The organism is Acinetobacter sp. YH12235 (assembly GCF_013417705.1).
Lineage (GTDB): Bacteria > Pseudomonadota > Gammaproteobacteria > Pseudomonadales > Moraxellaceae > Acinetobacter.
Genome location: NZ_VPDL01000002.1, coordinates 173,015 through 230,685, shown reverse-complemented (window position 1 = coordinate 230,685; position 57,671 = coordinate 173,015). Strand labels below are relative to the sequence as shown.

Annotated in this window: 60 protein-coding genes, 4 tRNA genes and 1 pseudogene (1 of these 65 cut by a window edge); 25 read left to right on the top strand and 40 right to left on the bottom strand. The window is 42.1% G+C overall.

The features are described from left to right. Nucleotides 1-472 precede the first annotated feature (472 nt). Nucleotides 473-1,174, top strand: coding sequence for an SIMPL domain-containing protein (locus FTV13_RS02375; RefSeq protein ID WP_034703657.1), 702 nt, complete (start codon nt 473-475; stop codon nt 1,172-1,174). Nucleotides 1,175-1,339: 165 nt separating this feature from the next. Next, on the top strand, nt 1,340-1,936 hold the full coding sequence (locus FTV13_RS02370) for a phosphatase PAP2 family protein (RefSeq protein ID WP_179992247.1): 597 nt from the start codon (nt 1,340-1,342) through the stop codon (nt 1,934-1,936). Nucleotides 1,937-2,796: 860 nt separating this feature from the next. Here the strand turns inward: FTV13_RS02370 and FTV13_RS02365 are convergent. From FTV13_RS02365 to uvrB, 20 genes and pseudogenes are all read right to left on the bottom strand, one after another. Further along, a complete protein-coding gene (locus tag FTV13_RS02365; protein WP_180010844.1) occupies nt 2,797-3,291 on the bottom strand; it encodes a hypothetical protein in 495 nt (164 codons plus the stop codon). A 236-nt stretch (nt 3,292-3,527) separates the two neighbouring features. Then, nucleotides 3,528-3,851: pseudogene (gene ssb / locus FTV13_RS02360) on the bottom strand (single-stranded DNA-binding protein); the annotation flags it as partial. A gap of 240 nt (nt 3,852-4,091) precedes the next feature. Further along, entirely contained in the window at nt 4,092-6,212 is a 2,121-nt protein-coding gene (locus tag FTV13_RS02355; RefSeq protein WP_180010840.1) for a DUF3987 domain-containing protein, read from the bottom strand. Continuing rightward, entirely contained in the window at nt 6,205-6,606 is a 402-nt protein-coding gene (locus FTV13_RS02350) for a hypothetical protein (protein ID WP_180010837.1), read from the bottom strand. Before FTV13_RS02350 ends, FTV13_RS02355 begins: the two co-directional genes overlap by 8 nt. Further along, the gene (locus tag FTV13_RS02345) at nt 6,599-6,982 is read right to left on the bottom strand and encodes a hypothetical protein (RefSeq protein WP_257218401.1); all 384 of its coding nucleotides are present in this window, start codon (nt 6,980-6,982) and stop codon (nt 6,599-6,601) included. Before FTV13_RS02345 ends, FTV13_RS02350 begins: the two co-directional genes overlap by 8 nt. Continuing rightward, nucleotides 6,979-7,230 carry a hypothetical protein gene (locus tag FTV13_RS02340; protein ID WP_180010835.1) on the bottom strand — a complete coding sequence of 84 codons (252 nt, stop codon included), beginning with the start codon at nt 7,228-7,230 and terminating at the stop codon, nt 6,979-6,981. Before FTV13_RS02340 ends, FTV13_RS02345 begins: the two co-directional genes overlap by 4 nt. A gap of 2 nt (nt 7,231-7,232) precedes the next feature. After that, nucleotides 7,233-7,430, bottom strand: coding sequence for a hypothetical protein (locus FTV13_RS02335; protein WP_042891319.1), 198 nt, complete (start codon nt 7,428-7,430; stop codon nt 7,233-7,235). Further along, entirely contained in the window at nt 7,427-7,666 is a 240-nt protein-coding gene (locus FTV13_RS02330) for a hypothetical protein (RefSeq protein WP_180010833.1), read from the bottom strand. Before FTV13_RS02330 ends, FTV13_RS02335 begins: the two co-directional genes overlap by 4 nt. After that, a complete protein-coding gene (locus tag FTV13_RS02325) occupies nt 7,663-7,881 on the bottom strand; it encodes a helix-turn-helix domain-containing protein (RefSeq protein WP_180010831.1) in 219 nt (72 codons plus the stop codon). Before FTV13_RS02325 ends, FTV13_RS02330 begins: the two co-directional genes overlap by 4 nt. Nucleotides 7,882-7,884: 3 nt before the next feature. Then, the gene (locus FTV13_RS02320; protein WP_180010829.1) at nt 7,885-8,178 is read right to left on the bottom strand and encodes an AlpA family transcriptional regulator; all 294 of its coding nucleotides are present in this window, start codon (nt 8,176-8,178) and stop codon (nt 7,885-7,887) included. A 102-nt stretch (nt 8,179-8,280) separates the two neighbouring features. After that, the gene (locus FTV13_RS02315) at nt 8,281-9,282 is read right to left on the bottom strand and encodes a hypothetical protein (protein ID WP_180010827.1); all 1,002 of its coding nucleotides are present in this window, start codon (nt 9,280-9,282) and stop codon (nt 8,281-8,283) included. Nucleotides 9,283-9,429: 147 nt separating this feature from the next. Next, nucleotides 9,430-10,620 (bottom strand): site-specific integrase, encoded by a 1,191-nt coding sequence (locus FTV13_RS15860; RefSeq protein ID WP_180010825.1) that lies wholly within the window; start codon nt 10,618-10,620, stop codon nt 9,430-9,432. Nucleotides 10,621-10,868: 248 nt separating this feature from the next. Beyond that, nucleotides 10,869-12,002: a glutamate 5-kinase gene (gene proB, locus FTV13_RS02305; RefSeq protein WP_005234922.1), complete on the bottom strand. Its 1,134-nt coding sequence runs from the start codon at nt 12,000-12,002 to the stop codon at nt 10,869-10,871. Between the two features lie 27 nt (nt 12,003-12,029). Further along, the gene (gene cgtA / locus FTV13_RS02300; protein WP_004782712.1) at nt 12,030-13,235 is read right to left on the bottom strand and encodes an Obg family GTPase CgtA; all 1,206 of its coding nucleotides are present in this window, start codon (nt 13,233-13,235) and stop codon (nt 12,030-12,032) included. Between the two features lie 358 nt (nt 13,236-13,593). Next, entirely contained in the window at nt 13,594-14,088 is a 495-nt protein-coding gene (locus FTV13_RS15695; protein ID WP_227607459.1) for a hypothetical protein, read from the bottom strand. A gap of 198 nt (nt 14,089-14,286) precedes the next feature. Next, on the bottom strand, nt 14,287-14,661 hold the full coding sequence (locus FTV13_RS02290) for a helix-turn-helix domain-containing protein (protein WP_125278388.1): 375 nt from the start codon (nt 14,659-14,661) through the stop codon (nt 14,287-14,289). Between the two features lie 212 nt (nt 14,662-14,873). Further along, on the bottom strand, nt 14,874-16,331 hold the full coding sequence (locus FTV13_RS02285) for a glyceraldehyde-3-phosphate dehydrogenase (protein ID WP_004782721.1): 1,458 nt from the start codon (nt 16,329-16,331) through the stop codon (nt 14,874-14,876). A 246-nt stretch (nt 16,332-16,577) separates the two neighbouring features. Beyond that, nucleotides 16,578-17,510, bottom strand: coding sequence for an EamA family transporter RarD (gene rarD, locus FTV13_RS02280; RefSeq protein WP_179992246.1), 933 nt, complete (start codon nt 17,508-17,510; stop codon nt 16,578-16,580). Between the two features lie 166 nt (nt 17,511-17,676). Continuing rightward, nucleotides 17,677-18,276 carry a lipocalin family protein gene (locus FTV13_RS02275; RefSeq protein WP_179992245.1) on the bottom strand — a complete coding sequence of 200 codons (600 nt, stop codon included), beginning with the start codon at nt 18,274-18,276 and terminating at the stop codon, nt 17,677-17,679. Nucleotides 18,277-18,418: 142 nt separating this feature from the next. Continuing rightward, nucleotides 18,419-20,440: an excinuclease ABC subunit UvrB gene (gene uvrB / locus FTV13_RS02270; protein WP_034170047.1), complete on the bottom strand. Its 2,022-nt coding sequence runs from the start codon at nt 20,438-20,440 to the stop codon at nt 18,419-18,421. 577 nt (nt 20,441-21,017) lie between these two features. On the opposite strand from uvrB, the gene FTV13_RS02265 reads away from it, so the two are divergent. After that, nucleotides 21,018-21,806 (top strand): hypothetical protein, encoded by a 789-nt coding sequence (locus tag FTV13_RS02265; protein WP_034580895.1) that lies wholly within the window; start codon nt 21,018-21,020, stop codon nt 21,804-21,806. Nucleotides 21,807-21,862: 56 nt separating this feature from the next. On the opposite strand, the gene FTV13_RS02260 is transcribed toward FTV13_RS02265, so the two are convergent. After that, on the bottom strand, nt 21,863-22,042 hold the full coding sequence (locus FTV13_RS02260) for a hypothetical protein (RefSeq protein WP_004782731.1): 180 nt from the start codon (nt 22,040-22,042) through the stop codon (nt 21,863-21,865). Between the two features lie 445 nt (nt 22,043-22,487). On the opposite strand from FTV13_RS02260, the gene FTV13_RS02255 reads away from it, so the two are divergent. The 5 genes from FTV13_RS02255 (at nt 22,488) to FTV13_RS02240 (ending at nt 26,880) form a co-directional block, all read left to right on the top strand. Further along, nucleotides 22,488-23,582, top strand: coding sequence for an OmpW family protein (locus tag FTV13_RS02255; RefSeq protein WP_034702885.1), 1,095 nt, complete (start codon nt 22,488-22,490; stop codon nt 23,580-23,582). 182 nt (nt 23,583-23,764) lie between these two features. Continuing rightward, complete coding sequence (locus FTV13_RS02250; protein ID WP_180010823.1) at nt 23,765-24,979, top strand: MFS transporter; 1,215 nt, start codon at nt 23,765-23,767, stop codon at nt 24,977-24,979. Beyond that, nucleotides 24,972-25,106, top strand: coding sequence for a hypothetical protein (locus FTV13_RS15690; RefSeq protein ID WP_257218399.1), 135 nt, complete (start codon nt 24,972-24,974; stop codon nt 25,104-25,106). Before FTV13_RS02250 ends, FTV13_RS15690 begins: the two co-directional genes overlap by 8 nt. A 185-nt stretch (nt 25,107-25,291) precedes the next feature. Further along, nucleotides 25,292-26,251 (top strand): TauD/TfdA family dioxygenase, encoded by a 960-nt coding sequence (locus FTV13_RS02245; protein WP_179992243.1) that lies wholly within the window; start codon nt 25,292-25,294, stop codon nt 26,249-26,251. A 299-nt stretch (nt 26,252-26,550) separates the two neighbouring features. Then, on the top strand, nt 26,551-26,880 hold the full coding sequence (locus tag FTV13_RS02240; protein ID WP_004782738.1) for a four-helix bundle copper-binding protein: 330 nt from the start codon (nt 26,551-26,553) through the stop codon (nt 26,878-26,880). Nucleotides 26,881-26,979: 99 nt separating this feature from the next. On the opposite strand, the gene sthA is transcribed toward FTV13_RS02240, so the two are convergent. Next, a complete protein-coding gene (gene sthA, locus FTV13_RS02235; protein WP_005234884.1) occupies nt 26,980-28,395 on the bottom strand; it encodes a Si-specific NAD(P)(+) transhydrogenase in 1,416 nt (471 codons plus the stop codon). A 217-nt stretch (nt 28,396-28,612) separates the two neighbouring features. Here sthA and lipA point away from each other — a divergent pair, with 217 nt between their 5' ends. The 3 genes from lipA (at nt 28,613) to FTV13_RS02220 (ending at nt 33,042) form a co-directional block, all read left to right on the top strand. Further along, entirely contained in the window at nt 28,613-29,626 is a 1,014-nt protein-coding gene (gene lipA, locus FTV13_RS02230) for a lipoyl synthase (RefSeq protein WP_004782741.1), read from the top strand. A gap of 351 nt (nt 29,627-29,977) precedes the next feature. Next, nucleotides 29,978-32,482, top strand: coding sequence for an acyl-CoA dehydrogenase (locus FTV13_RS02225; RefSeq protein WP_179992241.1), 2,505 nt, complete (start codon nt 29,978-29,980; stop codon nt 32,480-32,482). 167 nt (nt 32,483-32,649) lie between these two features. Beyond that, nucleotides 32,650-33,042: a carboxymuconolactone decarboxylase family protein gene (locus tag FTV13_RS02220; RefSeq protein ID WP_180010855.1), complete on the top strand. Its 393-nt coding sequence runs from the start codon at nt 32,650-32,652 to the stop codon at nt 33,040-33,042. A gap of 145 nt (nt 33,043-33,187) precedes the next feature. On the opposite strand, the gene FTV13_RS02215 is transcribed toward FTV13_RS02220, so the two are convergent. The 9 genes from FTV13_RS02215 to FTV13_RS02175 form a co-directional block, all read right to left on the bottom strand. Continuing rightward, a complete protein-coding gene (locus FTV13_RS02215) occupies nt 33,188-34,063 on the bottom strand; it encodes an NAD(P)-dependent oxidoreductase (RefSeq protein WP_180010821.1) in 876 nt (291 codons plus the stop codon). Between the two features lie 15 nt (nt 34,064-34,078). Then, complete coding sequence (rutG, locus tag FTV13_RS02210) at nt 34,079-35,440, bottom strand: pyrimidine utilization transport protein G (RefSeq protein WP_179992238.1); 1,362 nt, start codon at nt 35,438-35,440, stop codon at nt 34,079-34,081. Nucleotides 35,441-35,473: 33 nt separating this feature from the next. After that, complete coding sequence (rutF, locus tag FTV13_RS02205; protein ID WP_373684494.1) at nt 35,474-35,989, bottom strand: NADH-dependent FMN reductase RutF; 516 nt, start codon at nt 35,987-35,989, stop codon at nt 35,474-35,476. Nucleotides 35,990-36,134: 145 nt separating this feature from the next. Next, nucleotides 36,135-36,515 carry a pyrimidine utilization protein C gene (gene rutC, locus FTV13_RS02200; RefSeq protein ID WP_179992236.1) on the bottom strand — a complete coding sequence of 127 codons (381 nt, stop codon included), beginning with the start codon at nt 36,513-36,515 and terminating at the stop codon, nt 36,135-36,137. A 33-nt stretch (nt 36,516-36,548) separates the two neighbouring features. Then, the gene (gene rutB, locus FTV13_RS02195) at nt 36,549-37,310 is read right to left on the bottom strand and encodes a pyrimidine utilization protein B (RefSeq protein WP_179992235.1); all 762 of its coding nucleotides are present in this window, start codon (nt 37,308-37,310) and stop codon (nt 36,549-36,551) included. Next, on the bottom strand, nt 37,307-38,413 hold the full coding sequence (gene rutA / locus FTV13_RS02190) for a pyrimidine utilization protein A (RefSeq protein WP_179992234.1): 1,107 nt from the start codon (nt 38,411-38,413) through the stop codon (nt 37,307-37,309). Before rutA ends, rutB begins: the two co-directional genes overlap by 4 nt. A 335-nt stretch (nt 38,414-38,748) precedes the next feature. Further along, on the bottom strand, nt 38,749-39,540 hold the full coding sequence (gene rutD / locus FTV13_RS02185; RefSeq protein WP_179992233.1) for a pyrimidine utilization protein D: 792 nt from the start codon (nt 39,538-39,540) through the stop codon (nt 38,749-38,751). Between the two features lie 80 nt (nt 39,541-39,620). Then, on the bottom strand, nt 39,621-39,878 hold the full coding sequence (locus FTV13_RS02180; RefSeq protein WP_005234869.1) for a hypothetical protein: 258 nt from the start codon (nt 39,876-39,878) through the stop codon (nt 39,621-39,623). A 137-nt stretch (nt 39,879-40,015) separates the two neighbouring features. Continuing rightward, on the bottom strand, nt 40,016-41,197 hold the full coding sequence (locus FTV13_RS02175) for a S1C family serine protease (RefSeq protein ID WP_004782756.1): 1,182 nt from the start codon (nt 41,195-41,197) through the stop codon (nt 40,016-40,018). A gap of 170 nt (nt 41,198-41,367) precedes the next feature. Here FTV13_RS02175 and FTV13_RS02170 point away from each other — a divergent pair, with 170 nt between their 5' ends. The 7 genes from FTV13_RS02170 (at nt 41,368) to FTV13_RS02140 (ending at nt 44,154) form a co-directional block, all read left to right on the top strand. After that, nucleotides 41,368-42,126, top strand: coding sequence for a Nif3-like dinuclear metal center hexameric protein (locus FTV13_RS02170; RefSeq protein WP_125278371.1), 759 nt, complete (start codon nt 41,368-41,370; stop codon nt 42,124-42,126). A gap of 153 nt (nt 42,127-42,279) precedes the next feature. Then, nucleotides 42,280-42,906, top strand: a complete 627-nt coding sequence (locus FTV13_RS02165; RefSeq protein ID WP_004782758.1) for a superoxide dismutase — start codon at nt 42,280-42,282, stop codon at nt 42,904-42,906. Nucleotides 42,907-43,053: 147 nt separating this feature from the next. Next, a tRNA-Asn gene (locus tag FTV13_RS02160) sits at nt 43,054-43,129 on the top strand. A gap of 6 nt (nt 43,130-43,135) precedes the next feature. Next, nucleotides 43,136-43,211: transfer RNA gene (locus FTV13_RS02155), tRNA-Asn, on the top strand. A 279-nt stretch (nt 43,212-43,490) separates the two neighbouring features. After that, a tRNA-Asn gene (locus FTV13_RS02150) sits at nt 43,491-43,566 on the top strand. A gap of 6 nt (nt 43,567-43,572) precedes the next feature. Beyond that, nucleotides 43,573-43,648, top strand: a tRNA-Asn gene (locus tag FTV13_RS02145). A gap of 71 nt (nt 43,649-43,719) precedes the next feature. Further along, complete coding sequence (locus FTV13_RS02140) at nt 43,720-44,154, top strand: DUF2726 domain-containing protein (protein ID WP_125279766.1); 435 nt, start codon at nt 43,720-43,722, stop codon at nt 44,152-44,154. Between the two features lie 5 nt (nt 44,155-44,159). Here FTV13_RS02140 and FTV13_RS02135 read toward each other — a convergent pair whose 3' ends face one another. From FTV13_RS02135 to glnA, 6 genes are all read right to left on the bottom strand, one after another. Further along, a complete protein-coding gene (locus FTV13_RS02135; RefSeq protein WP_179992000.1) occupies nt 44,160-44,420 on the bottom strand; it encodes a hypothetical protein in 261 nt (86 codons plus the stop codon). Between the two features lie 110 nt (nt 44,421-44,530). Beyond that, nucleotides 44,531-45,781: a S9 family peptidase gene (locus FTV13_RS02130; RefSeq protein WP_180010819.1), complete on the bottom strand. Its 1,251-nt coding sequence runs from the start codon at nt 45,779-45,781 to the stop codon at nt 44,531-44,533. Nucleotides 45,782-45,887: 106 nt separating this feature from the next. Next, the gene (gene ubiA / locus FTV13_RS02125; RefSeq protein WP_180010817.1) at nt 45,888-46,766 is read right to left on the bottom strand and encodes a 4-hydroxybenzoate octaprenyltransferase; all 879 of its coding nucleotides are present in this window, start codon (nt 46,764-46,766) and stop codon (nt 45,888-45,890) included. A 6-nt stretch (nt 46,767-46,772) separates the two neighbouring features. Further along, complete coding sequence (locus tag FTV13_RS02120) at nt 46,773-47,231, bottom strand: chorismate lyase (protein ID WP_180010852.1); 459 nt, start codon at nt 47,229-47,231, stop codon at nt 46,773-46,775. Nucleotides 47,232-47,286: 55 nt separating this feature from the next. Continuing rightward, nucleotides 47,287-47,562, bottom strand: coding sequence for a hypothetical protein (locus FTV13_RS02115; protein WP_004782767.1), 276 nt, complete (start codon nt 47,560-47,562; stop codon nt 47,287-47,289). 86 nt (nt 47,563-47,648) lie between these two features. After that, entirely contained in the window at nt 47,649-49,064 is a 1,416-nt protein-coding gene (gene glnA / locus FTV13_RS02110) for a type I glutamate--ammonia ligase (protein WP_171064793.1), read from the bottom strand. A gap of 807 nt (nt 49,065-49,871) precedes the next feature. Here glnA and FTV13_RS02105 point away from each other — a divergent pair. From FTV13_RS02105 to trpC, 3 genes are read left to right on the top strand one after another with little or no spacing between them, the layout of a single operon-like run. Beyond that, a complete protein-coding gene (locus tag FTV13_RS02105; protein WP_004782771.1) occupies nt 49,872-50,456 on the top strand; it encodes an aminodeoxychorismate/anthranilate synthase component II in 585 nt (194 codons plus the stop codon). A gap of 17 nt (nt 50,457-50,473) precedes the next feature. Continuing rightward, nucleotides 50,474-51,520, top strand: a complete 1,047-nt coding sequence (gene trpD, locus FTV13_RS02100; RefSeq protein WP_180010815.1) for an anthranilate phosphoribosyltransferase — start codon at nt 50,474-50,476, stop codon at nt 51,518-51,520. Between the two features lie 20 nt (nt 51,521-51,540). Further along, the gene (trpC, locus tag FTV13_RS02095) at nt 51,541-52,347 is read left to right on the top strand and encodes an indole-3-glycerol phosphate synthase TrpC (protein WP_180010813.1); all 807 of its coding nucleotides are present in this window, start codon (nt 51,541-51,543) and stop codon (nt 52,345-52,347) included. 67 nt (nt 52,348-52,414) lie between these two features. On the opposite strand, the gene FTV13_RS02090 is transcribed toward trpC, so the two are convergent. Beyond that, nucleotides 52,415-52,855 (bottom strand): GFA family protein, encoded by a 441-nt coding sequence (locus tag FTV13_RS02090; protein WP_179992054.1) that lies wholly within the window; start codon nt 52,853-52,855, stop codon nt 52,415-52,417. A 252-nt stretch (nt 52,856-53,107) separates the two neighbouring features. On the opposite strand from FTV13_RS02090, the gene FTV13_RS02085 reads away from it, so the two are divergent. The 4 genes from FTV13_RS02085 (at nt 53,108) to FTV13_RS02070 (ending at nt 55,679) form a co-directional block, all read left to right on the top strand. Then, a complete protein-coding gene (locus tag FTV13_RS02085; RefSeq protein ID WP_034590020.1) occupies nt 53,108-53,791 on the top strand; it encodes a Smr/MutS family protein in 684 nt (227 codons plus the stop codon). Between the two features lie 93 nt (nt 53,792-53,884). Continuing rightward, complete coding sequence (gene folE / locus FTV13_RS02080; protein ID WP_171064799.1) at nt 53,885-54,433, top strand: GTP cyclohydrolase I FolE; 549 nt, start codon at nt 53,885-53,887, stop codon at nt 54,431-54,433. Between the two features lie 64 nt (nt 54,434-54,497). After that, on the top strand, nt 54,498-54,857 hold the full coding sequence (locus FTV13_RS02075; protein ID WP_159124404.1) for a cupin domain-containing protein: 360 nt from the start codon (nt 54,498-54,500) through the stop codon (nt 54,855-54,857). Between the two features lie 267 nt (nt 54,858-55,124). After that, on the top strand, nt 55,125-55,679 hold the full coding sequence (locus FTV13_RS02070) for a DUF4385 domain-containing protein (RefSeq protein WP_179992055.1): 555 nt from the start codon (nt 55,125-55,127) through the stop codon (nt 55,677-55,679). On the opposite strand, the gene FTV13_RS02065 is transcribed toward FTV13_RS02070, so the two are convergent. After that, nucleotides 55,676-57,073, bottom strand: a complete 1,398-nt coding sequence (locus FTV13_RS02065; RefSeq protein ID WP_180010811.1) for a diguanylate cyclase — start codon at nt 57,071-57,073, stop codon at nt 55,676-55,678. The genes FTV13_RS02070 and FTV13_RS02065 overlap by 4 nt on opposite strands. Nucleotides 57,074-57,277: 204 nt before the next feature. Next, a protein-coding gene (locus tag FTV13_RS02060; RefSeq protein WP_180010809.1) for a DUF4105 domain-containing protein crosses the window boundary here: on the bottom strand, nt 57,278-57,671 show its final stretch. It continues 1,493 nt past the right edge of the window; 394 of the gene's 1,887 nt are visible here — the last part of the coding sequence; the start codon falls outside the window, past its right edge; it ends in the stop codon at nt 57,278-57,280.

The window sequence follows — 57,671 nt, the reverse complement described above, 5'->3', positions numbered from 1 at the left end:
AATTACCATCTCTGATATGGGTTGAAAGAAATAAGTCTGGTGACTTGCGGTCGTTTGACTCGGTGCTTTATATAATCTAGTTAGACAATTTTCTATTCAGTAACTAGGAGAGGCGGATGATACAGTTTTTTTCAGGAAAATAAACAACTTTTAGTATCAATTTGCCTCGGCTGTTATTGAAAAAATATATCAAAAAATGTTGCTGTCTAAATTATCAACTTTATGCATGGCAATGACAAGGAACCCTAAACATTTTATGCAATTTTGTTGTCATGAATACAACAGTGTAATTATCAAACAATTATCTCAATAAGTATATAATTTTTATCACATTTAGTTTCTATATACCTATAATAAATAAAATATATTTTTAACAATCCAACGACAATAATTTCGGAATATCAACACATTTCCACCTTAGTATTTTATGATCAGCACAAGGCCAACAATTCCACTAAAACAGGACAACAAAATGCGTCTTTCTTCTTTTTCAGCGCTTGCTTTGCTCGGCGCATTATCTTCTGCCGCTTTCGCAGCTCCTGAAGAAACCTTGAATTATAATGTGGTGAATATCTCGGCAGAAGCCAGCCGCGATATTTCCAATGACCTGATGAATGCCAATTTATTTGTTGAAAAATCTAATAAACAGCCGGCTGAGCTGGCAGCACAAATCAACCAGTTGATGACGCAGGCCATTAATACTGCTAAAAAATATCCTACGGTAAAAATTGAAACCGGTTCACAGCATACCTATCCAGTCTATGACAACGACAACCGCAAGTTAAGAGAATGGCGTGCTCGTGCGCAGGTACGGATTGAATCGACTGACTTTAAAGCCGCCTCGCAACTGATTGCTGAGCTACAGCAAAACTTCCAGACTGAATCGATTAACTTCACAGTATCTGAAGCAAAACGCAAGAAAGTAGAAAACGAGCTGATGCTTGAAGCTTCGAAAAACTTCCAGCAACGTGCGCAAAGTCTGGCTCAAGCTTGGAACAAACCGGGCTATCAACTGGTGAATCTGAATATCAACACCAATAATTCGGGCTATCCACCTGTGCCACGCATGGCGATGGCCAAATCTGCTTATGCCGAAGCAGTTCCAGAACAGGAAATGGCAGCGGGTGAATCCAAAATGACCGTCAATGCCAATGGTTCTATTCAGTTTAAATAAGTCTTAATAAAATTATTCAGATGTTTAAAAACCACCCTTTTGGGTGGTTTTTTATCACTTGAATATTCTGTGAAAAATCGATGCTACAAATTCATACAAACTCAGATATGAATTGAGCTTTGATCGGTTTAGAGTAACGGACATTTGTGTCAGCCCTCTCTCCTCATGTTACTCGATCAACTAAACCTGTATCTGTTTCATCTTCTCAATGTACCTGACCAAGCCTCGATCTGGATGATTAACTATGCCAGTCTGATAGCGCATGATCTGGTGTATGTATTCCTGCTGATTTTTGCTATTACCTGGCTGCGTGGCAGTCGTGAAATCAAAACAGGGATTATTAAAGCTGCGATCTTCACAGCAATCACCTTGTCGATTAGCGAGGTATTATCTGCCGTTCTAAACACACCCCGCCCTTTTGTCATGGAGGTTGGTCAAACCCTGATTGAGCACGCACCTACAGGTTCATTCCCAAGCAATCACATGAGTATTTTTAGCGGGATTGCCTTTGCCTATTATTTCTCAGCACAACGTGATTTGGGACGAATCCTGCTCTGGACTGCTTGGCTGGTAGCCTGGTCACGGGTTTATGTGGGTGTACATTTTCCGATTGATATGGTGGGAGCATTCCTGATTGCTTTAGCAGTCAATCTTGCCGGCTTACCGCTCTGGTGGAAATATGAGAATAAAATCATGAGCTTTATTTTCAGTATTCATCAATTCCTGTTTAAGCCTTTTATTCGAATGGGATGGATTAAATAAACTTAATCCAAATGTCATAAAAAAATCCCGCTCGAAAGCGGGATTTTTTTATAGACCGAAGATTTAGTAAATCGCCATATGATTGCGATATATAAAGATAATAACTTATTGTTTTAATTATAATATTTTATAAGGTCAAAATATTTAACCTCCCATTTAACCTCCAATCGTGTTCTGTACCCCCTATTTTGAACAATAAATTATTTTGTTCGCCTCCTCTTTTTTGATGGAGCGAAATAGAGTATTTAAGCTGCTCCTCTATTTAGTGGCTCAGGTAGGATCAGATTTAGAATCCTATCCTTTGTGAGTATCTTTAAGCTACTCACTAACTATCTTTGAGCTAGTCAGTAGAATTTCAGATTTTAAATCCGCATTTCAAATGTCGAATTAAGTTAGCCGTCCAAGTGGCTGATTAAGTAGCTAGGTTGTTTAGATGCGCTCAAATTTGAGCATATCCCCCAGTGGGGTGAATGTTCCTGATCCGCTACTACATTTTAAAGGTAGTTAAGAGATGCCCCACTGAACGCAATTTTGCGCTGTCCTACAATGAAGTAAAAATCACGGAATACTTTTGATTGCAGATACGTGCATCCAGGCGCGTGTGCATTGCCGAAGTTGAGGATTTTAGATGGTGGGGGGTTATTCTATGTTGAGGCCATTTGTAGCAGTGAACCGCTCCAATAATCACACTGTAACTCTATTGGGATTTTAAAGGTCAAAACCACACTTTAACTCGCTCCCTCGCGTGCGCGCGCGTAGTTGTTGCGAAATGCAAGATTGCGCTAGTCCTACTGTTAATAAATGATAAGGCTTGGGCTACTGTGTAAATCCTAAGTAATCCTAAGGTTACACCGTTACATTCACCAAATACCCATACCTTTCAAATAAACAATAAACATTTGCAGCCGCTCTTGTTCTCTTTCTTCTAGTTCCCTTACAAGTGCTGAGAATGTGCGCCAGTGCATGTTTTTCGGCTTTTGATAGATAGGCCAAGCTCGAAGGTCTTGCGGCCATTCCAAGCGATTCCGTAGCCGTCTGACGCGTAGTAGCGGTATATCTGACTTATTCCATTGTTGTGACATATAGTTGAGTTGCTGGCATTGTCTGCAAGCGTATGCACCGCGCTTTAAATACAGTTTGGTGCATCGTTTACCGCATGAGCATAAAAGCCAAAATCTTACACCGCCATAGTTGCAAGGTGTATGGGTTAGGTCTAAGTCAAAATTACCGTAGTTGCTGCTTATGCTGATAATGAATTGTTTATTGTTGCGTAGATAATCAGGACTGCATAACTTTGCTGGGTTGAGTTGTTTGACGCTTACAAAGCTGTAGTTTTCCACGCTACCTTTCGACATAAGACACCCTGTATTTGCTTAATGATTTAGGCTTTTAAATTAGAATATTGATTGTATCTGCTTTAACTTAATTTTAACTTTCTGCTGAAATGAGATTTTTTTTGCTGGTGCGATTTAGAGCGATCTAGGTTTATTCATTCGATTGAAGATAACCAAGCCCCCCAGCACTAGCAGCCGATCCGCTACCAACTTCCCACCTATAAAAAAAGCTCCCCATATTTAGGGAGCTTCGGTTAAAGCAATTGCAGCTCATCGGCTCGAATCTCTGTCACTTCCCGATCCGCTCCTTTACTGTCTTTCCACTTCCTTGTGCGTAGTGAGCCCTCAATATAAACCTTTCCGCCTTTCTTGAGGTACTTACTAGCAATCTCAGCTAATCGGTTGCTGGTGGTGATTCTGTGCCATTCTGTAGCCTCTTTGCGCTCTCCAGTGGTCTTGTCTTTCCAAAACTCAGTAGTTGCAACGCTGAATGTAGTAATGCTGCCACCGTTGGGAAATTGTTTAGTTTCAGGGTCACGGCCTAATACACCCATCACAGTTGCTTTGTTTACGTTTGGCATTGTTCAATTCTCAATTTATATATTTTTCTTCAAAAGTCTGACTAAATGACTAAATAGCCCTGTAACTATTGATATATAAGGCTCTCTGTTTAGCAGTCACCTAAAACCGCTATGACTAAATGACTAAACTAAAAAATTAAATGATTAATTCCATTTAGTCACTTAGTCACTTAGTCAAACCATGACTGCTAAGTGAAAAGCCTTGTGCTGTAAGGCTTTCAGGCCCATTTAGTCACTTAGTCACGATTCTACTAAAAAAGGGTGAATTACAACGTACCTTGTGCGCCCTATAGATTCGATCTTGATATAGTGTGAATCTTCTAGTTGCTGAATAATCATTTCCAAAAGGTTTTTATTCTTTTGCATGGGTCTAGGGCATGAAGTTTGAACATTTGAGTACGCTATGCGGTCGGTCTTTTGGTCATTGCACTTTTTGGCAATCCACTTAATCAACTTTTCAGCATCACTTTCCGCTTTAACCTCAATTTCTGCATACATCGCCCACTCATTTAATGAATGTTTAACAACCTCACAAGCTCCCTTTAGGGTTTTGGCATCAATCCACTGTAAGCCCTCAAAATAAGCGAACACAGTAGCTAGACGGCGTGCTAATTGACTGGCACGACTAGCGAACGCTTGTAGGTATTCGTAGCGTTTCCCTTTGCCCTGTAATTCTTCAAACATATTGTAGAACGCTGCATCTATTTCCTTTGCTTCTTCATTCATAGGCAGAACATATCGCCCATTATGCAATTCATGCTCGGCTTTCACTTGAGGGCAGTCATCAAGTAGATATTCGCATCGCGTCCAGTAGGCTATAAGCCTATGGTCAGTGCTTGCATTCTTATTTCGATAGATTGCATCTTGTAGGCGTGTGCCTGCTAGGTTTTCGGGAATGGTTAGAATGAATCTAGGCAAAAAACCTTGTCCCCTTAACACTGGGTCTTTTAATGCTTCTGCTAGAACTTCGTGCTGTCCCTGCAAATTAAACGTCAATCGAACGTCATAAGCTCGGCCACTGCCATTTAAGTTCGACTTAGATCGGGTACGCTCCACAAAACCATCATCAAATAACTTTGCATAGCCTCCTAGTGCTTGGTTGCGTGTATCGGCTTTCATGCTATGACCGCCAAAAAATTGCCCTGCCTCATCACTGGCAATAGAGGCATTATTTAAAACGCCGTCAATGAAAAGCCCTGCAATAGATTCAAGGGTTATATCGCTGTATAGGGTGCTAGGGTCATTCGGTGGTGGATTCTCTGCACAGTATGCCTCACGGTCTTTTTTAGGTAGCCCAGCTTGACCGCTTTTCCACTGCTCTAGTTCTTGTCTGTATGCCTCGTACTGTTTACGCTCATGCCTAATGATGGCCTGATCCGCTAGGTTTCGGCTTGTACTCTTACGGCTTCCGCTTTGGCCCTCGGTCAGTAGAAACAAGCTGCATGGTTCGCCTTGTGTATTAAATGGATGGGGAGCATTAACGCGGGCCTGTGCAATATGTGACATTGCACCAATGACACATTGGGCCGTCATTGCAATCGGTGATTGCACATGCTCAGAAATAGCCCTTACTGCCTCCTGTGCCAGTGGTGGCAGTGCATGTATCGGATAAGGATTTAAAACGGTTTCTGATTGAGATAACGGCAATAAATCACCCCAATCGGTAGGCTTACTTAATAGCTCAATAGCTTCCTCAATAAACGCCAGTACCTCACTTACGCTTTCATCCTGACTTAATCCAATCTCGAACTGATTTACACCGATTCTTAAATACTGGCATAGCAGCCTAACAGCCGTGTTCTGCTCCAGCTTTTTAAATGGCTCAAGGTGCATTTGTTCAATTCTGACTGGCAAATAAAGCTGCTTATAACCTGCCTGTGATAACTGGTTAATAACGAACTGTATTTGTTCAAAATCATACGGCTTGAGTTCTGTTTTATGGCTGCTGCATAGGGTGGGCAGTAGCACCAATACAACGGCGTAGCCAGTCTGTGCGACCTTAAAGAAAGCCTCCAGTCCATAAGTAATGATTACTGGCTGGGCATGGTCAAAATCACCATACCTTGCAAAACCTTTAGCCAGTCCATCAGGTATGACGGCCACACGCTGCCCATCCTGCATGACTGCACATTGAACAAGCTCCATTTGCCCATCATAGATAGGCATAATTAAAGGCTGTGCATAGGTAACGCCGTTTATATCCACATTGCCATCATCAATATAAATCGGCTGCTCAGGACTGCCAAAACGCTGTATTAATGGATGTGATGAATAAGCATCATTAAACGATACAAGCTGTGTGCATTCGTTTAAAATGGCATCGGGTGTTATTAGTTCTTTGGGGTGGTCATAATCAAGCATTGTGGCTACCCCCTTTCATCACATAATCCACCGCAGTTTCTAGCAATTCATTTAATGTGCTACAAGCTAGGGTTAATCCATTTATAGCTGCTGCTGTATGCCCTTTTGCTAGGTTTAAATGCGCCAGTTCTTCAAGCGTGTATAAGATGCCAGTAGCAAGATTAACAATCATTGAGATGTCCAGGATTGTTTTTGCGCTCGCACTTTCAATATCTTCTAAAGCAGCACTTGCCAGCGTTTCGCATACTTCAAGCATCGCCTTTGCTTTGTTATCGGATATGTCGTGTTGGTCATAGCTCACATATAAGCGAAGCAATGTACCTTGCAGTGATTCAATAATCACTTGAGAATTTTCTAAAAAGTTTTGAGCGGTTTTATTGATTTGATTAGGCATGATTGCCTCCTAAGACAGTTTGAGTTTTGAGAAGTTTCACCAATATAAAACTGGTGATGGGATTCACTCTCGAGGTCTTAGACTCGCCCCACATATTCGCCATTGCTGACTTATTTTGTGATGTCATCCCATCATAGATGGATTGCAGCCTTGTTGGCGTAGCTGTAACGCTTGCGCTTGTTTTCTGCACAGCTTGAGAGGCTTTGCAAAACTTAGGCACAAAAAAATCACTTTTACGATGTGAGGAATCGCTAAGACTATTTGAGAGGTCTACAGCATAAGCGGAACGGCTTAGAGTTGCAATAACAAAGCAAAACAAAACAAAGCACATGCCTAAAAGTAGTCCTTTAAACATTTCAAAAAATAGCTCTTTCATGCTGCTACCCCTTTCAAAATTGCATCATTCAAGGTGGCAAGGCTGCCTAAATGTAGAATCAAAACATCCTTTGCATTTCCATCATTTAAGAGCTGCTTTCTTGCCTCGATAACGTCTGCAATGTCGCCATCCATGCCAGTGACCTGTAAGAGTTTCATAGGTTCATCATTCAGGATTAAATCCGCTTCAATGTCGGCTTGATCTGTTGGGGTGAATGAAGCAAGGACGTAGGTATATAAATCGTTCATGCTCACAACTCCTCTTGTATGATTTCTAGGACTTCAATCATTTGTGCTTTGATTTCTGCCATTGAGAAGTTTTTGCCCTCCTCAATATCAATAATTAAACCGACTGCAACATCATAGATATTCGCTAACCGCAATTCGTCATCTGTAAAGGGAAGGTCATCCACCACGCTTGCAGATTTAAAATCTATAATTTCGCTCATGCTGCCACCTCTGCCAACTTGTCAAACAAAGTCTTTAAGCTGCCATAGTGAAATGCCACAACGTCCACCGCATCGGGGTTTTTCATCAGTTTTTCATGAGCCGCCAAAATCTCTAGCTCTGCACCATCCACCGCATCAAGTTCAACAAATACCATTGCATCATCATTCACGATTAAATGTGCTTCGGTTTCTGTGTCTTTCATTGGTCGGTATGAAGCCAATACAAAATCTTTCATGCTTCCACCTGCTTAATAAGTTCATAACGTGCATGTCTGCCAATGCCTGACTTATTGCGCTCGTTATGGGTCACAATGTCATAGCCTGCATTGCGTAAACGCTGAATAATTGCGCTCAGGCGGTAGCAGTTGAAAAGGTCGATAGCCTCAGCCTGGGAAATAGTTTTTCCTTGCTTGAGGTGTGCTAGGACTTGTTTTAATTGGGTGTTATTCATTGATTAAGCCTCCATCGTTGCAATGTTGGCTTGTTCTTCAATCCATGCCTGCACCTCAGACATACGCCATACAGTGACGTTGCCACTGATTTTAAGAGGTTGCGGAAATTTCCCTTGCTTGACCCAAGTCCAAATTGTTTTTTCACTGACTGGGAGTAATCCGACACGCTCAGGCTTGGCATTAACTTTGCGTTTCATGCCTGCATTTTCGCCTGTCTTTACTGTGTAGATTTTTTCGGGGGTAGATGGTGCGCTCGCTAATTGTTTAATACGAGCATATTGTTCTGTGTATAGCATATTGCACCCTTGCAATTCATAAAGCGTTATTGCTTGGGTGAAGTATGTTTTTGTTTTTTATTGTTTTGTTCTAATTAGAATTACTAGCACTCTAGTTAGAATTTACTTTGTGTTTTCATGAGCTAGTTTTAACCAGTCACCTATAACATCCTTGCTAAGTGGTGTACCTAGTCGTTCAAGCGTAGCCATGATTTCTTTATTAGAATCTCCATATGGTTGAGTAATATCTAGTTTATTTAATTCGCATAAGGCACTAATAATTTTTGAGGCATTATTCGCTGTTCTAGGATGTAAAATATCCACTTCTTTTGTATTTTTTTCTTTTTGGAATAGTTTTTTGATTAGACTATCAATGTCAGATTTTAAAAATCCCTGCTGAAAAATTCCATCCGTATAAAAACTACCAAGTATATCCTGTTCTTTTTTTTCAATTTTCCAATAAAAGCTACTATCACTAATAAAATATCTGCTCACACTTGGTATTTGGCTATCGTAAAGCCCATCGTGGTAGTTTTTGATTTCTTCTTGAATAAGTCCTTTAATGCTAAGTGAGCTATCTAAAAAATCATAAATGCCGCTTTTCACTGAAAACGTATTTTCTTCATGAAATGCTAATCCGCCATTACCTCCCTCTAATAATAGTATGCGGGAGGCTTTCTTAATTTTAATTAACCTATCTATAGACTCTTTTTTACTCAATAGTTCTGCATATTCTTCCGTTTCTTTAACAAGTTTAGAGGCTTTAATAAAAGCATTCAGTTTAGTTAAGGGCAATGCACTACTGTATTCGTCTGAAAGGTTATTTACGCAAAACTCATAAGCCAGTGAAGATACCTGCTCATCAAAACTCTGTTGAGCGAAAATGGTATCATCTTCTTTTTTTTCAAAATCCGCTTCAATACTTTGATGCTTTTTAAGTTGAGTGTACTCATCAGCACTTATAAAAAAGCCCTTGATGGCGTTAAATTCGGTAATCGCTTTATATTTAATAGGGATTTCATTTTCTAGACAGTAAATTAAGAAAGTTCTTCTATCTATATCTAAATTAGTTTGTTTATTAAAATAAGATATAGCCTGCTGTTTATTCAGAAATTCTAAATTCAAAATCAATGCCTCCCACAGCACCCCCAAAAAGTAGCTAGGTAAACAAGTTGGGTACTTGCTTGTCGGCTGGCCTGCCTATACCTAGCTGAATCAATATATCAAATAATTAAGTAATTGCTAGTTATTGCACGTCCTATCTTGTCGTACTCAAACAGACTTTTTAAACAAGATAATATCGGGGTCATCTTCCTTGTGTAGATGGTTGGCTAGTTCTTCAATGTCGGGGTTATAGTAGGTATTAATTAAAATGCTTATGGTTTTATGCCCTGTAATTTTTGCCAGTACCTCTACTGGGAGCTTGGCATTCTTAACCATGCGTGAAATGGCTTCATGTCGGGTATCGTGAAAAGTTAAATCATTAATTTTTAATTTACCTTTCACTACTTGGGTAAAGTATGCAGATAATCCGCCCCTGCCCACTTCACCATCAGCCACCTTATTTTTAAGAGTGCATACATCGGCTTCGTCTATCCCTCGCATATAACTTAAAAGCTCAATAGCTCGCTTGGATAAAGGCACTTTTCGAGCTGTACCGTTTTTAGTGATTTCAAGCTCTACATGCTTGTCGTAAACATCCGACCACTTTAAGCCTGTTATCTCGCTTGCCCTCATTGCTGTTTCTATAGCAAATAAAAACGCCCATGCTGTTTGCTGTTTCTTAGTGATTGGCTGAGAACGTCCATCATATTTGAATGCCTCTAAGATTCGGTCTATCTCATCTTGTGAAATACGTCTGTTTCTACTTACTGACTGTTTCGGCTTGGCTACATCGTCCAATGGGGAGCTGCTCATAATTCTTAGCTCTTGTCGTGCATACTTGAACACAGCACTTAATAAGCCCAAGTCCCTAGCTACTGTCGCACTCTTAACCTTTTTTAATCGCTCATCCCTAAATTGAATCATGTCTAGCTGTCCTAGTTGGTTTACTGGTTTCTTCATCAATCTGGGAAATGATTTTATATAGCTACTCAAAATAACGGTTTCCACACGTCCGCCCCTTTTGTGTGGTGTGACTTTTTCAGCATAAAGCTGGATCAGGTCGGCAAAACTCATTTCTGATAAATCTTTTATCTTGTCCTGTCGTTTTTGTTCTGTCGGGTGGATGCCCTCGGATATTTGTTTTTTTATCTCGTCACGTCTTAAACGTGCATCTTTAGCATTGAGCACCTTTGGATACTCGCCCAGGGTGATTGTGTTCTTTTTCCCATCAAGCGTATAAAGCACTTTCCAAGTTTTACGACCTGTCGGGGATACGAATAAATACAGCATCTCACTATCATTGATTTTCTGTAATTTACTCGATGGCTTAATAGCATCAATCTGTAATTTAGATAACACGGCAACCTCACGACAATTCTTTAGCTTTCAGGCAATTAAGAGGCTTGGTAGTTGATTTAACCTCCACACCCCCTAAAAACAGGTATCTTTTTGAGTACTTATGGCGATTAATTATTTTTAACCTCCATTTTAACCTCCCACTTTAACCTCCTGTTAGTCTATTGCATGTTATTGCACCACACAAGAAAAAGGCTCAATCCCTTACAGAATCAAGCCTTCACGTTATGTTAGGTTATGGTAGGTTTTTGCTAATATATTGCCATATGATTACGGTGAATCATCTCTAAAGAACGCGCTTCACCCAAGACCTGATGCACTTTATCTGAGGCCAGACCTTTCACGATTTCCGCTGAACGTGAACTGAAGTTGACACGTCCTACAGCAATGCGGTGACCTTGTCGGTCAACACATTCAACCACATCACCACGGTCAAAATGTCCTTCTACCGCTTTGACACCGACCGGCAACAGGCTACGGTGATTCTCTTTAATGGCTTTAACCGCACCATCATCAATTACCAAACGACCTGCGGTTTGCAGATGCGCTGCCAACCATTGCTGATGTGCAGTCATGCGATCATCATCAGTGATAAATAACGTACCCAACATTTCACCTGCCATCAGGCGCGATAAAACATTGTCGCTATCACCACTAGCGATCAAGGTTGGGCAACCAGATTTCGCAGCCAGACGTGCAGCACGGACTTTGGTCAGCATACCGCCACGACCAAATTTTCCGCCGCCGCCTGCCATATCAAACAGGCTTTCATCCATGGCACGCACGGTATGGAACAGTTTGGCATCCGGATTAGAACGTGGATCCGAGTCAAACATGCCTTCCTGATCAGTCAGGATAATCAGCAGATCTGCGTGAACTTGTCCCGCCACCATCGCAGCTAAGGTATCGTTATCACCAAAGCGAATTTCGTCAGTAGAAACCGTGTCATTTTCATTAATGACCGGAATCACATGCCAGTCAATCAGGTGCTGCAAAGCATCACAAGAGTTGAGATAGCGACGACGGTCTGCCAGGTCATCATGAGTCAATAACACCTGAGCAGTTTGAATGCTGTGTTTTTCCAGCACACTTGACCAGGTCTGGATTAAACCCATCTGACCAATGGCAGCACAAGCCTGAAGACTGGGTAGATCGGTGGGTCGATTCTCAAGTTTCATTCGAACCATACCTTCAGCCACAGCTCCGGAAGAAACGAGAATAATCTCGTGTCCGGCATTGTGTAGATCCGCGATTTGTCCCGCCCAATGCGAGATAGCATCTAAATCTAAACCTTGCCCGTTTGCTGTGAGTAAAGATGATCCGATTTTAACAACGATTCGTTTACAACCCTTGAGCTGACGTTGCCCATCTACCACTTCTATCATCTTGTCCTCAGACTTATCTTTAAAAGATTAACGTACGTAATATACTTCTACGTCGCTGTCGTCATCATCTTCATCATCAAAGTCATCGCCGCCCAGACGTTGAGCGCGACGCATTTCACGATAAGCTTCTTTCGCAGCAATCGTTTGTTCACGTGTTTCAGCTTCAAGCTGATCACGGAATTCTTTCATCTCTGCTGCGTATTCAGGATCTTCAACTTCGCGTTCGCGTTGCTGCTCGATTTGATCCATCAGGTAATACACCACATCCTTAGTTCCTTCAGCCGTTAAGCCTGAAGTTTTAAAGACAGGACCTTCCCACTGCAATTCTTCAAGAATGTGATTACACCATTCATCGCGAGTATCTACAGCAAGCTGATCGACCTTATTCAGAACCAATACCACCGGTAATTTTGAAAGTGTTGGGGAGAATTTTTGCAACTCATTCAAAATCGCTTTGGCATTGTAAGCTGGATCTGAACCGTCAATCGGTTGAACATCGACAATGTGAAGCAGAATACGAGTACGTGCCAAATGTTTCAGGAAGCGAATCCCGAGACCTGCACCTTCTGCCGCACCTTCGATCAGACCTGGAATATCCGCCATTACAAATGAACGGTGACGATCCGCATCCACTACACCCAGATTAGGTACCATGGTCGTAAACGGATAATCTGCCACTTTTGGTTTTGCTGCAGAGACTGCACGGATAAAGGTTGATTTACCTGCGTTTGGCATGCCAAGCAAGCCCACATCAGCCAGTACTTTCAGCTCAAGGCGGATTTCACGGAATTCGCCTTTGGTACCATGCGTACATTTACGCGGAGAACGGTTGGTTGATGATTTAAAGTGGGTATTACCCAAACCACCTTGACCGCCATGTGCCACTAATACTTTCTGGCCATCTTCAACCAGATCGCCAATAATATCGCCAGATTCTGAATCGACGATAGTTGTTCCTACAGGAACTTTTAAAATAACTGATTCGCCACCACGACCAGCACAGTTTGCGCCAGCACCGTTTTTACCACGTTCAGCGCGAAATTTACGGGTATAACGATAATCTACAAGGGTACTCGTGTCGTCGTCAGCCTGAATATAAATGCTGCCGCCACGACCACCATCACCACCATCTGGACCACCAAATGGTACGAACTTTTCACGGCGAAAACTGGCTACGCCATTGCCACCGTCGCCAGCCTCTACGGTAATGACTGCTTCATCAACAAAGCGCATAATGCCAATCCTCTAAAAACTTTAAAAACCGCCTATTCTGCCATATTTTAAAGCATTTCTCGACTATATTTATTGGGCTTTCCATGAAGAAGACCCAATTTAAGATTATTTTATATTATTCAAGCAAAAAGCTGATACAGATTGACGATTTATCAAGAAATTATTGTGAGGAACTTATACAAAATAAAGATCAACAAAATATTTTTACTTGGCTTAAATTTGAGTTAGGTCTTTTCTTATAGTTGAAGTGATTTACTGCTTTAAGCTTAATTTTCTTGATTGTGTTTTACTCTTTGATTGAGTTGATTTTGAAAAAATAACTTATTTGTAATCCAAAAGAAAATTAGAAACTGTCTTATTAAGTTTTATAAAAAACAAGGTTGATGAGATAATTTCTAAGCTCTTGATTCGATTTATTAGCTTCACCTACTGTCATATCAAGATCATTTTCATATTTTAAATAATTAGCTTTAAAGTAAGTATCATCATTACCATATGTTCCAATATGATCACAGAGTTCTTTTATACCTTCATTCACCAACTCACATTCAGAATTAAAATTATTTACCAATGTCTTTAATTCTATATTTTCCTCTTGATACCGAACTATCATATCCAGATTCTTTTTGAGTGAAGATGTTCGATCTTTTAATTTTTCAATTTCAAAAAGATACTGGTTATTAAAAAGTTTTTCTCTATTTTCACTTAATTGCCATGATCTAAATTGATATTTCACACCATTTGCTACATCTATCAAATGATTCTCTAATTCAAGCAAAGATGCATAATTATCTTTAGACATACTAGATAGAATTTCACTCCCTTTCTGCTCTCTCCAACTCGTATAAGTCATCAATACTGCTATTGGAGCAAAGATTGAAGCTGATCAAAGTAAAAGATTAGTCGCTAAAGTGAGATCAACTTCTAAAAGTCGAAAGATCGCATAAATTGCGATGCATAAAGTTAGGATAATTGCGTACACTGCCAATAATCGAGCAACTAAATTTTCTGATTTATCCATTTATTGCTTCCCCCAAAAGCAATTTAATTTTTATTTAGTAACACGCTCTTTATTTTCCAAAATCTCTGGCAAACTGCGCTCTACCCAGCCAATCAAATAGTTTATTTTTTCTGCTGCTTGCGAACCGGTAATGGTCAATTGATATTCCACTTTGGGTGGCACAACGGGATAAACCGTTCTTAAAATAAAACCATCTTGCTCCAACATTTTTAAGGTTTGCGCCAGCATTTTTTCACTGACCCCTTCAATTCGCTGTTTCAGCTCACTAAAGCGATGTACACCTTCACTTAAACAGCGCAATACTAGCACTGACCATTTATTGGTGAGATGTTCCAGTATTTCACGGGATGGGCATTCATTAGATAGCACCTGTCCCAACAATGGACTGATTGCATACTTGGTCATTGAAGAGTTCCTTTCTTGATCACGGTTTTTAGTTATTACTTACTATTTTTAATGTACTTACCATTTGTAAGCTAACAGATTCATATGAGCGTATCAAGGTGAATTTTCCATCAATTAATGTATATGATTTTATTAAGCTGATTGGCCAACTTTATTTTCCACAATAAAAAAGAGCCTCAAAAGAGGCTCTTTTTTTAGATGACTTCTACAAATTATGCATTTGTTTCAGCAGGAACTTTTGGATAGCTTACGCCGCCCATTTGTTCAGCAATGCGAAGTACCTGGCAGCTATAACCTACTTCGTTATCATACCAAACGTAGCAAGTTAAACGGTTGCCTGAAGTGATGGTCGCTTGAGCGTCGAATACACCTGCAGTACGAGAACCGATAAAGTCAGAAGATACAACTTCAGTCGAGTTTGTATAACCGATTTGACCTTGAAGGTTAGAATTGATTGAGATTTGGCGAATGTATTCATTTACTTCATCACGATCAACTTCTTTGTCTAAAGTCAGGTTCAGAATTGCAAGAGATACGTTTGGCGTAGGAACACGTACAGAGTTACCAGTCAACTTGCCTTTCAGTGCAGGAAGTGCTTTCGCAACCGCTTTAGCAGCACCAGTCTCAGTAATAACCATGTTCAATGTTGCAGCACGGCCACGACGATCAGCTTTATGGTAGTTGTCGATCAGGTTCTGGTCGTTTGTGAACGAGTGAACTGTTTCAACGTGACCATTGATCACTGTGTATTTGTCGTTTAACACTTTCAGTGTTGGAGTGATCGCATTGGTAGTACAGCTTGCAGCAGAGATGATTTGATCTTCATCAAGGATGTCAGCCTGGTTCACACCAAATACAACGTTCTTCATGTCACCTTTACCAGGTGCAGTCAGAATTACGCGAGCAGCGCCTGGACATTTCAGGTGTTGAGCAAGACCTTCAGCATCACGCCATTTACCAGTGTTGTCGATCACTAAAGCATTTTCGATACCGTATGCAGTGTAATCCACTTCAGATGGATTAGATGCATAGATCACTTTGATGAACTGGCCGTTTGCAATGATTGCTTCGTTTTCTTCGTCTACAGAAATCGTACCCGCAAATGGACCGTGGATTGAGTCACGACGTAATAAAGACGCACGTTTTTCAAGGTCACCGTCAGATGATTTACGAACTACGATTGCTTTCAGGTTCAAGCCGCGGCCTAGACCTGACTGGCTGATCATCAAACGGGCCAGGATACGACCGATACGACCGAAACCGTAAAGCACCACGTCTTTACCTTCTACAGAAGTTGCATTGCCTTCAAGTGATTTCACAGCGTCAGCAACGAATGCGTTAACATCACCACCTTTTGCTTTGAATTCAACAGCAAGTTTGCCTAGATCAATTTCAGCAGTACCGATGTTTTCCACTTTTGCCAATGCTTCAAGGATTGGGAAAGTGTCTACAACAGAAAGCTCAACGTCTAATACGCGAGTACGACGATGCGCTTTAAGGATCTGGATTACAGAACGGTTAATTAAAGAGCGACCGTAAACTGTAGCTACGATATTTTTTTCACGATATAACTGACCTACTAGGGCAATCATACGTTCCGCAAGTTCTTCACGGTTTTTCCAACGACCTTGGTGCTCTGCATGGAGGGCAACGATAGTGTCTTTGCTCACAGATACGTCCTCTAATTAATTGTAAATCTAAGCATAAATTTCAAAACCCGATAATTGTAATGGAATTGGCCGCAAGTTTGAATCAAAAGCTGATTAACTCTGGCCGAAAATCCGATATATTCACTATAAATTTTGAAAATAATTGTAATTAGTCAGATGATTTTGCATTTAAAATTTGAAAAATCATCTATTCCCTGTAAAAACCAGATTTTTGTTAAATGTTGTTTATTCAGCCAAATTTATCATTCAAGAATCTAAACGTTTCTGATAACGCTCTAAATTTTGTGCTAGTGTCAGGCGTCTTTTTCGTTGTTCAATAATGTGTAGTATACCTTCAATTACCAACAATACGACGGCCAGCCAGATCGGAAGATAGGTCAGCCATTCGCCGGCTTCAACCCGCTCCCCTAATGCCATAGACGCAAAAGCCAAAAGTACTGGCTCCAGATAGCTCAATAGCCCAAAGATGACAAAAGGCAAATAGCGGCTTGCCAGAATATAGCTTCCCAATCCTAACGCACTTAAAAAGCCTAGACCCAATACCGCAAAAATCAGATGCTGCGCATTAAGAATCAATTGCATGGAATCGCTATGAATAAAGCCCAGATAAATCGCGACAGGCAGAATGATGAAGAGGTCCCACCAGAAACCGCCTAAATGATCCGTCTGGAATTTACGGCGCATAAAGAAGTACAGCGGATATGCCAGTGCCACATAGACCGTTTCCCAGGCAATGAAACCAATCCGCCAGATTTCATGTCCCACACCTAATATGGCCAGTGCGACTGCTGCCATCTGCCAGCGCGATAGTTTTTCCTTATAAAGCACACATCCGACCAGCACCATGACTAAGGGCAACAGGAAATATCCCAAGGATACCTGTAAACCGCGGCCATTAATTGGTCCCCATAAAAAGAGCCACAACTGTGTCGTACATAACAGGGAACTGATGATCAACCAGAGCAGAAAAGCAGGTTGTTTGAGAATGCGTTTTAAAATTTGAGTGATATGGCTGAGGTCACCTGACCACCACATGAACGCAGTCAAAAATGGAATGGTCGCCAGCATCCGCCAGGCAAAGGTTTGTTCACTGTCTAAAGGCTGCAACAATGGCGTGAATATATACAGGACACCAAATACCACTGATGCTAATACCGATAATGCAATGCCTTTATACATGCTTCAAACCCAAAATCATTCCGGCGCATTATAACGATTAGTCTAAAATAAAGCTTGAAGATTCATCTGACCAAAGGTGACAACAAGGCAAAATACATGATTCAAAAAAGAAAGCATTAAAAAACCATGCCGAAGCATGGTTTTTATACATAGCCCGAGTGGCCTTTTATTTTCTTGCCTGTTGGGTTTGTTTGGTATGAATCACATCACTCAAATCATAACCCACAGATTGCGCATATTGCAGGTATTCATTCACCACATTCTGATCCAGTTGAGGATCACGTGACAATACCCACATATATTTACGTTTTGGCTCACCGACCAGTACGGTTTGATAATTATCATCCAGCTTCAATACCCAATAATCGCCACGGCCCACTGGTAACCAGCGAATAAACTCTGGTAAGAAACTTACCTTAAGCTTGGTGTTATAAGGTGCATTCTGAATGTATGCCTCACCTACGGATTGAGTCACCTGACCATTTTTCTGGATACAGCGGTTATCTACATTAACGTTACCATTTTCATTTAATGTATACGTCGCCGTAACGTCACGATCACACTTGTTCTGGAATGTAAGTGGCTTACGAGCCACTTCATACCAGGTGCCCAAATAACGGTCCAGTTCAACTTTCTCTACAGTGGGTAAAGAATCGTTCTTGGCATAAGCCATGGTTGCAGCCCCGAGTCCAAGTAGAACTGCACTACCCACTGCAATTTTTGCAAGTTTCAATCCCGCATGAGGGAGATTATTTTTAGTTGTCATACGATACCTATTTGATCAGGACAAAATTTTCAACATGAATATTTCGTACTTACAATAGCGGCATCCGCAGACATATTTTGTAGCATTATGTTAGGTTTGTGATTGATTTTACGTAATTTAAATCTGTAATTTACACACAGACCTAACTTAACATCTGCGCTTTTAAACGTAAAATTTCATCCCGTATACGTGCAGCCTGCTCAAACTGTAGTTCTTTTGAAGCCTTGAGCATTTCTTTTTCCAGTTTATTGATATGCTTCGCGAACATCTTTGGATCGGCCATGATATGGCGTTCATCTGCACTAATTGCACGGGCCTGATCGGAAGCTTTCAGCTCAATAGTTTCATCATCCAGCACTTCGCCTGTATCAATTTCCTTAATCACCTGACGTACTGCACTACGTGGTGTAATGCCATGCTCTTCATTAAACTGGATCTGTTTGGCACGACGGCGTTCAGTCTCATCAATCGCTTTTTGCATAGAATCGGTAATGCGATCCGCATACAAAATCGCTTTACCTTTCAAGTTACGCGCTGCACGACCAATGGTCTGGATCAGTGAACGCTCTGAACGCAGGAAACCTTCTTTATCCGCATCCAAAATCGCAACCAGTGAAACTTCTGGCATATCTAGACCTTCACGCAGCAGGTTAATGCCGACCAGAACATCGTGCACACCGGTACGCAGCTCATGAATAATTTTCACACGCTCAACAGTATCAATATCGGAGTGCAAATAGGCCACCTTGATTCCATATTCTTTTAAATAGGATGTCAGGTCTTCCGCCATACGCTTGGTCAAGGTCGTCACCAGCACACGCTCATTCATTTCCTTACGAATATTGATTTCAGACAATACATCATCGACCTGTGTCAAGACTGGACGGATTTCAATTTCCGGATCAATCAGACCGGTTGGACGAACCACCTGCTCGACTACCTGTTCAGATTTTTCCAGTTCATATCGTGCAGGTGTGGCACTGACGTACACGGTCGTCGGTACAATACGTTCCCATTCCTCAAATTTCATTGGACGGTTATCCAGTGCACTTGGCAAGCGGAAACCGTAATTCACCAGATTTTCTTTACGGGAACGGTCACCTTTGTACATGGCTCCAATTTGTGGAACAGTCACGTGCGATTCATCGATAATCAGCAAGGCATCATCGGGTACATAATCAAAAAGCGTCGGCGGTGCTTCGCCTGCCGGACGACCCGATAAATGACGTGAATAGTTTTCGATACCGTTGGTATAACCGAGCTGCTGCATCATTTCCAGATCATAACGGGTACGCTGCTCGATCCGCTGAGCTTCCAGCAACTTGTCATTTTCACGGAAAAAGACCAGACGTTCTTTTAATTCATCTCGAATGGTTTCAATCGCGCGAGCCAAATTGTCTTTCGGTGTTACATAGTGACTTTTAGGATAGATCGTGACACGCGGCACTTTACGGATCATTTTCCCGGTTAAAGGATCAAACCAGCGAATGGAGTCGACTTCATCATCAAACAGCTCAATCCGGATGGCATCCTGATCCGATTCGGCTGGGAAAATATCAATGATCTCACCACGAATACGATAGGTACCGCGCAGGAATTCCAGTTCATTACGCGAATACTGCATTTCAACCAGACGGCGAATAATATCATCACGTCCAATACGGTCGCCTTCGACCACATGCAGCAACATGCTCATATAGGCATTCGGATCACCCAGACCGTAAATCGCAGACACTGAAGCGACAATAATTGCGTCGCGACGTTCTAAAAGTGCACGGGTGGCCGAAAGACGCATCTGGTCAATGTGGTCATTAATTGCCGCATCTTTCTCGATAAAGGTATCTGAAGATGGCACATAGGCTTCTGGCTGATAGTAGTCATAATAACTGACGAAATATTCAACCGCATTATTCGGGAAAAATGCTTTAAATTCACCGTAGAGCTGTGCAGCCAGCGTTTTGTTATGGGCCATGACAATAGTCGGACGCTGGGTACGGGCGATGACATTGGCCATAGTATAGGTTTTACCTGAACCGGTAACCCCCAGCAAAAGCTGATCGTGATAGCCTTTTTCTATACCCTTGACCAGCTTTTCAATGGCCTGTGGCTGATCGCCAGCAGGTTGATAATTGGTCACCAGTTCAAAGGGTTGTTTATCACTCATAGCTTTAATCATTTCACTGCGGATATCGACTCAATTTATTATGGGGGTAAAACTGAATTACTCAATCCCTATCCAGGTTTCTGTTTGGTAAAATAAAACAGTATCATTGTCATTATTTTATAGTGCTTTACTTTACTTAGATTTAATGAATAAGGTACAGATCAATCCAAATCAATTTTGAATTATGCAACAATCAATATAAAATTGAGATCTTTAAAAATTATAAAAAATTGGCAGGATAATGAAAGATAAAGAGTATCGTGAAATCGTGACTAAGAATCAGTTTCGCTATATGGGCACAATCATATTTTGTTTGGGCCTTTTCTATTTAGTTAGCGTTATTTACTTTCTTATTCAAAAACACTTTTTTTAAAACTCACCCATGAGTATCACTTGTGCAAAAGAATAAATTAAGCATTTTCAGACAACAACTTTATTTAGGTTTACTCGGTATGCTGTTTTGGATCATGGGTGGAATATTGTCCTATCTGTTTGGCTAGTCCTGCATAATAATACCTTGACCCTTATTCAATTCAAAGGCAACATGAAGCTAATCAGGACATCGAATAAAAAAGCCATGACTTACCATTATCACGATGAAAGTATTGTTAAATCTCTGCCAGAAAATACGGTATTTGTTTTCGGAAGCAACTTGGCTGGACAACATGCCGGAGGAGCAGCCAGAACAGCTTATGAGCATTTTGGGGCGGTCATGGGGGTTGGTCGTGGCTGGGCAGGTCAAAGTTATGCCATTCCGACTATGAATGAGCATTTGCAACAGATGCCTCTCTCACAGATCCAGCACTATATTGATGACTTCAAGATTTACACCAAGAACCATCCTAAAATTAAATATTTTATTACTTCGGTCGGTTGTGGCATTGCTGGTTATAAAGTCGAAGAGATCGCTCCAATGTTCAAAGGCATTTCTCACAATGTCATTTTTCCGCAATCTTTCCGGCCTTTTGTAGAAAAAGCGCTTCCGAAAATTACGTCGCAATTCCTGCATACCATCTTTCGGGATTCAGTGATTTTTACTCCGGCGACAGATGAGCTGATTGATGTTCTGGCACTGACCGATAATGAAAAGAGTCTGGCCAAAATTCTGCTCAATACTCAGATTTATCCGGTCGACAGCAATGGTCGTGATCGTGTATTCGAGATTGAAGATATTCTGCATAACCTGAATGGCAAGATTTTTGACTTTCAGAATAATTCTGAAGGTTCCATGCTGTTTGGTGCCGTAATTCTGGCGCTACTGGAACTTTATAATATCAATGAAAAAGACTTTATTGATGTCTGGAAAGGCGATCGTGAGATTGCCCCGCCAAAACCTGAAAATAAGGCGCGTAAAACAGTTCGCTAAGAAAATCTCAAATTTTACTCATAAAAAAGCCATGAACTTCATGGCTTTTTTATTTTTTAACGTTTGCCCATTGAACGGCGTGTACCACGAGGTGGCATCCAAGTCCGGTCGGCATAACGCTGCGGTTTAGGTCGCAGATCTTCCAGAACTTCATCTGAAGCAGATTGCTCTGCCTGTTTTAATGGAAACGGTAAATTAACCAGTGGCTTTTTCTTGGGAGAATTTTGGGAGCTCATGCGCAATACTCAATAATTTATGCGGCTATTGTACAAAAAAACTCTATCTGCTGTGTAGCATCGGTTAGCTAAATTTATTCAAGCTTTTTCTAGTAGGTTTTGAGCGGAAAATTTGCTGATTTCTTGTATAAATTACGTCCAGAGCAGAAAACTTAAATCATTATTTAAAACTTAGATTAATGAGAAAAATGTTACTCACTTATTATTCTATTACTTCGATAAAACTGAAAATTTTATAAAAATTAATATCCTATTTATCTTCACTATTCATAATAATTTTTACATAAATATATATTTTATTAATACAATTTATACAAATTTTGGAATTTTTTACTTTCTGTTAACTTTTCACTACTCGTTCTGTAACTGTGTAAATTGGTGAGATTTAACTAAATTGTTCAATAGAAAAACAAATAACTAGCACGGACAAGGAGTCCTCTGAACAATGAAGACAATCATGGTATGCATGGCAGGTCTAGCCACACTACCCCTGCTTGCACATGCAGAATCCCCATATTTCAGCCTACAGGATGGCGATGGCTTTAAGCGATTTTCCGTTTCAGTCGGTGCACTGCATGTCATGCCACAAGGAAAAGCACAACCATTTGCGGTAAATACAGCAGTTCAAGATGGTGAAACGGCTAAAGTTGGTGACATCTCGATCGCTGCAGTCAAAGGCAATCTTGATCCTGCTATGGAGTCGAATCTTTCAACCGGCTTCATTAACCTCATCGATGGCTTAGGCGGAAAAACTTTATCTGGCAATTTAAGTGGCAGTGCAGAGATTTATGGCTTGGAAAGCTGGAATAATGCTGGAACAGGTCTGGAAGCTGATGATGTCACTACACTCGGGATCATGACCAACTATTTCTTTACCGACAATGTCTCACTGGAAATAAAAGCCGGCATTCCTCCCAAAGTCGACTTGCAAGGTAAAGGCAAGATTTATGCACCATTCTCTGCAATGGCAACGCCAAGTATTGATTTAATTCCTCAAATACCGGGTGGCATTGATTTACCGAGTATTGACTTAAAAAATGACATCCCGATTACGGATCTGGAAGCATATGGACCGGCAGCATCTGCACGTGCCTGGACCCCGGCTTTTGAATTTCAGTACCATTTTGGCAAAACAGGTGTCAATAAATTCCGTCCTTATGTCGGGCTTGGACTCATGTATGCCTATTTCAATGAACTGGAAATCAATTCAAGTACTGAACAAGACCTGATTAAAGCCGGTCATATGATTGCCAACATTAAGGAAGGCAAAGCTGGCGCTTCTCTAGATGGGATAGAAAGTAGTGCTAATCCAAAAGTTGATCTGGAAGCGTCTGATGCTTTTGCTCCTGTCGCGACTGTCGGCTTCACTTATGACTTTAATGATACCTGGTTCGCGGTAGGTTCTGTATCTTATGCTCATCTGAAAAATGACACCACGATTACGGTAACAGATGCAAATCTAGGTGAACTGATTCGCTCCAAAGCCGATATTGAAGTCAATCCAATTCTGGCCTATGCCGGATTCGGGATGCGTTTCTAATCAATTAATTCTTTCATTAAAAAAAACTGAATACTTCAGGACAACGGCTACGGCCGTTGTTCTGTTTTCTGACGTTCTATGCAGCTATAAAAAAAATTTATCGTTTGATTAATTTTTATTTTATCGCCTCTCTAGGTTGAATCGAATACTATACCTATCAACTTTATATGCATGAATGACTTATGGCTGACAGTCAATTTTCCAGAACCCTGATTTGTATGCTGATTGGCGCTGCCATTATTCTGGCTTTATCTTTGGGGATTCGTCATGCATTTGGCCTGTATCTGGTGCCAATGAGTGAAGAATTTGGCTGGGGTCATAATGTCTTTAGTTTAGCCATTGCCATGCAGAACCTGATCTGGGGTGCTGTTCAGCCCATTACTGGTGCCTTCGCTGATAAATATGGCAGCAAGATTGTTGTTGCCATTGGCGGTGCCTTATATGCGCTTGGCCTGTTATTGATGGCTGTCAGTTCAACCGGATTATTGTTGAATCTCAGCGTCGGGCTGATTTTAGGTCTGGCCTTGTCTGCCACCTCTTTCCCGGTTTTATTATCTGCGGTTGGACGAGCTGCACCACCTGAAAAACGTAGTCTGGCAATGGGGATTGCCAGTGCAGCAGGCTCCTTCGGCCAGTTTATTATGCTGCCTTCAACATTATTACTTTTACAAAATGTCGGCTGGTCAGCAGCACTTGTCGTTAGCTCAATTTTAATCGCTTTGATTGTACCTTTGGCCTGGATGCTAAAAGCCCCGATGTATGTCGATCCGAATGCGACTCCTACACCGAATAAGGTATCACTCAGCTTTAAAGAGATTTTAGTGGTAGTCAAAAACCATAAGCCATTCTGGTTTCTGGCGATGGGCTTTTTTGTCTGTGGCTTTCAGGTGGTCTTTATCGGGATTCACCTGCCGGGTTATCTGATTGATCATGGGTTCAATGCTACAACTGGCACCATTTTCCTGGCACTAGTGGGCCTGTTTAATGTTGTCGGTACCTATACGGCTGGCTGGCTCGGTGGAAAATATTCCAAACCACGTCTGCTAATGGGCTTATACGGTCTGCGCGGGCTTGCAATTATCGCCTTTCTGATGCTGCCTTTAAGCACCTGGACGGTCTATGCGTTTGGTGTCATCATGGGATTATTATGGCTTTCTACCGTACCACTGACCAACGGTATTGTTGCCAATATGTTTGGCGTGAAATATCTGACCATGCTCAGCGGGATTGTATTCTTTACCCATCAGGTCGGTTCATTCTTTGGCGGCTGGCTCGGCGGTGTAAACCATGACATGAGTGGCAATTATAATGCGGTATGGATGCTGTCGATTGCCTTAAGTATTTTTGGTGTACTGGTGCACTTATGGGTAAATGAGGAGCAAATCGTACATGACTGATTCCACCTTTCTGCTCAAGCTTTCCATTGCGATAGCAATGGTACTTCTCCTCGCTATTTCTCTATTGCTCTGGAGCCAGACTCCAGAACTGTTTGAGTACTTTAATCAGGCTTTTTGCGCACACTGATTGTCAAATATTTGACATTTTTCAGCAGCTTTAGGACTTTGTTTTGCCATTTTAATTAAAAGATATCAAATCAATCATTTAGATATTTTTATTAATTTTTTCATAAGTTTAGCAATTCTTTTGATTTTATTTTTGCTCTGGTTTTTTTTAGATTTTCTGCAACAAGAAAATTCAGAGACTTTCCAATGACAAGCTTGACCCAACTTTCACAAGCCATTCACGATGCACCACGCTGGCATCAGCAAGATCAGTTCCAGAATACTGATGAAATCAAAATTGTCCCGCAGGCAGATCAAGCCCTAGGCGCAGTGGTTTATGGCCTCGATGCCCGTAAAGCCCAATCTGGCGAAACCATCCTGCGTCTGAAGCAGGCTCTGGCTGAACAATTGATCCTGATCTTTAAGAATCAAAGTCTGGATGATCTACAGTATCTGGCATTTGCCACCTATTTCGGTTCGATTTTCCGTCCAGATGCCGACACGCCAGTGCTGGCTTCTAAAACAGATACGGGCACTCCACCTGATGTCGTACCAGTTTCCAATGCAGTCGGTCAAGGGGATTACACCGGTCACGGTGAACTTGCACCGCATGCCGATCACCAGTGGACACCATTACCTTCTTTTGGCTCTTTACTCTATGCCATTGAACTGCCAAAAGACGGTGGCCAGACGTCCTGGATCAATACCATCAAGGCTTATGAAGCCTTAGATGAAAAAACCAAAGCAAAAATCGATCAGTTACAGCTCATTACCTATAATCCATTTGTACGCTTCCAGAGCAATAAAGGTGGTAATGCTTATGCAGGTAATATGCCAAAATATCGCTTTAAAGATCAGCCAATTTTAGGTCATGCCTACCCGCACCCACTGGTACGTACCCATCCTGAATCTGGCCGTAAAGCACTTTGGTTAAATACTCATACCGAAGTTGAGTTGGTAAATTATGATGATCAGGCAGGCAATGAACTGATTGCAAAATTACGTGAGCATGTCTTAAAACCTGAATTCGCTTATGAGCACCATTGGGAAGCAGGCGATATCGTGTTCTGGGACAATCAGGTTACTCTACATTCACGCCGTCCTTTCCCTGCTGATCAGCGCCGTTTATTAAAACGTATCAGCCTGGCAGGTAGTCGTCCATTTTAATCACCATAAAAATATAATAAAGAGAAAGGTCATTTAAGCCTTCGACAATAACGACTCATCATGTAGATTTTCCGCCATTGAGGAATGACCGCCTCAATGGTTTTATTTTTAAATTTTTAGTCATCCTATTTTGGGAATATCAGGATAGAGGTTTTAAATTAAATTTTTTAAAAATACAGCTTTTAACAAAATCGGTGATTGGATTACTTTTTCTCACTCAAACTGCCTAGTGTATTTTTCCTTTTCTGCTTAGCGTATTAAAAACAAGCGATTACTATAGCCGCAAAAAGGAGAAAAAAATGAACGAGATTCAGTTTTCAGATTGTGTCCGCGCATGTATGACCTGCTCGCTGGCCTGTACCAACTGTGCCAGTGCCTGCCTGAAAGAAGAACATTTAGAAATGATGCGGGAATGTATTCAGCGCTGTCTGGACTGTGCTGATCTGTGTCAGCTCTGCGCCCGCATGCAACAAAAGCAATCTCCATTTATCAAAGAGATTTGCGAGCTATGTGCTAAAGCTTGCGATTATTGTGTAGAAGAATGTGGCCATCATGAGGATGATCATTGCCAGCAATGTGCCGAAGCTTGCCGTCGCTGTGCTGAAGAATGCCGCAAAATGGCAGCCTAATTTCCAGCATTACTGACAAGATTGAATTTTTTCAATCTGGAAAATAAAAAACCCGCAAGCCAAACCTGCGGGTTTTTGATCTAACCTGAATAAATCAAATTAGAATAAACGGTTCATACCATTCAAGGTTGCCACACGGTAAGCTTCTGCCATCGTTGGATAGTTGAATGTAGTTTCCACAAAATACTTGATCGTATTGTTCGGGCTGTTCATGACTGCCTGACCAATATGGATAATCTCCGAAGCGTTATTACCGAAGCAATGCACACCCAGAACTTCCAGCGTATCGCGGTGGAACAGGATTTTTAATTCACCAACCGTATCACCGGTAATCTGTGCACGCGCCAGATGACGGAAAGAAGCCTGACCCACTTCATACGGGATTTTTTCTTCAGTCAACTGCTGCTCAGTTTTACCGATTGAAGAGATTTCCGGAATGGTATAAATACCAGTCGGAATATCAGTCACGGGTGCAACATCTTGCTCACCGCTCATGTTAGCACCTGCGCAACGACCTTGGTCATAGGCAGCAGAAGCCAATGATGGCCAGCCAATCACGTCACCTGCAGCATAGATATTTTCGACTTCAGTCTGATACTGCTCATTCACGGTTAATTGACCGCGACTGTTTGGTTTCAGGCCAATATTTTCAAGGCCTAAACCGTCAGTATTCCCTGAACGGCCGTTACACCACAGAATCGCATCTGCCTTAATTTTCTTACCGCTTTGTGTATGTAGAACCACATAATCATCAGAAGTTTCAAGGAAGTCGATTTGTTCATTATGACGGATCAATACACCCTGTTCACGTAAGTGATAAGACAACGCATCAGAGATTTCATCATCTAAATAGCTGAGCAGTTTTGGTTGGGTGTTAATTAGGTCAACCTTATGTCCTAGACCAATAAAGATCGATGCATATTCACAGCCAATCACACCTGCACCATAAATAATGATTTTTTGGATTGAGAAATCCAGATCCAGAATTTTATCTGAATCAAATACACGTGGATGATTGAAATCAAGAATTTCTGGGCGGTATGGACGTGAACCGGTCGCAATCACCAGTTGCTGGAACATAATGGTTTCTTTTATGCCATCTGGTGTAAATACAAAGATCGTATTTTCGTCTTGAATATAAGCACGACCATGATAGATATCAATCTTGTTACGGTCATAAAAACGTGAGTGAGTATCCACCTGCTGCTGAATCACTTTATGTGCATTGCGCAGTACCTGTTTCATGGTGAATTGTTTCCATTCACCTACTTTTTGAAACATTGGATCACGTTGATAACGGATAATGCTGGATACCGTTTGACGCAATGCCTTACTTGGAATCGTACCTACGTGAGTACAGTTACCACCCAGCTGTTCACGCATATCCACAATTGCAACACGCTTACCAGATTTGGCAAGTTTCATTGCCGCGCCTTCGCCCGCAGGGCCTGAACCTAGAACTACCGCATCGTACTTAACGAAAGTCCCACTAACGACCTCTTTTTTACGTGGCATTCAACGCTCCTTAAAATTAAAAAATTTTGCTTTAATCTACGCTATATTATGACGTAATTGCTGCCAATTTGGTGTATTTAACTTACATATATTGTGTGATAAGAACATTTTTTAAATGAATAATCCTTTTCGCCCTATTTCACCCGAGTTTCGTTATAATTAAAAAAGTGTTAACTTTGATTTATCTCCCTCCTTCAAAACAGTGGAAAAGTTATATATGTCTGAAAACCGTAAACCTGAACAGGGTATCAAACTTCGCGGCGCAGAAAAGGTCGCCCGTATTCCTGTAAAAGTTGTTCCTACGGTTGAAACGCCACGTAAACCGGACTGGATCCGCGTGAAAATGGCCGCTCCCGAGGAAGTTCAGCGTATTAAAACTACACTTCGTCAGCAAAAACTGCATACCGTATGTGAAGAAGCGGCCTGTCCGAACCTGCCTGAATGTTTTGGTGGGGGTACAGCAACCTTTATGATTATGGGTGATATTTGTACGCGTCGCTGTCCGTTCTGTGATGTGGCACATGGTCGTCCAAATGCACTTGATCCGGATGAACCGCGTCATATGGCAGAAACGATTGCCAACCTGGGTCTGAAATATGCAGTTATCACTTCAGTTGACCGTGACGACCTGCTAGATGGCGGTGCACAGCATTTTGTAGATTGTATTAAAGAAGCTCGTGCATTAAGTCCAAAGACTTTGCTAGAAATTCTGGTACCTGATTTCCGTGGTCGTATGGACATTGCCCTGCGCATCATGACTGAATGTCCACCAGACGTGTTTAACCACAACATCGAAACTGTGCCACGTCTGTATAAAGCCATGCGTCCAGGTTCTGATTATCAGCACTCTTTAAATCTGTTGAAAATGTTTAAAGATTATTGCCCAGAAATTCCAACCAAATGTGGTTTGATGGTCGGTATCGGTGAAACTGAAGAAGAAGTTCTCGCTCTGTTAGACGACCTGAAAGCACATGACGTGGATTATGTAACGATTGGCCAGTATCTACAGCCATCTAAACAGCATGCGCCAATCGACCGTTTTGTAACGCCAGAAGAATTCGAACGTTATGCAGAACATGGCCGTAAGCTTGGCTTTAAGAATATCTGGTCAGCACCGATGGTACGTTCAAGTTACTTTGCAGATCGTCAATACTATGGTGAACCGGTTCCGGAAGTACGCCGTAAAGTTGATCCAGCGAAAAAAATCGCTGTACAGGCAATTGAAGCTTAAAATGACTTAGATCAAAGCCCTCTCAAGTAGAGGGCTTTTTTATGCCTAACTAAATTTATATTTGTTCACTTTTTAATTATTTTAACTACCCTCTCTTAAAGATTAAGTTATTACTTATCTTCACATTTCTTTGCGTGTTCTCACTTGAAGACTGTGCATTTTTCAAACAATCTCAAAAACAGATAAAACACTTCAATATATCGTTGAAATATTTAATAACGATCGTTCTCACAACAACAATTGTGAATTTGCCAGTTGCTTAAGCGATGTAAAAAAATTGATCAAGTCTTATGAAGACACCTTAGGGAGATCGGCAGCATCACAATTGTATGACCCTGGAGAAATATAACAATGCTATTTATTTTCGCCGTACTTCTTCTCATTGCCAGTTTATGGGCGATTTTCTTTTTTCAACTCTCCCGTACCACTGGTGCAATTACCCTGATTATCATGTCAGTAGTTTGTGCCTTTATCAGTCCTTGGTCACTGATTCTGGGTATTCCTCTGATCCTGATCAGTCTGGTCGTCATGATCGAACCTTTGCGTATGTCTTTCATTTCCAGGCCAGCCTATAAGGCATTAGCGGATGCCATGCCGAGCATTAGCCCGACAGAACGTGAGGCTCTTGATTCCGGCACCAGCTGGTGGGAAAAAGAACTCTTTATGGGTGCGCCGAACTGGGAAACCTTTAATAGCTATCCTTATCCAAAACTTTCCGTTGAGGAACAGGCATTCTTGGATAACGAAGTCGAAACGCTGTGTAGCATGCTGGATGAATGGGAAATTCATGAGAAGAAAATGCTGCCTGAACATATCTGGCAATATATTAAAGATAATGGCTTCTTGGGACTAATTATTCCCAAAGAATACGGCGGTCGTGCCTTTAGTTCCTTTGCTCAAAGCCGGGTGATGAGCAAAATTTCTTCACGCTCTCTCACTGCTGCTGTGAGCTGTATGGTGCCTAACTCACTTGGGCCGGGTGAGTTGTTACTACATTATGGTACCGATGAACAAAAAGATCGTTATTTACCCGGTCTGGCCAAAGGTGAAGAAATCCCATGTTTTGGTCTGACCAGTCCTGAAGCCGGTTCAGATGCCGGTGCGATTCCAGATACCGGTGTGGTCTGCTATGGACAGTTTGAAGGTCAGGAAGTCTTGGGACTGAGAATGAATTTCTCCAAACGCTGGATTACTCTAGCACCAATTGCCACCGTGGTTGGTCTGGCTTTTAAAATGTATGACCCTGATCATTTACTCGGTGATAAAACAGATTATGGGATTACTTGTGCCTTGCTACCGGCCAATCATGAAGGGGTAAAAGTCGGTCCACGTCATAATCCTGGCTCCCCTTTTATGAATGGTACTGTTGAAGGTAAGGATGTATTTATTCCTTTAGACTGGATCATTGGTGGCGTGAAAAATGCCGGCAAAGGCTGGCGTATGCTGATGGAATGTCTGGCAGTTGGCCGTGGTATTTCCCTACCGGCTTTATCTACCTCCAGTGCCGAAATGACTTACCTGAATGTCAGTGCATTTTCTCGAATCCGTCAGCAATTCAAGATTTCAGTGGGTAAATTTGAAGGCGTACAGGAAGCCAATAGTGAAATTGCCAGTGATGCCTATATGCTGGAAGCTTTCCGTTATTTAGTGACTTGTGGTCTGAACCAAGGTGGTAAACCGGCAGTCATGACGGCAATTGCTAAATACTATGCCACTGAGACCATGCGTAAAATTGTCAATCACGGTATGGATGTCGTGGGTGGCCGTGCGATTCAAATGGGACCTCGTAACTTCCTGGCTCTCAACTATCAGGCCATTCCAGTATCGATTACAGTCGAAGGCGCCAATATTCTCAGCCGTTCATTGATGATCTTTGGTCAAGGCTCGATGCGTTGCCATCCTTATTTGTATGAAGAATTACAGCTTCTGCAAGCTGAAGACCCAAAAGCCGCTCTGAATCCATTCGATATTATGTTATTTAAGCATCTGGGTTATACCTTTAACCGGACTGCCCGCTCTTTTGCCTATGCTTTTAGCGGTGGTTCGAGTGCTGCGCCACAAAGTGCAGTTGATTTTACCCGTCCTTATTACAAGATTATTAACCGGCTCAGTGCCAACTTTGCCCTGACTGCAGATATGTGTCTGGGTTTACTTGCCGGTGATATTAAACGCAAGGAAATGCTTTCTGGCCGTCTGGCTGATATTCATGCCCATCTGTTTATTGCGACGGCAATCCTGAAATTCTTTGAACATAGCAAAAAAACTGAAGCTGAACGTCTGCATGCACAATTGGCAATTGAGAAATCTTTATATACGGCTCAGGAAGCGTTTTATGACCTGTTTGCAAATTTCCCGGTGGGTGTTGCTGCTGGTATGGTCAAACTTATCTGTTTCCCATTTGGCCGCCCTGTCGCGAAGCCATCTGACCGACTTAAACAGGAAGTCGCAAATGTCATGATGGAAGATAACGCTTTCCGGAAAGTACTGAAAAAGCATGTTTTCTATAGCACAGCGGAAGATGATGTGAATGGTCGTATGGAATCAACCTTCACCATGTTATTGGAGATTGAGCAGCTTTGGGATCGCTTTAAAAAAGCCGAAAACAAAGGTCAATTTAAAGGACTCAGTTTTGCTGATCATGTGGCTGATGCGCATGAACAAGGCTTTATTAATGAAGAAGAAGCCAATAAGTTGCTGGACTATAATGCGCGTCGCTACGACAGCATGTTGACTGATGTCTTCGATCTGCATTTACAGGAAGTATTGGAACTTGAAAATCCTCATATTTCGAAAGCAGATGCAACAGGTACTGATACTTCAGTTCAAAGTGCACCTTCACATTCAACCAGTCCTTAGATAGAACTTTTATCTAAATCGGATCTTGCTTTCCAAAGTGAAGTTATTTCTTGACTTCACTTTGGATATTTCAAGTGGCTATTCAGCCACTTTTTTACGACTATTGCACGATGGTATTTAAGAGATAAAACGTTAAGCTAGACCCATAATAAAATTGAGGGTCAATGATGTCACAACAAGATTATGAAAATGGCTTGAAAGTCCGTACTGAAGTGATGGGTGCAAGTTTTGTAAAACGTGCTCAGGACAATACAGTTCCTTTTACTCAGCCTTTGCAGGACTGGATTAATGAACATGCTTGGGGTTCAACCTGGCAACGTGAAGGGATTTTACCACGTAAATACCGTTCTTTAATTACCATTGCTTTTCTTACCGCGCAAAAAAGCCCAACTGAATTGAAAGGCCATGTTCGTGGCGCTTTGAATAATGGTGCAACAGTTGAAGAAATTCAGGAAGTGCTACTGCATAGCCTGCCTTACTGCGGTGCCCCTGCTACTCAGGAAGCCTTCCGTGCAGCGCTTGAAGTGATCCAAGAATATCAATCGAATCAGCAGAGTTAAGAATTGCTTAGGCTATTTAGCCATCTTAGCAATAATAAAGCCGGGAATTAAAATTCCCGGTTTTTTAAATTTTGAATCGATAAATCTATTGTTCTTTAATTAAAGAATCATAGTTTCTCTGTTTAATAAAAAATTAAAAATAAACTTATCCTCTTAATTCAATTTGAGTACGTTGCTCCAAGCCTTGCACCGCAGCGGAAAAATCTAATTGACTGGCCTGAGATTTCGCTATTTGCTGAAACTTTTGCTGAACCAAAGACATCACCGATAAATCCAGTTGCTGTTGTTGTACCAGCTTCAAAGCAATGCCAATATCTTTCTGCAATAGATCCAGTGCAAAGGTCTTGTTAAATTCACGGTTCAGTACACGCTGCGCCATGATATTTTCCGACATGCTGCTTTTACCACTGGAATGATTAATACAGTTCAGTGCACTGCTTAAATCAACGCCCTGTCCTTTCAGTACAGTCAGTCCTTCAGCCAATGCCCATAAGTGAGTCGCCATTAAGGTATTATTCACGGCTTTCACCGCAAAGCCCGAACCACTTTCTCCCACATATTCAATTAAACTAGCAAAGGCATCAATGATCGGTTTAGCTTGCTCAAAGGCTTGTTCATTGCCTCCGACCATAACGGTTAAAGTGCCACGTTCTGCCCCAATCGTTTGACCCGAAACCGGTGCATCCAGATAAAAACTGCCTTGTTTCTCCAGGAGCTTCGCCAGTTTCTGGGCAGATTCTGGCACCCCGCTGGTACAGTCAATCCAGATTGCACCTTGTTTGGGTGGATGGGCTGCAATCAATGCTTCCACATCCTGACTGGTCGGCAAACAGGAAAAAATAAAATCCGCCTGAACCGCCTGCTCAATACTCACTGCTTGAGTTGCAAAAGTTTCGGCATGCGCTACAGCTTTCTGTTCAGTGCGGTTCCAGACCCAAACCTGATGTCCGAATTTTGGCAAATGGGAGGCCATATGCCAGCCCATTGCCCCGAGTCCTAAAAATGCAATTGAATGACTCAAAAAATACTCCTCATTTTAAGCGACTGGCTTAGCCTCAACCTCAGTTACGGTTTCAGCTGATTCAGATGCTGGTAATTCTTTATCTTCACCACGGTTCAGGAATAGATTCAATAGAATTGCGGCTAAGGTTGCGGTACCAATACCACCCAGATCAAAACCACCGATCTGCAAGCTATAGTTCCCTGTACCCATGATCAGACACACGGCACCAATGATCAGTGTACTGTTCTTGGTGAAATCAACACGGTTATCTACCCAAATTTTCGCACCAGCCACCGTAATCAGACCAAATACGACAATCGATGCACCACCCAATAAAGCCACTGGAATGGTACTGATCACTGCGCCAAATTTAGGCGAAAGTCCGAGTAAAATTGCGAAGATACCAGCAAAGACAAATACAGTGGTTGCATAAACTCTGGTGACTGCCATTACACCGATATTTTCGGCATAAGTGGTCATGCCTGTACCACCGACAGAAGCTGACAATGAAGTACACACCCCATCAGCAAAGAAACCGCGTCCCATATACGGTGACAGGTTTTTACCGGTCATCGCAGAGACTGCCTTAAAGTGTCCCAGATTTTCTGCAACCAAGATAATTGCCACTGGTGCAATCATTAGCATGGCATTTATTTCAAAGACCGGACTCTGGAAATTTGGCAAACCAAACCATGCTGCTTCACTGACCTTGGTAAAATCAATCGCAGGTCCGAAGCCCATCACATTGGTGAAAAGGAAATAAATCAGGTAGGAAGATAATAAGCCCAATAACAATAATAGACGGCGTACCATTCCTCGGGTAAACACAGCAATCACACTGATACAGATAATGGTGATTAATGCCATCCACGAATCAAACTGATTCGCTGAAACACTCTTAATCGCCACGGGTGCCAGATTCAAACCGATGATCATCACGATCACGCCTGTCACTACTGGCGGCATCAGTTTTTCAATCCAGTTGGTGCCAGTTTTCATCACCAGCAGACCAATCAAGGCATAAACAATACCGCAAGCAATCGTACCGCCAAGGGCTAATCCTATATTTGGATTGGCTCCAACCCCTGAATAACCCGTCACTGCGACGACCGCACCAATAAAGGCAAAGCTTGATCCCAGATAACTAGGCAATCGACCGCCCGTGATCAGGAAAAATAAAATGGTTCCAATCCCGGTAATAAAAATCGTGAGATTAGGATCAAACCCCATTAATAAGGGTGCCAGCACGGTTGCGCCAAACATGGCAAACACATGCTGTAACCCGAGAATAATACTTTTTCCAGCAGGCAGATATTCATCTGTTTGCACGGGTGTGGTATCGAGATTGCCTTGGTAAGGCTTGAATTTTGGAAACCACGTTTCTTTTTCTTGCATCGGCTTCCCCTCCTTGATTAGGATTGAATTGAATTAGCACATTTTGTGTGGCTCACAGTAAGAACGGTTGAAGTACATCAGCGCATTGCCTCGACTCTGGCACATGGCTTTCACCTCACAGAACAGCACGTCATGACTGCCTACGGATAAACATTGGACCACCTCGCAGTCAAAACTGACTAAGGCATCCTCAAGTACAGGTGACTGGGTCACCAAGGTTTTCCAGTTCCCCTGACTGAAACGCTCTGCCATTGGTGTTTTTCCACCAAACAGATTGGAGAGATATTGTTGATGTGATGCCAAGGTATTCACACACAACACCTGATTCTTTTTAAAGGTTTCATAGACTGACGCAGAACGGTTCAGACACACCAGCAACGTTGGTGGTGTATCCGTCACACTGCATACGGCCGAAGCGGTAAATCCAGCCATTCCTGCATCGCCTTGCGTGGTAATCACATTCACCGCAGCCCCCAAATTGGACATGCCCTGACGGAAAATCTGCTGATCAACCTGGGTAAAAATGTCACCCGATGCCTTAGTCGCCAAAACCTTATTTAATGCATTATTTTCTGCAACTGTTTCTGAGATGATTTTAGATAGTTTGGCATTCATGCTGTTCTCCCTACCCCAAGTCAATGTTCAGTTTCAGACCTGGGGCATCTAGTAATGAGATTGAATCAGGTGGATCGGCTTATATATGGGCAATCGAAGCAATTTCGACCAGCGCATCAGGTTTGACCAAACCTGTCTGTACGCAATACCGTGCCGGCTTATCTCCCGGGAAATACTCTGCATAAACTGCATTAATCGCAGCATAATCTGCCCAGTCTTTGACAAACACATGATTAAAGGTTACGTCATCCATGCTGCCGCCCGCTTCTTCAATCACGCGCTTGATAGTTTCTAGAATATGACGGGTCTGTGCTGCGGCATCCCCAACATGCACCACATTATTATTTTCATCAAAAGCTAATGTACCGGACACATATACAATATTGTCTGCCTTGGTTGCCGGTACATACGGTGCTAATGGTTTCGATGTTCCTGCTGGAATAATGATTTCTTTAGGCATAGTATTTTTTCCTTAATCCTGATCTTTAATTCTTTATGCGCTTACAGCTAATTTAGTTTCTTTTAGTGACTCACTTTCTTTTTGAAAGGTCTCTACAAAATTTGCAGTATCTGACACCCAGCCAAAGAAGGTCTTGATGTTATACAGACTGGCTTCATGCGCTTCGACTGGACCTGCCTGATGGCAAGCATCAGCAAGTGCGACACCAAAATACTCCAGGAAAAAACCATCACGTAGCGTCGATTCCACACACACGTTGGTGGCAATCCCGACAAAGACCAGATTGCGAATACCTCGGACACGCAACATGCTATCCAGTGCGGTATTAAAGAAACCGCTATAACGTGGCTTTTCAATCACCAGGTCTTGTGGCAGTGGCTTTAACTCATCAATCAATTCAAAATCCCAGCCACCCTTAGCCAGCAATTTTCCTTGTAATTCAGGACGTTTACGCATAGTCTTTAAGGCATTCGATTTATGGAAATTTGGAGAGTCAGTACCACCTGCTTCCTTATATTCCGCATCCCAGCCATTTTTGAAATAAATCACCTGAATACCTGCTGCATGCGCTGCATCAACTGCCTTTTTAATATTTTCAACCACGGGCTTGGTCTTTGAGACATCAAAGCCCGCCAGATCCAGATAGCCACCCTGAGAGGTATAGGCATTCTGCATATCAATCACAATCAAGGCTGTCTGTTCTGGTGCAAGACAGATCGCTTCTGGTTCCGCTTTAAGGGTTTTTCCTGTGCCGAGTTTTTCAGTAAAACCGGCTTTTACCATTGATTCACTCATGCACTTTTCTCCAGAACTGGCTCTTCACCTGCAATCACAATATGCTCACGGCATTTCATCAGCGGCTGGATTTTTTGACCGAAATCTTCAACCCCTTGAATAAAATCATCAAACGTCAGCAGCACCCCTTCGGTACCCTTGATCTCGCCAATTTCATCCAACATTCGTGCCACATTTTCATAAGAACCCACCAGCGTACCCATATTTATATTCACTGGAGATACGCTAGAAGCCATTTGACGGATATTGGTATCTGTACCAGAAGTCGTATCTTTACCGCCTTGATTCATCAGCCAGTTAATCGCTTCCATATCAGCACCATCGTTATAGTGCTGCCATTTTGCTTGCGCTTCTTCATCGGTTTCAGCAGCAATCACCATAAACAGCACATAAGTCTGTACATCACGGCCAGTCACATCTGTTTTTTCTTTTAGGCGGTCATTAATTTCTGCATAAGCTGTTGGAGTATTCAGGCCTTTACCAAATACGAAGTTGTAGTCGGCATATTGTGCAGAAAACTCTAAACCTGCATCAGACTGACCTGCACAGATAATTTTCATATCCGCTTGTGGACGTGGGCTCACACGGCAGTCTTCCATCTGGAAATGTTCGCCTTTAAAGTCTGATTTACCAGTCGCCCAAAGTTCACGAAGAATCTGTACATACTCAGACAGATATTCATAGCGTTTGCCAAAATAGTCATTACCTGGCCACATGCCCATTTGGGTATATTCAGGTGGCTGCCAGCCGGTCACGACATTCAGACCAAAACGGCCATTTGAAATCGAATCAATGGTTGATGCCATCCGCGCGACAATTGCGGGTGGCATCACCAGAGTTGCGGCAGTTGCGAAAATTTTAATTTTGCTGGTGACAGCCGCAAGACCTGCCATCAGGGTAAACGTTTCCAGGTTATGTTCCCAGAATTCAGTCTTGCCGCCAAAGCCACGCAGCTTGATCATAGAAAGTGCGAAATCGAAACCATAGTGCTCAGCGCGCTGTACGATTTGTTTATTTAACTCAAAAGTCGGCATGTACTGCGGTGCATTTTCAGAGAGTAACCAGCCATTATTTCCGATTGGACAGAAGACACCTATTTTCATTTTCACACCTCATTATTTTTAACACTTATTCAAAATTCTGATTCCACTTCGGGAATTTTATTTACAAGATAAACATTGCAAATCGTGTGCCAACTATATTTAGTTAATATTTATCAAATACTTAATATTTTATTTTTTGAATTTTTAGTAAAATAACCATTTTTACCTATGAGTCAATTTTGAACATACTGTTTCATTCAAGTGCACTCGTAGCAATTTGTGCATTTGCAGTTCATGCATCAATTCGAAGTAAAAACCATACTAACGCTACAAAATGATTAATTAGAAAAAATAAAAAACCAGACAGGAGGTCTGGCTTTTAAAAAATCTTCAAACTAAGGGGAAATCAGGAAGGAAAGGATCCGTTGATTGACCTGATCTGTCTCGGTCACGGTGGAAGCATGTGCACCTGTATCAAGCAAACTGAGATGACTATGCGGCAAGCATTGTTGTAATTGCTGTGACCGTTGATAAGGCACCAGAAAATCATCCTGATTAGCAAGCAGATGCACACGAACATCTTTGAGTGCTTGCTGATGCTCTTCGTTCAGTTTAAAGGCCTGTACAGCTTGTAAGCGTGCTAGAACATTTGAAATTGGAGGAAAATCTAAAAGCTGCTTATTTTCTGCTTCAGTTAACTGATCAATATGGGTTGAGATCCACTGCGACGGATAAAGAAATAAAGCCTGTGCTCTCACATAAGCCTCTGCCCCGCTATTCACCAATAAGGAAGTTCGTGCCTCGAAACATTTCTGAGTATGAGCATCCAGCTCTCCCCAAGCATTTAACATGGTCAGACTGAGCAGCTTAAACTTTCTTTCAGCCTGATAGGTCGCCAGTTGCATGCCGATATGTCCGCCCAATGCATGCCCGATAAAATGAAACTCTCGAATACCATCATTGATCAATAAATCCAGAATCTGGCAGGCCATATGGTCGATCGAATAAGGCATGGGCAAGAGTTCAGAATCTGAATGACAGCCTTCCTGATCATAAGTGACTACATGAAAATGCTGCTGTAAAACTCTAATTTGAGGATTCCAGAAACTGGCATGCCCGCCCAGTCCGGATGAAAGCACCACATAAGGTGCATCTGCCTGTGCTGCAGGATGAATAAATAAAGACATAAATTTCTCATAGTTTCGTTATGAGGTAAATGCAGCAAAATATATGCCTGAACAGGATTTTTTTTGAACAATTGATAAAATTATAGCCAGTAAACATTAAAGCTATAATAAAATTCCTGCACCTCAAAGCGCACGTTATAACCAAGCTCAGTCAACTCCGCCGAAAGACCACGAATTTCTTCCAAGGGCAAATGTTTGGGAAATACCGTTAGCACAGCGGTATTGCCCAGTCGGGCATTATCTTCAATCAGTTGAGCCAAGCGAGGCTTATACATTTCAATATTTAAATTGGCCACATCCGATAAAATTTTGGCCTGATCCGCAGTCATAAAACTCATTGTTCTTCACCCTTTTTGATTTTTATTCAATGAAGTTAAATGATTTAATTCACATAAAATATTTTTGTTTTGTATCTATAGTAAATACAGCGTGCATAAAAAATCCCTCACATGGAGGGATTTTCCTGAAGAAAAAATTACTGACCTGGTAAAGGAATATATTGTGAAGAACTGCTTTGCGTTTTACGTTCACTAATCACCACATCCAGTGTCATAGTTTTTCCAGCGCGTTCTACTTCAATCTGAACAGTACTGTTTGGGGCCTGTAAAGCGACAAAATTAATCAGATGTGAGGCAGAAGTAATCACTTCATTATTCACCTTAATGATTTTATCACCACGCTGGATGCCAGCTTTTGCTGCAGGTCCATTTTCCAGCACTTCAGCGACCACTACACCTGATTCTTTAGGTTGTAATACATCATTACGTTCTGTCGGCAACAGACTGATACCCAGCCAGCCACGAACGACACGGCCATCTTTCAGGATTGCATTCATCACTTGCTGACAGATTTTAGCGGGAATCGCAAAACCAATCCCCAGTGAGCCACCTGTTTGGGAGAAGATTGCTGTATTTACCCCGATCAGGTTACCAGCAACATCAATCAATGCACCACCCGAGTTACCCGGGTTAATTGCAGCATCTGTCTGAATAAAGTCTTCATAGGTATTGATGCCCAGATCAGAACGGCCTGTCGCAGAAATAATCCCCTGAGTCACGGTTTGACCGACACCAAACGGGTTACCAATAGCCAGAACAACATCACCGACTTCATTGCCACTCAGCTTGAATGGCAAAACTGGCAATTGTTCAAGTTCGATCTTGATTACAGCCAAATCCGTATCTGGGTCTGTACCCACGACCTTGGCTTCGGCACGGCGTCCATCATGCAAAGCCACCACAATCTGGTCTGCTTGTGCAATCACGTGGTTATTGGTCAGGATATAACCATCAGGACGTACAATTACACCTGAACCTAAACTGTTTTCATTTGGACTCTGACCAAACTGGTCTGGCAACTGATCACCGAAAAATTCACGGAAGACTGGATCTGTCAATAAAGGGTGCGCCTGCTGTTTTACTTTTTGTGTGGTAAAGATATTCACCACCGCAGGTGCTGCGACTTTCACGGCGGCACTATAGGAGACAACCCCTCCAGAACGCGAAGTATCAATCAACGGTTCTACTTTTTCAGCAGGCATTTTTACGCCATCCGGCGCAATCGGTGATTTAGGTTTCTGCAGCTGCTGCCACCCCAAAAAACCGATAATGACTAAAATCAGTAACACCCAAGGTAACCATGTAAAGGTGCGGCGCACTTTGCTATCCTCTAAAATATTTTAATTCGTTGATGACTAAGTAATTTGTATCCTATTGTAATGCCAAATACATAACTAAACACAAAAAAATCCACAGAGATTTGTGCTGCTTTAGTTACAATTGGACATATAGATAAGAATTGGCAAGTTCATCAACTGACAGGAATTTTATGGCGAATTTAAACGATATTATCCGCTGGTGCGATCAGACTTTGGCATCTTCCGAATTTAAGGACTATGCACCGAATGGCTTACAGATCGAAGGCCGCGCTGAAGTCAATAAAATTTTATGTGCGGTTACTGCCTCCCAAACTGCGATCGAAGCTGCGATTGAACAAGGTGCTGATTTGTTACTGGTACATCATGGTTATTTCTGGAAAGGTGAAGCCTACCCGATTACCGGGATGCGTGGTAAACGGATTAAAAGCCTGATCCAACATGATATTTCGCTTGTCGGTTATCACCTGCCCTTAGACAGCCATCCAACGCTGGGAAATAATATTGCGATTGCAGACCTGCTGGAACTGGAAAACCTTGAACAGCTTGATCCGAATGAGCGCCGTCCAATTGGGAATATTGGTTATTTAAAACAGGCCATGACGCCAGAAGGATTCAAAGCCTATGTTTCAGAAAGACTCGGTTATGATGCGTTACATTTACCTGCCGAAAAAAACCTGATTCAAAAAGTCGGTTTCTGTACCGGTGGTGCACAGGATTATATTCATAAAGCGGCAGCACAAGACTGTGATGCTTATATTTCTGGCGAAGTCAGTGAACGTACTTTTTATGATGCTCAGGAACTGGATGTGCATTATTATGCCTGCGGCCACCACGCCACTGAAAAATATGGTGTACAACGTCTGGCTAAAGCTATTTCAGAACAATTTAATATTGAGTATAGTTATTTCGAATTAAACAATCCGATTTAATTTCGATTGGCAAGTACATTGGTGGCTTTATCTTTAAATTTTCAGGCTTTATTCTGTATTGTTATTTATACACAGTGCCCATTTTTGCCTAAGAATCTATTACAATAACGCCACTTATTGTCAAAACCCAGCAAAATGCAAGGAATTGAAAACATGACAACCATTACTTTACCACCATTACCATACGACTACGACGCTCTTGCTCCACACATCAGCAAAGAAACTTTAGAATACCACCACGACAAACACCACAACACTTATGTGGTTAACCTGAACAACCTGATCGCTGGTACTGAGCTTGAAGGCAAAACGCTAGAAGAAATCATCAAAGCAACTGCTGGTGATTCATCTAAAGCAGGTGTATTTAACAACGCTGCGCAAGTATGGAACCACACATTCTACTGGAACTGCTTGACTAAAAACGGTGGCGGTAAAGCAACTGGCGCTTTGGCTGCAAAAATTGACGAAGCTTTCGGTTCTTACGAAAAATTCGCTGAAGAGTTCGCAACTGCTGCTGCAACTCAGTTCGGTTCAGGTTGGGCTTGGTTAGTTGCTGATGAAGTAAACGGTAACCTTTCTATCCTTAAAACTTCAAATGCTGACACTCCGATGGCGCACGGCAAAATCGCTGTGTTGACAATCGACGTTTGGGAACACGCTTACTACATCGATTACCGTAACGCTCGTCCTAAATACATCTCTACTTTCCTAGAAAGCCTGGTGAACTGGGACTACGCAAATGCGAAATATGCAGGTCAACCTGCTGGTGTTGAGAAATAATTTTTTATTTCCAGCTTAAAAAATCACCCTTTATGGGTGATTTTTTTATTTTTGGGCCTGAGGTGCATATTAAAAAAGCAAATGATTCATTTCTTTACAGGAATTGATTGACGGTCTTTGTTTTCCTGCCTAAAATGCGCATCAGATTCTCCAATAGCTCAGTCGGTAGAGCGACGGACTGTTAATCCGCAGGTCCCTGGTTCGAGCCCAGGTTGGAGAGCCAATCTATTCTCCCATAGCTCAGTCGGTAGAGCGACGGACTGTTAATCCGCAGGTCCCTGGTTCGAGCCCAGGTGGGAGAGCCAAGATTCTGAAAAAACCCACTCATTATGAAGTGGGTTTTTTTATATCTGTCTTTTTGGGATTAAATATCTATATGTGTCCTGTTTGTAGTGTTAGCGACTCGCAACCATGGCAGAGAATAATCACGCTTCCCCTCTACCTTTAATCTGGGTTTACATAAACATAACATTTTGAACTACAATCATTTTTGATTATTTTTAAAACACTTGATTCAGTTTTTTCAGCTTTTTTATAAAAGTGCCTTGACCCCTTTTTAAATCTCTCTATAATCGCTTTCTGATTCTCCAATAGCTCAGTCGGTAGAGCGACGGACTGTTAATCCGCAGGTCCCTGGTTCGAGCCCAGGTTGGAGAGCCAATCTATTCTCCCATAGCTCAGTCGGTAGAGCGACGGACTGTTAATCCGCAGGTCCCTGGTTCGAGCCCAGGTGGGAGAGCCAAGATTCTGAAAAACCCACTCATTGCGAAGTGGGTTTTTTTATTCTTTTCTCTTTTATGATCCGTATTTGATTTGAGTCAGTTTATATTCTTTGTGATTGGCTGTCTGGCAAGCTTTGCCTTAATTTGCCTGCTCTTCCCCCATCTGTTTACCCGCCAGACGAAATTCTATCCCAAGCGTGTCATTACAGCTTTCGAAAGCAAGATGTTTACTCGCCTGAAAGATGCTTTTCCGCATCATCACATTCTGGCACAGGTCGCATTTAGTGCTTTGATCACACATGACAATATGAAAATGCGCAGCAAGTTCAACCGTAAAGTGACCGATTTTGTGGTGATGGACCGGGAATATAATGTAGTGGCGATTATAGAACTGGATGACCCTAGCCATATTGGCAAGGAACAGGAAGATGCGGAACGCGATGCGATGCTGATTGCTGCCGGCTACACAGTCATCCGCTACACTGAAATTCCAACGATCCGGCAGCTTCAAAGAGATTTGAGATAAATAGTTTAATGAGAGGAATTTGTTTCAGCTTCGGAAGCAGCTTGAGTTGCTTGAGCCGCCTGCTCTGCCTTTGATTTTTCAGCCGCTTCGCGTGCTTCAATCTGGGCAATCATGTCAGCCTGTTGCTGTTTATATTTTTCCTGATTTTTCGCATCACTATTAACAGCTAAAAATGCCATGGTCACCAAAAAAATTGGAACACACAAAGCCAAGGTTCCAAAGATAAGCAGTTTTTTGATACTGCGGGGTTTTGTCTGTTCCGACATAACGAGCCTACACTGATAACCTATAATCTTAAGCCACTATAATAAACTTAAATGATTGCTCAAGGCCTAGCATCACAAGGAATAAAAAGGAGCCGAAGCTCCTTTTAGGATTAAGGATTGACAGAAATACCTGAAGGCATATAGGTATTAATAAAGGTCAGCAGCTGGGTTCTGCTTTGTACAATAGCCTCGGTATGTGAAGCATTCTCTACCTCTACAAAATTCACTGTGGTTCCCATATCTTTCAAGCCCTGTTGTAAAGTATTTGTTACTGGATACGGAACAGCCATATCTGCAGTACCTTGAATGATCATCACAGGAACATTAATTTTTTCAGTTGCAGGCTGATTATTCTCTAGGAACTTTTCAACCGACGAATTATTCTGGAAGTTTTCTACTAATCCCGGATAGTCCACGACTGTTTTTTCCGGATTATTCACCAGATAATCATCAATATCTTGCATATATTCAGTAATCAGTGGCCCTAAACAAAGTCCATTTTCTCCAGTCGTACCTTCTGCCTTTTCAGCCACAATCGCTGCACGGCTTGAAAATATATTGCGATAGTTAAAGCCTGGTTCATAAGCTTTAATCCCTACAGCCACATAAGCCGCATATGCCAATAATTCTGCATAGACCGCTTTCGCAGCATTATCTTGTCCAGCCTCAACCAAAGCACTAAGCGCTTGCGGTGCTACTTCACTGATAATATAGCCCAGACTTGAGGCCGGAGCTGCTGCAACTGCCGCCTTATAATTTGGATCTTCATCGGCAAACTGGGCTGTGGCAAGTGATGCGTGTCCTCCCTGGGATTGTCCCACTGAAACCCAAGCACCATTAAATCGATTTCCTTGTTGTTCTTTAAAGGCTCTTACTGCATAGATAGCCGATTGTGCCGCACTTTTTAAATTTAAATAAGGATGGATCCCCCGAGTACCTAATCCTTCATAATCGGGTGCAACAATCACATATCCCTGTGCAAGCAAGCTGCTGGCCAATCCTCTAAAATTATTATTCAGCTGGTTATTACTTGGTGCACAAGAATCACCGCTACCCACCGTGCCATGTTCCCAAACCACCACCCTCCATCCGTCTTGAGGTTGAGGTATATTTGGATAAAACACCATGGCTGTCGCTTCAGCCAGTTCACCATTTACGTTTGGCATATTATAGCGTATGACTTGAATATCCGATGCTTCAGGCAAGGTATCCTCATCATAAGAGTGTTGACTTAAAAATACCCTTTCCTGTGGTCGGAACGAATCATTATCATCGTCATTACACGCAGTCATAAACAATGACATGGAACATACCAGTGCCAGACAGGTTTTTTTGAAACCGTTTTTCACTACATTATTCATATTCTAATCCCTTATTGTTGTTTATGATTTTCATGAAGAATCTTGAATTAAGCATAAAAAAAAGCACCCTTATAGGATGCTTTTGTTATGAATCGACAAGGTGCAGTTACAGAAGCGCGGCAAAGATTCCAAGGAAAATCATCAGCCCCACCCAACGGTTATGCCGGAAGGCCCAGAAACAGCGCTGCGGGTCCTTATCTCGAGTTTTTGACCATTGGTAAATAAAATCAATTGCGACGGCGAGCAGACCCATCAGGCCAAATGGAACAAGCAAATCCTCAATCCATAATGCCGAGCCAATCAAGACCAGACTTAGAGCCTGTAAGGTACTAATGATCTGAATATCATGCTGACCGAATAAAATGGCTGTCGATTTTACTCCAATCTTTAAATCATACTCACGATCGGTAATCGCATATTGCGTGTCATAGGCCACGGTCCAAGCCAGATTGCCAAAATAGAGAAGCCAGCAGGTTAGGTCTGGTGTCTGCCCGACAGCGGTATAAGCCATCGGAATGGACCAGGAAAATGCAGCTCCCAAAAATACCTGCGGCAAATGGGTATAGCGTTTCATAAACGGATAAATGAACGCTAAAAACAAGGCTCCAAAGGACCAGTAAAAGGTTTCAATCGGCAGGAAAAATAACAGGCAGGCACTGGCTGCGACGAGCACCAGAAAGACCATCACTGCTTCTTTAGCACTAATAATACCGGTGGCTAAGGGACGGGTTTTGGTACGTTCGACATGCGCATCCACTTTACGGTCGGCAAAGTCATTAATGGCACAGCCCGCTGCGCGCATAAAAATTACACCTAGAATCATCAGCACTAGAATACTGAGATCAGGGATTCCTTTTGCTGCGACCCATAGCGCCCACATGGTCGGCCAGAAGACCAGCTCTGTGCCAATTGGCTTATCAAAACGACAAAGATAATAATAGGCGCTCAGACGTTCACGCCAGGTAATTGCTTGTGCAGTTGCCATATCAAGTTAAGCCTGTTGATTTTGTATAAAGTGTTCAAATGCCGGTAAAAATGTTTCTTGTACGATAAATTTACAACCATGCCAAGTATAGCAGCTCTGACGGGTCCAACCCTCTTCCAGATAAATCACACGTCGTTCACAGTTTGGATTGGTCCGCTGGAATAATAGCCAGCCAATCGGCTTCGATCCAATATGCTGAAAAATCCGCGCACGTTTTTGCAAGCTTAATATCGGAAATATACTTTTTGCTTTGACCCAAGGCTGCTCTTCACAGCCATATAAATAGCTTTCCCGCACCCAGGACGTATGCTGATGTGGCATCTGCATCCAACGGGAATCTACAAATTCCAGACGCTGAAAATGCTCCTGCTGTGGCTCTACCCGGAACTGACCACCGGCCAAATCCGTTAATTGCTGCGTCAATGATCCTAAGGCATACAGCCACTCTCGAAGTGCTGTAGGCATCTGCTGTCCATGCGGATTTTTAAATTTTACACTCACAACGTTATCAACTTCACGATTAGGCATTATCTGTCTTGGCAATCACTTCATATTTTCCATTTGGCAACTTTTTCAAAATCATGCCATCTGTGGTGAGATAAAAACTTTGTGGGTAGTCATAGTCCAAAGCCAGCTCAGGATGACGTAATGCCACAAACTCGACCTGCTTATAACCTTCAGATGTACGCGCAACTTCTACATAGGTCACTTCAGAAAAATTCAGTTTAAAGCCTTTACTATGATCCTGAGGATCAATCCAGGGAAAAAAGCCGGTATGTCTTTTACGTTGTGCCATAACTTCATATCTTTGATCAATAACAGCATCATACAAAAAAACCCGCACAAAGGCGGGTCTTTTTTACAGTGAAATTCAGATCAGAATTACAGACTGTAGTACATGTCGAATTCAACTGGGTGAGTAGTCGTGTTCAGACGACGTACATCTTCAGTCTTAAGTTCGATGTAAGCATCAAGCATTTCTTTAGTAAACACGCCACCTTTAAGCAGGTAGTCATGATCTTCTTTAAGAGATTCAAGTGCCATTTCAAGGCTGTGTGCCACTGTAGGGATTTTCGCTTCTTCTTCAGGAGGAAGATCGTACAGGTTCTTGTCAGCAGCTTCACCTGGGTGAATTTTGTTTTGGATACCGTCGATACCCGCCATCAACAATGCAGCGAAACCTAGGTACGGGTTCATCATTGGATCAGGGAAACGTGCTTCGATACGTTTGCCTTTAGGGCTAGAAACATAAGGAATACGGATAGAAGCTGAACGGTTACGCGCTGAGTAAGCAAGCATAATCGGTGCTTCGAAGTGAGGTACCAAACGTTTGTATGAGTTTGTAGATGGGTTAGTGATCGCATTCAATGAACGAGCATGTTTGATCACACCACCGATGAAGTACAATGCCATTTCTGAAAGGCCTGCATATTCATCACCAGCAAACAGGTTCTTGCCATCTTTAGAGATCGACATGTGAACGTGCATACCAGAACCGTTGTCGCCTACCATTGGTTTAGGCATAAAGGTTGCAGTTTTAGCGTATTGGTGCGCAACGTTCCAAACAGCATATTTGAACTGTTGTACTTCGTCAGCTTTACGAACCATTGTGTTGAAGCTCACGCCAATTTCTAACTGGCAAGATGCAACTTCGTGGTGATGCACTTCTACACGACCTGGGCCCATGATTTCTTCAATTTTTGCACACATGTCTGCACGCATATCTTGATGAGAATCAACAGGAGGAACTGGGAAATAACCACCTTTAACACGTGGACGGTGACCTGAGTTACCTGCTTCGTAATCTTTACCAGTAGACCAAGCAGCTTCTTCAGCGATCAATGTATGACGAGCGCCAGACATGTCGATGTCCCATTTTACTTCGTCAAATACGAAGAATTCTGGTTCTGGACCGAAGAATGCAGTATCACCGATACCTGTAGATTTCAGGTATTCTTCTGCACGGCGAGCAATCGAACGTGGGTCACGTTCATAACCTTGACCAGTTGATGGTTCGATAACGTCACAAGTCACAACAACAGTTGGCTCTGCAAAGAACGGGTCGATGAAACCTGTTTCTGCATCTGGACGTAAGATCATGTCCGATGCTTCGATGCCTTTCCAACCTGCGATTGAAGAACCATCAAACATTTTGCCGTCTTCAAACGTATCTTCATCAATACTGTCTGCTGGATAAGTAACGTGCTGTTCTTTACCCTTGGTATCAGTAAAGCGAAAATCGACCCATTTCGCGCCACTTTCTTGTATGAGTTGAAGGACCTTGTTCGCCATGCTCATTTTGCTCCGATGTTTTTTGTTGCACTCGCAAAGTGCGTGTTAGAAGTTGGTATCTATTAAGCAATTAGCGTACCAACTTTTAAAAGTATATCTAAAATCTTGAAATCTTTATAAGAAAACATAGGAAGATAAAAATACCTTGTCGCTATTATACTGTGACTTAAACTAAATGCACTATATTCAAGCATTCTTCCTGAGATTTGTTGCAGGTATTTTTTTAGCGCACCTAAATAGTGCGACGTTTTCATATTAGGTAAGAATAGGAGCGCTTTTCAGTGTAGATTTGCGCTTTTATGCTAATTTAGTTTAAAAAATATTCAATTTCGTTTAATTCTGGTTAATTTTTATCAGTTACAAAGCGCAATATGTAGGTTTATGTACTTAAAAAGATCACTATTTTGAGTCACTTTTATTCAAATTGTCGATCTTATTATTTGATTTATCCCATGCATTATTATTCAAATGATGTTTTTTTCAGCATCATTACTTTAATAATTTAAAACCTATTTATTTTTAATTTAAAAAAATAATAACTGCAATATTTATTTAAACTTACTTTTCGTCAGTTAATTACTTATACGCACATTTAAAATATTTAAAAGGCTGTGAGCTAATCACCAGGCTGAAAATTGAAAAATTATTGCGCCCGATGTGGCTATTTTTTGCTATGATGAGGCGTGCTTTATTTTCACACAATGAAATCAACGATTTAGTCGTGTATTCCCTAGACTTGCAACAAGTCCCGATAAAGCTCAATCTGGATCACTTTAGCACAGTTAAGTGCAATAATTTCAATAGGTTAAGCTCATGCTTCTAATGATCGACAACTATGACTCCTTTACTTATAACATCGTCCAGTATTTTGGCGAACTGAATCAAGAAGTAAAAGTAGTCCGCAATGATGCCGTGACATTGGAGGATATTGAGCGATGGCAACCCAAGTATCTGGTGATTGGTCCTGGTCCATGTTCGCCAAGTGAAGCAGGAATTTCGATTCCTGCCATTCAGCATTTTGGCGGCAAGATTCCCCTGCTCGGTGTTTGTCTGGGACATCAAAGTATTGGTCAGGCTTTTGGCGGCGATATTATTCGTGCCAAACGCGTCATGCATGGTCGTTTGTCTGACATGTATCACAGCGACAAAGGCATTTTTAGCAACTTGCCGAATCCTTTCTCTGCGACGCGTTACCACTCGCTGGTGATTGATCAGGCCACTTTACCTGAATGCCTGGAAGTGACCTGCTGGACCAATGAAGAAGATGGCTCTATGGAAGAAATCATGGGGATTAAACATAAGACACTACCGATTGAAGGTGTGCAGTTCCATCCGGAATCAATCCTGAGCCAGCATGGTCATCAGATCTTTAAAAACTTTCTTGAAATTTACGCATAATGGGCAAAACGCAAGTCATGAATATTCAACAAGCTTTAAGCAATATTACTAAAAACATTCACCTGACTCAGGAACAAATGGAAGACGTGATGCGCACCATTATGTCTGGCGAAGCAACCGATGCCCAGATCGGTGCTCTGCTCATGGGTCTACGCCTGAAAGGCGAAAGTATTGACGAGATTACTGCTGCAGCACGTGTCATGCGTGAACTGGCAACCAAAATTGATGTCAGTGATGTCCCTCATCTGGTGGATATCGTCGGTACAGGCGGTGATGGACAAAACCTGTTTAACGTATCTACCGCTTCAGCCTTTGTAATTGCAGCAGCTGGTGCAACGATTGCCAAACATGGTAACCGTGGTGTTTCTACCAAATCAGGCTCTTCAGATTTACTGGAACAGGCAGGCATTAATCTAGACTTAAATATGCAGCAAACCGAACGCTGTATCCGTGATATCGGTGTGGGCTTCCTGTTCGCACCGAATCATCACAAAGCCATGAAATATGCGATTGGTCCACGTAAAGAGCTGGGTATTCGCAGTATTTTCAACCTGCTCGGCCCGCTTACGAATCCGGCCAGTGTAAAACGTTTGGTCATCGGGGTATTTTCCAATGAACTTTGCCGCCCGATTGCAGAAGTCATGAAACAGCTCGGTGCTGAACATGTGATGGTCGTACATTCACGTGATGGCTTAGATGAAATCAGTCTGGCTTCTTCTACCCATGTGGCTGAGCTGAAAAACGGTGAAATCACTGAATGGGAAATCATTCCTGAACAGGTCGATATTGAATCGCAAACCTTAACTGGTTTAATTATTGAAAGCTCAGCAGAAAGTCTGGCTCTGATTAAAGATGCCTTAGGCAAGAAGAAATCTGAGATCGGTCATAAGGCTGCCAATATGATTGCCCTAAATGCCGGTGCTGGTATTTATGTATCAGGCCTGACTTCAAGCTATAAGCAAGGTGTGGCATTGGCACACGATATTATTTATGGTGGCCAGGCACTGGAAAAAATGAGCGTGCTGTCTGAATTCACCAAAACCATCAAACAATATGAAGCTTAATACGGTCAGGAATTTGAATCATGGTTGATATTGCAAATACAATTTTGGGTAAAATTGTTGATCGTAAGAAAGAAGAGTTCGCTCTCCGTCTTAAGCAAAAAAGCTATAAGGATGTTGAAGAACTGGCACAAGCTGCGACACCTGTACGTGGTTTTGCTCAATCTTTAATGTCTAAACGTCCGGGTGTAATCGCTGAAATTAAAAAGGCTTCTCCGTCCAAAGGCGTGATTCGTGAAAACTTCAATCCTGCAGAAATTGCGGCGCAATATCAGGATGCCGGCGCTGCCTGTTTATCTGTACTGACAGATGTGGATTTTTTCCAGGGTGCTGATGAAAATATTCAGATCGCCCGTTCGCACTGTGACTTGCCTGCGCTGCGTAAAGACTTCCTAATCGATCCTTATGGTGTGATTGAAGCACGTGCCTTAAATGCAGACTGTATCTTGCTGATCGTGGCCTGCCTGTCTGATCAGCAGTTAGAGGAAATGTCTAAAACCGCATTTGAGCATAATCTGGATGTACTGGTTGAAGTGCATGATGAAGAAGAATTAGGGCGTGCTTTAAAACTGCCTGATCGTTGTCTGCTGGGTGTGAACAACCGTAATTTAAAAACTTTTGATGTCGACCTGAATACATCACTACGTCTGAAAAAATTACTGGATCCTTCACGCCTGCTGGTCACTGAAAGCGGTATTGCGACCCCTGCTGATGTTTCGATGATGCAGGAACATGATATTCATGCCTTCCTGGTCGGTGAAAGTTTCATGAAACAGCCACGTCCAGATCATGCTTTCCGTGATTTATTCGGTGAGCCTGAATCGGTTTAAAATATTAAGTATAAAAAAAGCCCCATCTCAGCATGGGGCTTTTTTTATTTCTATTAACCAAATTCATTTAATACTGAGTTGAATGATCAAAATAAGAGATTAATTTTTCAAATTCTGGCAGTTCAGAATAGGACTTATCCGCCTTGATTTCATCTGCCCAATCCACCTTCGAGTTCAGACAAAAACTCAGTCTGTGCTGAATTTTGGGTGCTTGATCCAGAAGCCCTAAAGGAATCCAGATCAATGCAATTGTACCTACCTGATTCGGTACAGGCGAGCCACAGTGTTGACAAAAATGAGAACGAAATCCGGTCTCTTTTTGATAGCAGGAAATTGAAGTCTGTTCTGAGGTCCATTCAAAATATTGCTGATGAACTAAAGTTGCTGCATTCGCGGCCGTACCACTCTGTTTACGACATAAACTGCAGTGACAATGATACATGGCCTGAATATTCGTATTTACTTTGAACTGGACATCGCCACACAAACAACTGCCTGAATAACTCATTTTTTTATTTTCCAGGTTTGATTGATTTATATTTAAAGAGAGATGTTCCATCGAGGCAACTGTTAAGATGATAAAAGGAGAATATTCATGAATTATTTTCTATTTAAAGTTCATCAAGCTATACAATCTTAGAAAACTATTGAGAAATTAATGCTGGGTTTGGGATATGTTGTATTTAGTGCAATTCATTTCTCCTTTCAGTCATTTAAGACTATAATTTACCAAATTCAGTATCTCCCCCGTTTCCAGATTATGAGCAAACACGATTCTTCGCTTTCTAAAGATCAGTACAATTTACTCAAAGATCTTAAAAAGCAAATTAGTCATCCTCAGCCTAAGGCTGAACCTGTTGCCCCTGTCGTGAAAACAGCGGAGCAGGAACAGGAGGAAGACCTCGATCTATTTCGCAAGCAGATGCAAGGCGTACAAAAAATTGATGCCGGCAATATTGCGAAAATAGAAAAATCTCCCAAGAAAAAAGTCGATGCGCAAACTTTGGCCAAGCGTGCTGCTGCCGAAGGCCCCATGCATACCGATGAAACCGTCCTGTCTGATACTCAAGCCATGCTCAATCCGGTTGGCAGTCAGGCGAGCTTAAGCTACCGCATTGCGACCTTGCAGCATAAGGTTTTTGAAGATTTAAAAGCAGGCAATCTGCGCTGGTTCGAAGCTGTCGACCTGCATGGTTGTACGGTCGAAGAGGCACGTCAGGCTGTGCTTCAGATTATCCAGATCGCCAAAGATGAAAACCAGAACGTGATCAAGATCGTACATGGCAAAGGGCCGGAAGCGATTTTAAAAACTTATGTCAACGGCTGGTTACGTCAGCACCGTGATGTTCTGGCCTTTGTCAGTGCGCCTGAAAAACAGGGTGGCACTGGCGCAGTTTTAGTTTTGCTAAAACGTGCAGAAAAAAATCCAAAGTTTAAACAGTAAGCGGATTTACCCCCAAAATAAGGCATTGTAAAAGATTTCTGCTACAATGCCGTCCTTGTTCATTCTCAGTTTAAGTGAATACGTCATATGACTATGCAGCAATCTTACGCAAACATTCTTACTGCCGTTGGTGAAGATCTCAATCGCCCTGGTCTCAAAGATACGCCCGTGCGTGCTGCGAAAGCGTTTTCGTATTTAACCTCAGGTTATAGCCAGACTCTGGAAGAAGTGACCAATAGTGCGGTTTTTCCATCAGATAACCGTGAAATGGTTTTAGTGAAAAATATCGAATTTTATTCACTCTGCGAACACCATTTATTGCCATTTTATGGCCGTGTACATATTGCCTATTTACCTGAAGGCAAGGTATTGGGGCTGTCTAAATTTGCCCGAATTACTGAAATGTTTGCCCGTCGTTTGCAGATTCAGGAAAATCTGACCCAGCAAATCGCAGAAGCGGTTGCTGAAGTCACCAATGCACGTGGTGTGGCTGTGATGATTGATTCAGCACATATGTGTATGATGATGCGTGGTGTTGGCAAACAGGAATCGACGACGCGTACGGTGTCATTTATCGGTGACTTTAAAACCGATAAAGAAGTCCGCCGTGAGTTTTTAGGCGCTGTACCAGAAAGTTATTAATATAGATTCATACATGAAAGCCTCAATTGATATTGGGGCTTTTTTACACGGTGAGGTTACGAAAATGTCATCTATTTGGATTGCGGGTCAAGGTTTAGGCCAGGCTGAAGAAAGTATCGATTATCCACGGCCAGACCGGCTGGTTAAAGGCAATCCTAAACGCCTGACTCAGAGTGCCTATCAACATCCCAATATGGATTGCGGAATCTGGCAATGTGAAGTGGGTGCGTGGAATATCGTATTTGCCGAGAATAAACAGGAATTCTTTCAGGTAATCGAAGGGATCGTCCGTTTACATGATGCTCAAAGACAATCCTTTGTTGAAATCAAAGCAGGTGAAGCCGGCATTATTCCACCCGGTTTTATTGGCACTTTTGAAGTGGTTGAAGCCGTTAAAAAATATTATGTCGTGGTAGAAAGTTAAAAGATAAGTACGAATTCAATATCTTCATCAGTTAAGGAATTTTGCAATCAATTCCTTAACTTTTCTACGTATTCATTCAATTTCTTAAAATTTTATCCCTACATTCTTTTCAAAAAGTTGTCTCATTAACTTAACTTCCCTAGTTTTAAAAATAAACAAATTGATGCTGCATAATTAATTTCCTGACTACATTTCCTGCCATGTTTAAATACAGATCTTTTGTTTAGAAGGCTGCATGATCCAAGTGTATAAATTCTGGAAACAGCCATGAGTAGAAAACAGCCTGATCCGCCTAAACGCCCTTCACGTGTTCATTCAAATAGTTTTGACTATAGTCTAGATTTTAAAAAAATTGATTTCCGTAAACGTCCAGACTTATACCGGATTGGACGCGGTGAGCAAGGCGTGCTTTTAGTAGAACCTTATAAGTCGGAAATTCTGCCCCACTGGCGTTTTGCAGATGCGGAAAAAGCCCAAGCCAGTAGTGAAAAAATTTATGCCCTGTTTCTAGAATATTTAAAACAGGAAGATTTCGTCGGGGCCGATATGGCACGCAAGTTTTTACAAATGGGTTATACCCGCGCCCGACGTTATGCCAATCATAAAGGCGGCAAAAAATACGATGGTCCGGTTCCAGATGATAAAAAGGGTTTAAGTGGTGCGCATGGGCGTGAGGAATTGCCGCGCAGTTCTGAAGATCCGGTTAAAGCTGCTGCAGCGAAAATATTTAAACAAAAATGGGATAAAGCCAAAGTCCATCCCGAATATGTACGGCAAAAACAGCAATTTCAGGCTGCGATTCAGCAGCAAATTTTAAATTAGACAGACGCTTTTTGTGCGCCCTGAATTTGAGAAGGTTGCGCCAGATAGACCCGGTTACGCCCTGTATTTTTAGCCATATACAGTGCAGCATCTGCGGCATCCAGGAATCTTTGGTAATCCGGATGACCATCAAATAACGCGCAGCCGATACTAACTGTGAGTCTAAATTGCTGTCCTTGAGCCGTACTGATCAGGCCATGCTCTACATATGTACGGATATTTTCAGCAATATTTAGCGCGCGTCTTTCATCGGAATCCACCAGCAGCAGCAGGAATTCCTCACCACCGACACGGAACGCATAGTCACTGCCCTGAATGTATTTCTGTAGGGCATCAGCAATAAATTTTAAGGCCAGATCGCCGGCTGCATGACCATATTTATCATTAATGGCTTTGAAGAAGTCGGCATCAATCGCTAGCAAGGATAATGGTGTCTGGTTATCACGAGAGAAATTGATTTCACGTGAAATAATGGTATTTAAATAACGGCGATTCAATAACTGGGTTAGAGAGTCATTTCCAGATTCGATGTAATCTGCAACCTGGAATAATTGATCGACCAAGTGCTGTATTTCACGGTTTAAGTCACGAATACTTTGAATCAGATTCAGCATCTGATCTTTTTCAGTACATTCCAGCACTGCCTGATTCAGCGTATCGATCTGATAAATTCGCTCGATAATTAAATCGACCTGATCAGAACCGGTAAAGGCATAAGACGCCTTATGAATAAACCATAAGCCAAATTCTGACTTGGACAGCATTTGATGTCTAATGCCTGTAGTTCCAGAAAAGACCTTGAACATCAGCTCATTTTCCCAATCCAGCAATGAACTGCGCTGTTTATCTTTTTGTACCGCGACATCTTGCATTGCAGAAAATACCCGGTAACTGTGCTTCATTTCCTGATTCTGGACGGATTTCGCCTCATAGGAACGACACATAATTTCTGTGGCAAATCCCATGATTTGTACAATATAACTACAGGTAGTAAGCATGTTCGGCTGCGGATTTAAACTCAGCAATTCAAACATTTTGCGCTGAATTTCTCGTACACCGCGCATAATCAGCCAGGATGGAATCCCGACGCGTGCATGCACATGTCCAACGATATTCTGTTTTTGCACAGCCTCTGCATAACGCTTATTCAGCGCTACACTAAAACTTTCTGAAAGCCATTGATGTAAAGTATCGCGTAAACGCTGCTGAATCAGCTCATCAGTAAAATACTGAGATGCTTCTTCTTCCAGAAGCATATTTTTATAGAATTCTTCTACCAGTACCAAAGAGTGGTCTTGAATAAACTGAAATGCGTGTAGCAAATCATCTGATGAATAATTTTGACAGATCTGCTCCCACTGCTCCGCCAGCATAGCCATACACTCATTATTCATATAACTTTTCCCGATACTTTGCGATTCGCAGTGATATTATGTGACAAATACAACAATATTCAGGCATTTTAACCCAATTACTGAATACAATCTTTGATAATATCGGTAGAAGTCTCCGAACATGAATTTATTTTAAACATTCAAATACAAGTCATTTGATCTATAAAATTAATTTACTCAATATTCGATGTTATGTTCGCCAAATCAGAAATAATGGACTAAGCCCAGACTCCATTTTTCCCAGTCTTTCGAGTCCTGTTGCCGATATTCCCAGCCCGCCCGAATGGCATTTTGTGTATTCCATGCATATTGCAGCTGGCTTTTCAACTTTAGCTGCCACTGATGAGAGTCTTCCCAGTATGGCAATTCCACCTGTACCAGACTATTAACCTGATTCGTCCAGATATTCTGGCAACCCACCGTTGGCCCCATACCGATACGCCATCCTTTGTCTAGCGCCTTTCCGGCCTGCACATGATTTTGTAGCTGCACATAACAGAGATGTTCACGTGCTTCATTTGCCCAGCTATAGCCCCCCTGAACCTGAAAATTGGCTATGCCATGCTGCTGCTCGGTACTAAACTGGCCATGCTGATCC

Excerpts from the sequence above, each read along its gene's own strand:
- FTV13_RS02375 (WP_034703657.1), top strand. The coding sequence starts at position 473 with ATGCGTCTTTCTTCTTTTTCAGCGCTTGCTTTGCTCGGCGCATTATCT.
- FTV13_RS02370 (WP_179992247.1), top strand. The coding sequence starts at position 1,340 with ATGTTACTCGATCAACTAAACCTGTATCTGTTTCATCTTCTCAATGTA.
- FTV13_RS02365 (WP_180010844.1), bottom strand. The coding sequence starts at position 3,291 with ATGTCGAAAGGTAGCGTGGAAAACTACAGCTTTGTAAGCGTCAAACAA.
- FTV13_RS02355 (WP_180010840.1), bottom strand. The coding sequence starts at position 6,212 with ATGCTTGATTATGACCACCCCAAAGAACTAATAACACCCGATGCCATT.
- FTV13_RS02350 (WP_180010837.1), bottom strand. The coding sequence starts at position 6,606 with ATGCCTAATCAAATCAATAAAACCGCTCAAAACTTTTTAGAAAATTCT.
- FTV13_RS02345 (WP_257218401.1), bottom strand. The coding sequence starts at position 6,982 with ATGAAAGAGCTATTTTTTGAAATGTTTAAAGGACTACTTTTAGGCATG.
- FTV13_RS02340 (WP_180010835.1), bottom strand. The coding sequence starts at position 7,230 with ATGAACGATTTATATACCTACGTCCTTGCTTCATTCACCCCAACAGAT.
- FTV13_RS02335 (WP_042891319.1), bottom strand. The coding sequence starts at position 7,430 with ATGAGCGAAATTATAGATTTTAAATCTGCAAGCGTGGTGGATGACCTT.
- FTV13_RS02330 (WP_180010833.1), bottom strand. The coding sequence starts at position 7,666 with ATGAAAGATTTTGTATTGGCTTCATACCGACCAATGAAAGACACAGAA.
- FTV13_RS02325 (WP_180010831.1), bottom strand. The coding sequence starts at position 7,881 with ATGAATAACACCCAATTAAAACAAGTCCTAGCACACCTCAAGCAAGGA.
- FTV13_RS02320 (WP_180010829.1), bottom strand. The coding sequence starts at position 8,178 with ATGCTATACACAGAACAATATGCTCGTATTAAACAATTAGCGAGCGCA.
- proB (WP_005234922.1), bottom strand. The coding sequence starts at position 12,002 with ATGATAGAAGTGGTAGATGGGCAACGTCAGCTCAAGGGTTGTAAACGA.
- cgtA (WP_004782712.1), bottom strand. The coding sequence starts at position 13,235 with ATGCGCTTTGTTGATGAAGCAGTCATTACCGTAGAGGCTGGCGACGGT.
- FTV13_RS15695 (WP_227607459.1), bottom strand. The coding sequence starts at position 14,088 with ATGACTTATACGAGTTGGAGAGAGCAGAAAGGGAGTGAAATTCTATCT.
- FTV13_RS02290 (WP_125278388.1), bottom strand. The coding sequence starts at position 14,661 with ATGACCAAGTATGCAATCAGTCCATTGTTGGGACAGGTGCTATCTAAT.
- rarD (WP_179992246.1), bottom strand. The coding sequence starts at position 17,510 with ATGTATAAAGGCATTGCATTATCGGTATTAGCATCAGTGGTATTTGGT.
- FTV13_RS02275 (WP_179992245.1), bottom strand. The coding sequence starts at position 18,276 with ATGACAACTAAAAATAATCTCCCTCATGCGGGATTGAAACTTGCAAAA.
- uvrB (WP_034170047.1), bottom strand. The coding sequence starts at position 20,440 with ATGAGTGATAAACAACCCTTTGAACTGGTGACCAATTATCAACCTGCT.
- FTV13_RS02265 (WP_034580895.1), top strand. The coding sequence starts at position 21,018 with ATGACTTACCATTATCACGATGAAAGTATTGTTAAATCTCTGCCAGAA.
- FTV13_RS02260 (WP_004782731.1), bottom strand. The coding sequence starts at position 22,042 with ATGAGCTCCCAAAATTCTCCCAAGAAAAAGCCACTGGTTAATTTACCG.
- FTV13_RS02255 (WP_034702885.1), top strand. The coding sequence starts at position 22,488 with ATGAAGACAATCATGGTATGCATGGCAGGTCTAGCCACACTACCCCTG.
- FTV13_RS02250 (WP_180010823.1), top strand. The coding sequence starts at position 23,765 with ATGGCTGACAGTCAATTTTCCAGAACCCTGATTTGTATGCTGATTGGC.
- FTV13_RS15690 (WP_257218399.1), top strand. The coding sequence starts at position 24,972 with ATGACTGATTCCACCTTTCTGCTCAAGCTTTCCATTGCGATAGCAATG.
- FTV13_RS02245 (WP_179992243.1), top strand. The coding sequence starts at position 25,292 with ATGACAAGCTTGACCCAACTTTCACAAGCCATTCACGATGCACCACGC.
- FTV13_RS02240 (WP_004782738.1), top strand. The coding sequence starts at position 26,551 with ATGAACGAGATTCAGTTTTCAGATTGTGTCCGCGCATGTATGACCTGC.
- sthA (WP_005234884.1), bottom strand. The coding sequence starts at position 28,395 with ATGCCACGTAAAAAAGAGGTCGTTAGTGGGACTTTCGTTAAGTACGAT.
- lipA (WP_004782741.1), top strand. The coding sequence starts at position 28,613 with ATGTCTGAAAACCGTAAACCTGAACAGGGTATCAAACTTCGCGGCGCA.
- FTV13_RS02225 (WP_179992241.1), top strand. The coding sequence starts at position 29,978 with ATGCTATTTATTTTCGCCGTACTTCTTCTCATTGCCAGTTTATGGGCG.
- FTV13_RS02220 (WP_180010855.1), top strand. The coding sequence starts at position 32,650 with ATGTCACAACAAGATTATGAAAATGGCTTGAAAGTCCGTACTGAAGTG.
- rutG (WP_179992238.1), bottom strand. The coding sequence starts at position 35,440 with ATGCAAGAAAAAGAAACGTGGTTTCCAAAATTCAAGCCTTACCAAGGC.
- rutC (WP_179992236.1), bottom strand. The coding sequence starts at position 36,515 with ATGCCTAAAGAAATCATTATTCCAGCAGGAACATCGAAACCATTAGCA.
- rutB (WP_179992235.1), bottom strand. The coding sequence starts at position 37,310 with ATGAGTGAATCAATGGTAAAAGCCGGTTTTACTGAAAAACTCGGCACA.
- rutA (WP_179992234.1), bottom strand. The coding sequence starts at position 38,413 with ATGAAAATAGGTGTCTTCTGTCCAATCGGAAATAATGGCTGGTTACTC.
- rutD (WP_179992233.1), bottom strand. The coding sequence starts at position 39,540 with ATGTCTTTATTTATTCATCCTGCAGCACAGGCAGATGCACCTTATGTG.
- FTV13_RS02180 (WP_005234869.1), bottom strand. The coding sequence starts at position 39,878 with ATGAGTTTTATGACTGCGGATCAGGCCAAAATTTTATCGGATGTGGCC.
- FTV13_RS02170 (WP_125278371.1), top strand. The coding sequence starts at position 41,368 with ATGGCGAATTTAAACGATATTATCCGCTGGTGCGATCAGACTTTGGCA.
- FTV13_RS02165 (WP_004782758.1), top strand. The coding sequence starts at position 42,280 with ATGACAACCATTACTTTACCACCATTACCATACGACTACGACGCTCTT.
- FTV13_RS02135 (WP_179992000.1), bottom strand. The coding sequence starts at position 44,420 with ATGTCGGAACAGACAAAACCCCGCAGTATCAAAAAACTGCTTATCTTT.
- FTV13_RS02130 (WP_180010819.1), bottom strand. The coding sequence starts at position 45,781 with ATGAATAATGTAGTGAAAAACGGTTTCAAAAAAACCTGTCTGGCACTG.
- ubiA (WP_180010817.1), bottom strand. The coding sequence starts at position 46,766 with ATGGCAACTGCACAAGCAATTACCTGGCGTGAACGTCTGAGCGCCTAT.
- FTV13_RS02120 (WP_180010852.1), bottom strand. The coding sequence starts at position 47,231 with ATGCCTACAGCACTTCGAGAGTGGCTGTATGCCTTAGGATCATTGACG.
- FTV13_RS02115 (WP_004782767.1), bottom strand. The coding sequence starts at position 47,562 with ATGGCACAACGTAAAAGACATACCGGCTTTTTTCCCTGGATTGATCCT.
- glnA (WP_171064793.1), bottom strand. The coding sequence starts at position 49,064 with ATGAGCATGGCGAACAAGGTCCTTCAACTCATACAAGAAAGTGGCGCG.
- FTV13_RS02105 (WP_004782771.1), top strand. The coding sequence starts at position 49,872 with ATGCTTCTAATGATCGACAACTATGACTCCTTTACTTATAACATCGTC.
- trpD (WP_180010815.1), top strand. The coding sequence starts at position 50,474 with ATGAATATTCAACAAGCTTTAAGCAATATTACTAAAAACATTCACCTG.
- trpC (WP_180010813.1), top strand. The coding sequence starts at position 51,541 with ATGGTTGATATTGCAAATACAATTTTGGGTAAAATTGTTGATCGTAAG.
- FTV13_RS02090 (WP_179992054.1), bottom strand. The coding sequence starts at position 52,855 with ATGAGTTATTCAGGCAGTTGTTTGTGTGGCGATGTCCAGTTCAAAGTA.
- FTV13_RS02085 (WP_034590020.1), top strand. The coding sequence starts at position 53,108 with ATGAGCAAACACGATTCTTCGCTTTCTAAAGATCAGTACAATTTACTC.
- folE (WP_171064799.1), top strand. The coding sequence starts at position 53,885 with ATGCAGCAATCTTACGCAAACATTCTTACTGCCGTTGGTGAAGATCTC.
- FTV13_RS02075 (WP_159124404.1), top strand. The coding sequence starts at position 54,498 with ATGTCATCTATTTGGATTGCGGGTCAAGGTTTAGGCCAGGCTGAAGAA.
- FTV13_RS02070 (WP_179992055.1), top strand. The coding sequence starts at position 55,125 with ATGAGTAGAAAACAGCCTGATCCGCCTAAACGCCCTTCACGTGTTCAT.
- FTV13_RS02065 (WP_180010811.1), bottom strand. The coding sequence starts at position 57,073 with ATGAATAATGAGTGTATGGCTATGCTGGCGGAGCAGTGGGAGCAGATC.